The sequence below is a fragment of the Psychromonas sp. genome, from assembly GCF_047632995.1.
In the GTDB taxonomy this organism is placed as follows: Bacteria; Pseudomonadota; Gammaproteobacteria; order Enterobacterales; family Psychromonadaceae; genus Psychromonas.
Genome location: NZ_JBLIEK010000011.1, coordinates 1 through 56,779, shown reverse-complemented (window position 1 = coordinate 56,779; position 56,779 = coordinate 1). Strand labels below are relative to the sequence as shown.

Genomic DNA, 56,779 nt, shown 5'->3' with positions numbered 1-56,779 from the left:
ACCGATATAAAGCTCACCACGCAGCTCATTAAAACGTATATCGTCTAGCTCGGAAAAAATTTCTGCAAAAGAGTGATTTAATGTCACTAGTAAACGCTCCCCTTCCGGTGTCAATTCCAAACGACGGGTAAGGCGCACAAACAGCGAAAATCCAAGTTGTTTCTCGAGGTTTTTAATACGATGGCTCACCGCCCCCTGAGTTAGACACAGCTCCTCTCCCGCTTTGGTAAAGCTCAGATGCCGCGCAGCAACACTAAATGTATGCATATTGGTAAGCAGTGCCTGTTTATTATCCATAACTATCCTGTGCCTGTTGATTGAAAAACAGAGATTAACAGTTCCACTGTTATACATTAAAAATTTTAATAGATAGTAATTTTTATTTCGGTTGTCTGTCAACTTTATTGGGCGTCAAATAAGATCAGATACATTAATATTAAGATACAGGAGAGGATCATGAAAAACGGCTTAAAAATTACGGTTATCGGCGCGGGTTCAAGTTATACGCCAGAACTGATTGAGGGACTGATAAAAAGAGCAGAAGAGCTGCCCATTGCGCAGTTATGGTTAGTTGATATTGAAGAGGGCAAAGAAAAAGTTAATATTATTGCCGGATTAGCCCGGCGCATGATTGAAAAAGCAGGCCTTGCTATTCAGGTAGAGGTCACACTCGATCGTCGCCTTGCATTAAAAGATGCTGATTTTATCTGTTCACAATTCCGTGCTGGCTGCCTGGAAGCACGTATTAGAGATGAGAGGATTTCACTTAAATACGGCATGATTGGGCAGGAAACAAATGGTCTGGGCGGCTTCGCCAATGCCTGTCGTACTATCCCCATCACACTTGAAATTTGTAAAGAGATAGAAGCGTTGTGCCCGGATGCATGGCTGCTTAACTTTACTAACCCGTCGGGCATGGTCACAGAAGCCGTCCTCAAACATACTAAGGTTAAAGCGGTGGGCTTATGTAATGTGCCGGTGATTATGCAAAAAGGGATTGCGGAGCTACTTGCTTGCGACGAGCAGGAGATCATTATGCAGGTCGCGGGGATAAACCATTTTATCTGGGCACGACAAATTCTGCATAACGGAAAAAACAAGCTGGATTATATTGTTGAGCAGATTCTTAGCGGTAATGATCCGCTGGTACCCAGCAATATTCCTGCTTTTGCATGGCCGGCTGAGCTGTTAAAAAACATGGGCATGATCCCCTGTGCCTATTTGCGTTACTACTACATGAGTCAGGATATTCTCGAGCAGGAACTCGGTGAAGCAAATGGTGAAGGCACACGCGGTGAGGTTGTAAAGGCGATGGAAAAACGTCTGTTTGCCATTTACAGCGATCCGACAGTCAATACCAAGCCTAAAGAGTTAGAAAAACGCGGCGGCCAGTATTACTCGGAAGCAGCCTGTGAATTAATGAGTTCTATTTACAATGATAAACGTACCATAATGCATGTTAATACACGCAATAACGGCACTATTGCAGGTTTAGCTGATGACTGCGTGGTTGAGGTGAGCGCAATAATCACTAAAAGCGGCCCGCTACCACTCAATGTAGCCCCTTTCCCGAGCGATACGCTGCGTCTACTGCAGTTGATGAAAGAGTTTGAAACACTCACCGTAGAGGCTGCCATCAGCGGAGATTTGAACAAAGCAAGACGGGCGCTTATTTTAAATCCTCTGGTCAATACCGGCTCAGTACTTGAGGCGGCATTGCTTGAAACGGTGCGCGAGAATATTGATTTTATGCCGCAGTTTGCGCACCTGCTGCATTAGAGTAATAATACCAATTCCACTAAGTAGATGATCTATTTAGGCGCAAGGAAAAATGGATGAAAGCAAGGCGTTTATTGCAGTAACTAGTTATTCTAATTACAAAATAAAGAACGAAGCTAGCATTCATTTTAACCCGCATAAATGAATAGAAAATTAGCGGATTTGGTATAGATACTATCCTCTATAAAAGCCGATAAATATCGGCTTTTTGGTAAGCGTAATAACTATTTTAAAATATACTTCTGCACGGCGCGATTATGCTCAACTAAACTCTTAGAAAAATAAGATTCACCGTCCCCTTTACTGACAAAGTAGAGATAGTTACTTTTAGCCGGATGCAAGGCGGCATATAAAGCGGCTTCGCTGGGCATCGCAATCGGCGTTGGTGGCAAGCCGTTAATCTGGTATGTATTGTAAGCCGTTTTCTCACGCAGATCTTTTTTGCGGATATTACCCTGGTAACTATCTCCCATACCGTAAATAACAGTAGGATCGGTCTGCAGACGTATGCCCCGACGCAAACGGTTGACAAAGACAGACGCTATTTTTTCTCGATCTGCAGAAAAACCGCTCTCTTTCTCAATAATGGAAGCAAGTATTAATGCCTCGTAGGGCGTTTTTAAGGGAAGATTTTTATCCCGCAGCGACCATAATTTATCTAAAATCTGCTGCTGGTGATCATAGGCTTTTTGGATTATTTTCAGCGCGTCCATTTGCGCATGATAATGGTAAGTTTCCGGAAATAACAACCCTTCTAATTTGCTATAGGGACTGCCAAGCTCCTGTAAAACTTCCTGCTCACTTTTATCAAGCGGCTTGAGGAATTGCGCACTGTTTAATATAGCGAGCCATTCCTTAAATGTGGTTCCCTCAACAAAGGTCACTTTAAACTGGTGCTCAGCCCCTGTATTTAGAATCGTTAGAATATCTTCCAGACTAGAGCCTTCTTGTAATTGGTAAGTACCTGATTTTATATTGATCAGTTCGGGCCGTAATTTTCCAACCACTTTCCACCACGTAAGATCATTAACAATTGACTGCTCCGCAAGGCGCGTTCCCAATCGCGAATAATTACTGCCTGCCTTTACCGTAAACAGCATGGTTTTATCAATACGAGGAATAGTTAAATAATTTTCTATTTTTTTCTGTGCGATAAAAGCAGCTGCGCATAGCAAGGTTAGGAAAATTAATATCGTCATTGTGATTTTATTAATCGCCATGTTACAAATCTCCCTCTTGTAATAATGATTGTAATTTTTGCATAAAAGATAAACCGGACAGTGGATAACGATGAGACTGCAATTGCCTTACTGGTACGAGCCCCATCAATGCATTAGTTAAACATAAAGCCTGTGCGTTAAACAGATCCGCCGTTTTAATTTTGCTCTCTAAAATCGCTATTCCGGCTTTTTTTGCTGACTCCATCACTTGCCTGCGTTTAACACCCGCTACACCACAACCATCAAGTTTAGGCGTTAGCCACTGATTATCTAAGTAGATAAAAATATTTGCACTGCATGCTTCAATGACATAACCGTCATTGTCACAAACAATCCCTTCAACAGCCTGCTGACTTTCCAGCTCATGTTTGATTAAGATCTGCTCTAAACGGTTTAATGTTTTTAGTCCCGCTAATTGCGGATTAATTGCCAATCTTTGCTGGCATAAAATAATGTCAATCCCCTTTTGCCACTCTTGATAAAAGTGCGGGAAAGGATGACTCGATAAAATGCGCGACGGTGAATCACACCCGTCTGAGCTGTATCCGCGACCGCCTGTGCCGCGCGTTAAAATAATTTTGATCACAGCTTCTGGCTCTTTTACTAAACTTACTGCTAATGATTCAACTTCATCGGTTAATAATAGCCAATCAATATCGGGGAAAAACAAGCGCTGCGCACCGAGTTGTAGTCGTTGCAGGTGATAGCCCCATAACTGCACCCTGCCATATTCAACTTTTATCGTTGAAAACAGGCCATCTCCATAAGCTAAACCACGGTCGGTCGCTGCAATTGTGGTTGATTTTATTCCATTAATTAGCATATTTTATTTTCTTTAAGCCATAAAAAAACCCGATCTGATAATCGGGTTTTTATTCTAACTTTATTTTAAAAAACTAGATACGTTTAAAGATTAATGTACCGTTTGTACCGCCAAAACCAAATGAGTTAGAGAGTGCGTATTCGATATTTGCAGGGCGCGCTTTGCCATCCGCCACATAATCTAAATCACAGCCTTCACTTGGATTAACTAAGTTAATGGTCGGTGGTGCAACTTGATCGCGCAGTGCCAAGACACTAAAAATGGCTTCAATCGCCCCAGCGGCACCTAACAGGTGGCCGGTCATCGATTTAGTTGAGCTCATCATCACTTCATTTGCTCTCTCGCCCCAAATACCTTTTACAGCTTGAGTTTCTGCAATATCGCCAGTGGGTGTTGAAGTACCATGTGCATTAATATATTGAATATCTGTCGCTGCAATTTTTGCATCTTTAATCGCATTTTTCATTGATAATGCTGCACCTGCACCGCTTTCTGGTGGTGACGTCATATGGTAAGCGTCTCCGCTCATGCCAAAACCGACAAATTCCGCGTAGATTTTTGCGCCACGTGCTTTCGCGTGTTCATACTCTTCAAGCACCACGACACCCGCGCCATCACCTAGTACAAAACCATCACGAGACTCATCCCAAGGACGGCTTGCTGTTTGCGGTGAATCATTGCGTGTAGATAGTGCGCGTGCAGAAGCAAATCCGCCCATACCTAATTGACTCGATGCTTTCTCAGCACCGCCAGCGAGCATTACATCAGCATCACCGTATTGAATCATACGCGCAGCCAGACCTATGCTGTGTGTACCCGTAGTACAAGCCGTAGTGACCGCAATATTAGGACCTTTCAACCCTTTGTTGATTGAGACATGTCCTGAAATCATATTAATAATTGTAGCCGGCACAAAAAATGGGCTAATTTTACGCGGGCCACTTTTTTCAAAGTTATGCGCATTGCTTTCGATTGTGGTAATACCGCCAATACCAGAGCCGATTGCAACACCGATACGCTCTGCATTTTCCTCGGTAACCACAAGCCCCGAATCTTGAAAAGCTTGATCTGCAGCTACAACACCGTATTGAATAAAGGCATCCATTTTACGGGCATCTTTTTTAGGCATGTAATCTTCAACATTAAAATCTTTTACTAAGCCGGCAAATTTACAAGCAAATTTTTCAGTATCAAAATGTTCGATATTGGAGATGCCGCTTTGACCAGCTTGCACTGCCTGCCACGATTGTTCAACTGAATTACCTACCGGAGATAACATACCTAAACCAGTAATTACAACTCTACGTTTTGACACTATAACTTCTCCTGAAGACGAACTAATTAGATTAAATATACCCAAGCTACTTGAATCTGCATCTTTAAGTGGTTTGGGTATTTTTACTCATTTATAAATTTCTAGACCATTTAGTTAATTTAACTTTTCCACTATTTATAAATACAAAAGGCGGTCTGAAGACCGCCTTTTGATATTTCAAACTCATTCTAGCAAGAATGATTAAGCATTTTTTTCAATGTAATCAATCGCTGATTGAACTGTAGTAATTTTTTCAGCTTCGTCATCAGGAATTTCTGTATCGAATTCTTCTTCAAGAGCCATTACAAGTTCAACTGTATCTAAAGAATCAGCACCTAGATCGTCTACGAAAGAAGCATTATTTACTACTTCGTCGAGTTGAACACCAAGTTGCTCAACGATGATGTTTTTTACGCGGTCTTCGATATTGCTCATTTTATTTTCCTTTGTGGATACACGGTTGCGTTAATTAATGGCGCTAGTTTATTCTATCGCATTTAATATTCAAGTATTCTATCACTGGTTAGACCAGTATTTTGAGGATTTTAATCAATAAATGGTTAAATTCCAACTATTTTTTCTACTTTATCAGAATTCAGCTTAAACCATATACATACCGCCATTAACGTGAATAGTTTCACCGTTAATGTAAGCGGCACCTTCAGACGCTAAAAACACGACTGTCGCTGCAATCTCTTTCGTTGAGCCTAAACGGCCCGCTGGTACTGCAGATAAGGTAGCTGCACGCTGCTCATCGGTTAATGCATTGGTCATATCGGTTTCAATAAAGCCCGGTGCCACTGTATTAACAGTGATTCCACGGCTTGCCACTTCACGTGCCAGTGATTTAGTGAGACCAATCACACCCGCTTTAGCAGCTGCATAGTTAGCTTGCCCGGCATTGCCCATAGTACCAACAACAGAGCCAATATTAATAATACGTCCCGCACGTTTTTTCATCATTGGGCGCAGCGCTGCTTTGCTCATTTTAAAAATAGGCGTTAGATTGGTTTCGATAATATCATTCCACTCATCATCTTTCATGCGCATTAATAAGTTATCACGTGTGATACCGGCATTATTGACTAATACATCGACAACACCGTATTGTGCTTTGATATCAGCAAAAAGTGTATTAATTGAATCGTTTTCTGTTACATTTAGCACAAAACCTTTACCTGTATCACCAAGATAGTCACTAATCGCATTAGCACCGTTTTCACTTGTTGCGGTTCCTAAAACCGTCGCCCCTAATGCCGCAAAACTTTCAGCAATTGCGCGGCCAATACCACGGCTGGCACCTGTAATTAATACTACTTTATCTTGCATACTCATAATTATTCTCCTTTAACTGCAGTTAATGCATTTTCTAGGCTCGCGCTATCGTTAATAAATTCAGCAGTAAAGCTTTTATCGATACGGCGAACTAAACCAGTTAACACTTTACCAGGGCCCGCTTCAACTTGTAATGAGATCCCCTGAGCCGCCATTTTTTCAATGATTTCAGTCCAGCGAACCGGGCAGAATAGTTGACGGACAAGCGCATTTTTAATTTTATCGGGATCTGTTTCTGCAATAACATCAACATTATTAATCACGGTAATGACAGGTGTTTTAAATTCAATGTTTTGTAATGCAATCGCTAATTTTTCAGCGGCAGGTTTCATTAAGGCACAATGCGAAGGTACGCTGACAGGTAAAGGTAGTACACGTTTAGCGCCCGCTTCTTTAAGTAAAACACCGGCACGCTCAACTGCCTCTTTATTGCCTGCGATAACAACTTGACCAGGAGAATTAAAGTTAACAGGCGAAACAACCTGCCCCTGCTCCGCTTGTAAACAGCAGTGCGCAATTTTATCGTTATCTAAACCGATAATGGCAGACATGGCGCCGGTTCCCGCAGGAACAGCCTGCTGCATTAGCTGACCACGCAGCTCAACAAGCTTTAGCGCATCTTTAAAGTCAATCACGCCCGCACATACTAATGCTGAGTACTCACCTAAACTGTGGCCCGCGATCACAGCGGGTTTTGCCCCACCCTGTTCGATCCACACGCGCCAAATAGCAACAGATGCGGTTAATAAAGCCGGTTGTGTTTTATCGGTTTGATTTAACGCGTCACTCGGGCCTTGCTGAACAAGTTCCCATAGATCATAACCCAGTGTTTCACTTGCTTCTTTATAAGTGTCTACAACAACGGGAAATACTGCAGCAAGTTCCGCTAACATAGCGACACTTTGCGATCCCTGCCCAGGAAAGGCAAAAGTAAAGTTTGTCATATTTTAAAATTCCTAATATTTATACATCTTTTAATTACTGTAACTCAGGACTCTAATAGTTTTAGCTTTGTTTATAAAACAAGCATTGTAAATGTTTACATACGAATTAGAGCACTGCCCCATGTAAATCCGCCACCAAATGCTTCTAATAAGACCAGTTGTCCCGCTTTAATTTTTCCGCTACGGACGCCTTCATCCAAAGCAAGTGGTACAGACGCGGCTGACGTGTTGCCATGTTTCTCAAGGGTCACAATAACCTGTTCCATTGGCAGTCCAAGTTTTTTGGCGGTCGCGCTAATAATACGCATATTCGCTTGATGAGGAACTAACCAGTCAAGTTGCTCTTTGTCAATATTATTGGCTGCCAGTGTATCAATAACGACTTGGCTTAATTTTTTAACTGCGACTTTAAAAACATCATTACCGGCCATTGTTAAATAGGAGTTATGGATAGCTGATTCACTACCACGCTCAGCGTAAGGCAGTTTAAGTAACTCACCAAATCGGCCATCGGCATTGATATGGGTTGATAAGATCCCTTCATCTTCTGTTGCACTGACAATCGCGGCACCCGCACCATCGCCAAAAATAATAATAGTAGAACGATCCGCTGGATCGCAAGTATTTGCCAGTGCATCGGCACCAATCACCAATATGTTTTTTGCACTGCCGGCCTTGATAAAATTATCGGCAATACTTAATGCATAGGTGAAACCCGCACAAGCTGCCGATACATCAAATGCAGGGATATCATAAATACCCAATAAATGCTGTACTTCACAAGCTGCCGAAGGAAATGCATTGTGGTTACTGGTTGTTCCCACAATAATTAAGTCTAAGTCTTCAGCGGATAAATTAGCTGCTTGTAATGCGTTCAAAGCAGCTTCTTTACCCATAAAGGCAATAGTCTCTTGCTTATTCGCAATGCGGCGCTCTTTAATACCTGTACGTGTCGTGATCCATTGATCGCTGGTATCAACCATTTTCTCTAAATCATCGTTTGTGCGTACTGTCTCTGGTAAATAACTACCCGTACCTGTAATTTTGCTATTCATGTGATAAACAATCTCGCTCTGATAAAACAGCTTCTAACTTTTTTGCTATGCTTGCTGGAATCTGCCACTGAATCTCTTTTATTGCCTGTTCGATGGCATAGGAAAATGCAATTTCATTAGCACTCCCATGACTTTTAACAACAATACCGCGTAACCCAATTAAACTGGCGCCATTATACATATCCGGGTGTAAATGTTTTAGCTGCTTTTTTAAAATAGGCTTTAATAATTTACCAAGCAGTTTGCTATATAGGTTTGTATTAATCGCTTTATCTAATTGTTCTAAGAATACCAGCCCCATACCTTCATAACTTTTGAGCGCGATATTACCACTGAAACCATCAGTCACAATAACATCCGCCTTGCATGAAAAAAGCTCATTCGCTTCTATAAAGCCAATATAGTTGATATGTTTTGTCTGTTTTAACAGATCTGCGCAGCGTTTAATAATATCGCTGCCTTTATTATTTTCTTTACCGACATTAAGTAATGCAACGGTAGGCCATTTTAACTGTTCTACTTTTTCACAAAGTACACTACCCATAATGGCAAAGTTAAACAAAGTATCACTGTCACACTGCAGATTGGCACCTAAATCGAGAAGGTAAGTATGGCCAGCGCAATTATTGGGCAGCCCCGAGACCAGCGCCGGACGGGAAATACCGGGAAGCATTTTAAGCGCCTGTTTTGCCAGCAACATCAAAGCGCCGGTATTACCTGCGCTAACACAAGCATCAGCCTCACCTTGCGCAACGAGATCTAACGCAATATGCATCGATGAACCTGAAACATGACGTAAGGCATGAATGGGATTATCTTCCATAGAGATGAAATTATCAGCATGAATAAAACGCAAACGAGGATGATCAACAAGCTGATGTTTTTTTAATAAAGGGAGCAGTTGAGATTGATTACCGACAATAAGCAGCGATAATTCCGGATATAATTGCAGTGATTTTGCAGCGGCTAAAAGAGAAATATGGGGGCCGAGATCGCCCCCCATGGCATCAAGCGCAATAGTAACGTTACGCAAAGTAATCTTACACTTCGATTACTTTTTTACCTTTGTAGAAACCATCAGCAGTCATGTGATGACGACGGTGAGTTTCACCAGAGGTAGCATCAACTGAAAGTTGTGCTGGAGCACTTAGTGCATCATGTGAACGACGCATGCCACGTTTTGACGGAGTCTTACGACTTTTTTGTACTGCCATTTTAAAATTCCTGCTTGTTATTTGCGCTTTAGCTGAGCTAGAGCATCAAATGGGTTGGGACGCTGTTCTTCTTCATCAATTTCACCAAAGGTAAGTTCAAACTCACTTTGTTGACAATCTGCAATTGCGTGTTTTGCAATTTGCGGAAGTGTCAATATAAGCTCGTCTTCAACAACCTGATGAAGATTCACCTCTCCATTTTCATCGTAATAAATGGATTCATAGGCGCCTGGTAAATTATTTTCCTGTTCCTGGTTATGAACGGGACAATACGTAAATTCAGCTTCACACTGATACAGCATAGGCTCATTGCACCGTTGACAAATTAGCTCTACAACGACACTGGCTTTACCATGAAATATTCTCAGCTTTTGCTTATCAATATCAAATGAGAAAACTGTGTCGATATCAGACTGAACACTGATTGTTGAATCTGCTAATCTGCTCATCAGTTCTTTGGGAATTCGACCTTCGAGTTCCAAACCCTTTTGAGCAGCGCGAACAGGATCAACGCTAACCGGTAGTTTAATCTTTTGCATGGTCGCGAATAATATAGATAGCAGTCAACATAGTCAAAGAAAAAGCGATTTATTTATTAAGTTATCGCTTTATTATTTTTCAGACCCTAAAATAAAGCAATTATTCAATAATCATAGGGCCCATTATGCCACAAAAGCTTGTTTTAGCATCCACTTCCCCGTTTAGAAAAACGCTTCTTGAAAAGATCCATCTACCTTTTTTGACGGCGAAACCAAACGTCGATGAAACACCGCTTAACGGTGAAACGGCAATACAGTTAGTCGAGCGTTTAGCGATAGCAAAAGCACAAGCTATCTGCCCAGCCTACGCAGATGCATTGGTTATTGGCTCCGATCAAGTATGTGTTAATAACGGTGAAATCCTTGGCAAACCGGGGGATTTTGAAAACGGATTTAAACAATTAAAAGCTGCCAGTGGCAAACGCATCACCTTCTATACTGGCCTGGCTTTAATTAACACTAAAACAGGCAATATTCAGTCGCTGGTTGAACCTTATGTGGTGCAGTTTAGAGTGTTGAGCGACACAATGATCAACCATTATCTTGAAAAAGAGCAGCCCTACAATTGTGCAGGCAGCTTTAAAAGTGAAGGTTATGGTATTGCCCTGTTTGAATCTTTTGAAGGCAAAGATCCCAATAGCTTGGTTGGTCTACCATTAATATCTTTGATTACAATGCTAGAGAATGAGGGTGTTGCGGTAATCTAAACACGTTAATAGCACACCATAAAAAGCCTTTTTATCAACTCCAAATTTTAAAAAGGCTTAGCTGACCGAGTTGTTTCCTTTAATCCCCTCAATTATTAGTTTAAAGACAGTTTTTTCTAATAGTCTCGATAAATAGCAGTCGATAACCACTATTAAGTTAAATCTGCCCCACGAATAAATTCGCCTGTTTTTGTTTCATAGTTATTATCTTTCATGCTTATGCACTTAACTCAGGTAAGAATGGGAAAAGATAAAAATACGTCAAAAAATTGCACCACAGAGTAAAATGAGGAAAAACAGAGAAAATAATAATTATCTTATATTTTAGTCTGTTAGTTTTTCCTCTGTGTAGCGTGCAGCGCCTCTGTTAATGAATGCGAACCGAAACGCAGTTTCGCAGTCGCATGAAGTGTGCGTGGTAGTGGTTTTAATCTTTTTAATGGAAAATTGATCTTTTTTAGTTTCCAACACGTAAATATCTGTAGATAACTTTTTGGAGCAACTATGGATACGTTGGCATTAGATTTAGCACGGTTTCAATTTGCATTTACCGTGGCTTTTCATATTATTTTCCCATCCTTTACCATTGGACTGGCATCCTATTTGGCGGTATTAGAAGGCCTCTGGTTGAAAACAAAAAATGAAAAATATATTCAGCTATATAAATATTGGCTGAAAATATTCGCCGTCAGTTTTGGTATGGGGGTTGTCAGTGGGATTGTACTGAGCTATCAATTTGGCACTAACTGGAGTGTATTCTCAGATAAGACGGGTCCTATTCTTGGGCCACTAATGGGATATGAAATTTTAACAGCCTTCTTTTTAGAAGCAGGATTTCTGGGGGTGATGTTATTTGGTATGCAACGAGTGGGTAAAAAACTACACTTTGCATCTACTTGTGTTGTCGCATTTGGTACTTTTCTGTCCGCTTTTTGGATACTTTCAGTCAACAGTTGGATGCAGACCCCAGCCGGCTATGCTATCAATGAAGTCGGGCAATTTATTCCCGATGATTGGTTCGCTATTATTTTTAACCCTTCGTTTCCCTACCGATTAGTACACATGTTATTAGCGTCTTATTTGACCACTGCCTTGGTTGTTTCCGCAGTGGGGGCTTATCATTTAATCAAAGCGCCTCACAATCCTTTAGCAAAAACCATGTTTTCCATGGCGCTGTGGATGATCACCATTGTTACCCCTATTCAAATTATTGCCGGAGACCTGCATGGCTTAAACACCCTACAGCATCAACCCGCAAAAGTTGCAGCAATGGAGGGGCATTACCAATCTCACGATGGTGCCCCACTCATTCTATTTGGTATTCCCGATGACCAAGCAAAGGAAATGAGGTATCAGGTCGCCATCCCGAAGCTTGGCAGCCTTATTTTAACCCATGACCTGAATGGCAGAGTGGAAGGCCTTGATGCATTTCCTGAAAGCGATCATCCACCTGTTTCAATCGTATTTTGGAGCTTTAGGGTGATGGTCGGAATTGGTTTTGCTATGTTAATGATTGGTCTCTTCAGCTTATGGTTGCGTAAAAAAGGCAGGCTTTATGATATGCCACTTTTTCATCGGGTTTGCATTCTATTTGGCCCCGCTGGTTTTGTCGCGGTGCTCTCAGGCTGGATCACCACTGAAGTTGGCAGACAACCGTTCACCGTTTATGGATTATTAAGGACCGTCGATTCTGCATCGCCAATCGATGCGCTAGCGATCAGTTTCTCGCTAGCGGCCTTTGTGGTTGTTTATCTTTGTGTTTTTGGTGCGGGATTCTTTTATCTTATTCGACTAATGCGTAAGTCCCCGACGCGATATGAAAAGTCTTTAGATCCACGACTTGCAGACGGTGCCCAAGTACCACCCGCTTCTCACCCTAATCGATTAACTTAGAGGTAACAACATATGGATTACGCATTAATTTGGTACGGGCTGATTGGTTTAGCGGTGTTAATTTACGTTGTTCTCGATGGATTTGATTTGGGAATAGGCATTCTTTTCCCCAAAGCTACCGAGGAGTCAGAACGTGACTTAATGATGAATAGTATTGCGCCTGTTTGGGATGGTAATGAAACTTGGTTGGTACTCGGTGGAGGGGGATTATTTGCTGTATTTCCACTCGCCTATTCCATTGTTATGCCTGCACTTTATGCGCCATTAATGATTATGTTACTGGGGTTAGTGTTAAGAGGTGTTTCATTTGAATACCGATTCAGAACTAAACGCGGAAAATTTATCTGGGATACTTCTTTTTTTGTTGGTTCTCTTGCTGCCGCTGCAATGCAAGGGATCATGCTCGGGGCTATGTTACAAGGTATCGAAATAGAGGGGCGAAGTTATGCCGGTGGTTGGTTTGATTGGTTAACGCCATTCACCTTGTTCTGTGGATTTGCAACCATTTGTGCATACGCACTACTAGGTGCATGTTGGTTGGTTATCAAGCTACCCAATGAGTTAGCTGAAAGATACTATGGTGTGGCTAAACGTTGGGGCTTGGCATTAGTTTTTTGTATTGTCATTGTCAGTGCTTGGTTGCCACTCAGTCACCAAATAGTTTCTCTGCGATGGTTCAATCTGCCTAATTCAATACTGTATTTTACTGTGCCCGTGATGGCCGTAATTTGTATCTGGCAGTTGTTTAAATCCTTAAATAATCACCGAGCTGTACGAGCTTATTTATTTGCCATTGGGCTGTTCTTAGTATCCGCAATCGGATTTTCTGTGAGTACATTTCCATACATTGTTCCTTTTGCAGTCACTTATTCAGATGCAGCCGCGCCGGACAGTAGTTTGAAATTTTTACTTGCCGGTACCGCCTTTTTATTACCAATGGTGATCGCCTATAGCGCTTATGCCTATTGGGTGTTCAGAGGGAAATTAAAACATGAAGAGGGGTATCACTAATGAAACGATTAATTAAACAGTGGGGTTGGATGATTATACTTTGGGGAGGAAGTGTTCTCGCACTGACTATATTCGCATATTTACTTCGTTTTGTTATTAAATAATGCAGAAGACAGATAATCGCAGATAAATGGAATAATAATCCAGTGAAAGTGTTTACTGGATTACTCTCATTGTTAAATCCCAAGGAAATATTCACCTATTTTTGCAATATGTCTGCTCAATACAATCATAATGTAAATTATCAGCAGATGCTTACCTAAATGAGGTTTCCATTAGCCCGCAAAGAATCTCAGGCTGACATGCATTTTTCGCTAAAAGGTCAGCCCTGCAATATAGAGAGGGCTACCGCAAAATCAATAGTGTCACCCATTAGCTTTGCCCAAAATTATTAATGATACCAAAGGATACCGCCTTAATTGAGTGCCATTCAGACCTGACTTTTGAGAATAAATATCAAACTAGAATGAGAATGGAAACAGATCTCGAAAAACAGGGAAAATTATCTATTAAAATGACTGAAGAGGGTAAAAACTAAGAAACAAACGACTTCGAGTTTCCATCGAGAAAGAACAGTCAAAAATTCTGAATTGAAATTAAGCCTTTTCTTTTTCGAACCGTCAGGGTCCGCATTAATCCGCGCCAGTATGATATCACTGGCGCTTGTCTGAATGTGGTTGCCGATGTACTGTTGAAAAAACTCTATTCAACAGCCCCTCGAAACCGATTAATTATAAAACTTTAACTACTGACAATTTTCAATAAAGTTCCATGATGCATCACTGCCAGGTTTAGATTTGGTATACCAATTAGCACGATACTTCTTACCTGCATCCTGCATCTCATCACCTTTATCTTGATGATTTAGCTCACCAGCGACCCAATCCTTACGCGTCCAATTCGGATATTGACTAACACCCTCACATTTCCCAACTGGCAGCCCATTACCATTATCGCCATTATCGTCAGACCAATTAGCAATAACTTCTTTCACATAACTACCTGATTCGGTATAACTTCCCCAGCTACCACCTGCTGTAAACATTGAGGCACCTTCCGCTTTATTGTTAAGGGCCCAGTTGGCATGGCTAATATTATTGGCTTTCAACAGTGCCATCCATGCGTCAGTTTCAGCTTTATTAACAGCTCCATCACCACTTGCATTCACAGCCCCCCACTCTGTAGCCATTAAGGCAACACCATTATTCAGTGCAATTTGTACTTTATCGCGAAGATACTGCCCATGTGTGCCAGCATAAAAATGGATGGTATAAGCAATATTCGGGCGATTAATCGGATCATAAGAAGCCACATCTACATCCTGTGACCAATTCGGTGTCCCCACCACAATAATTCCCGTCGGATCTATTGCACGGATCTTATCAATAAGATGCTCTGCATAGGGTTTTATCGTATTTGACCAACTGATTTGTAGCGGCTCATTGTATAATTCATAAATGATATTATCGTAATGACCATATTTTGTCGCAACATGAGTGAAGAAGCGTTCAGCCATTTGCATATCTTCATGGGCATGGTGGCTATGAAAGTCAACAATGACATAAAGATCCTCTTCGATAGCAGCTTCGATCACCTTATCAAGACGGGTAATATTACCCTGCCAATCATAATCTAATCCGCCATTGGCACCATGTCCAATCGCGGCACGAATCAACGTTGCACCTAACTCCGTTTTCGCTTTTCGCACATCACTTGCAGTGTAAAAACGCTCTCCACCCCATCCAGTGTTACTCCAAAAAAGACTTGGACCCGCAAAACTTTTCGCTTCTCCTCCAGCGAACACTTGGCCATTAGCCACGGTTAAAGGTTCAACAGCAAGTGCATATTGACATGATGCAGCAACTAAACTTAATGGTAAGAAACAACGTTTGATTAAACTACGATACGACATTTTCATATTCATTATGGATTTCCTTATATGGTATGTAACAAAAATCTGCAACGCCTAGAAGAACCAAAAGGGTCTTTAATCTTGACATCAAAATTAAAGATCTGCCCCTGACAAACTGACAGATCATTAAATTTTTAATTTAACAATTAGTTAAGTTAAAAATGCACAATATCTGGCTTTTGTAACATGTAACAATTAAAAGTCAAATTCCGGCCGTTAAAGATCAACTAAATAAAACAATAAAAACATAAAAATAGAATAAAAAATCAAATTGAGAGGAGTTAATTAGCAATTTATGTAAAATGACAAGTCAAAGAAGAAGAGCAAGGAAGTGATTGATTTAGCAGTTGGAAAACAAGTAAGTGCTCTTCCTATTAGAGAGCTATATGGAGAATTAAAGTCAGTGCTAGGACTGACTTTTCGTGTGCATTTTTACGATAACTTGTTCTTACTTTAAACAAGACGGATCTCGCGCTGCGTTATTCGTCGTTTATATAGAATAACGATGCCTCGCTCCTAACCCCCTGCTTAAAGCATATTTATATCGAACAAAATTCGTATCAGAAAGGTCAGCCCCTAGCCCATGGTCACCAACATTTCATGCAGTTTAGATACTTCATCTCTGAGCTGGGCGGCTTTTTCAAATTCAAGATCTTTAGCAAAGGCAAACATCTCTTTTTCCAGTTTAGCTATCTGTTTAAGGATCTCCTGCTCACTCCTGATTTGGTAATTCGCCTTATACTCGGCGACTTTATCCTGCTTACTATTACCTTTTTTAAGATTGCGCTGTCCAAGCTGCATCACATCACTGACCGGCTTGATTAAACCTTGCGGGATAATGCCATTGGCCTTATTAAATTGATCCTGCAAGAGACGGCGATCTTCGGTCACTTTAATCGCCTTTTGCATTGAACCTGTGATTCGCGCTGCATATAAAATCGCCTTGCCTTTTAAATTACGTGCCGCACGGCCCATGGTTTGAATTAGCGAGCGCTCTGAACGCAAGAACCCCTCTTTATCGGCATCTAATATCGCCACCAGGGAGACCTCTGGAATATCTAACCCTTCGCGCAGTAAGTTGATGCCAACTAGTACATCAAAGATCCCCAAACGCAGATCGCGTATAATCTCAACACGCTCAACCGTATCCACATCGGAATGTAAATAACGCACCTTAACGCCATGTTCACTCAGATAATCAGTGAGATCTTCCGCCATCCTTTTGGTTAACGTGGTCACTAAAACGCGTTCTTTAAGCGGGATGCGCAAATTAATTTCAGAAAGCAGATCATCCACCTGCGTGTTAACGGGCCGAACCTCGATTTCAGGATCAAGTAATCCGGTCGGGCGGATCACTTGACGGATAATATCGCCTTGCGACTTTTCTATTTCATAATCACTTGGCGTGGCAGAAACATAGATAGTTTGCGGCGCAAGTTTCTCAAACTCCGCAAATTTGAGTGGCCGATTATCCAGAGCAGAGGGCAAACGAAAACCATAATTAACCAGATTTTCTTTACGGGAGCGATCCCCTTTATACATAGCGCCAATTTGCGGCACGGTAACGTGGCTCTCATCAATAATCAGCAAGCCGTTTTTGGGCAGATAATCAAACAGAGTAGGCGGTGCTTCCCCCTGCCCGCGCCCCGACAGATAACGCGAGTAATTTTCAATCCCCGAGCAGTAACCCAGCTCAGTCATCATTTCGATATCGTATAAGGTGCGCTGCGAGATACGTTGCTCTTCAATTAATTTATTTTGCTCAAGAAACTCTTTTTTACGCTCATTAAGCTCGACTTTAATAGCATCAACGGCTTTAAAAATTTGCTCCCGCGGCGTGACATAATGGGTCTTAGGGTAGATGGTGACACGGGTAAGGTTATCGAGCTGCTGGCCCGTTAAGGGATCAAAAACAGAGATCTTTTCCACTTCATCATCAAACAGTTCAATACGTAATGCTTCTTTTTCTGAGTCTGCCGGGAAGATATCTATCACTTCGCCACGCACCCGAAAAGTGCCCCGACTCAATTCGGTGTCATTACGACTATATTGCAGAGCCACTAAACGTTGCAGGATTTCTCGACTGGAAATTATCTCTCCGACCGTTAGGTGCAGCATCATCTTTAAATAGGCATCAGGATCACCCAGACCATAAATAGCAGAAACAGAAGCAACCAACACCACATCTTCACGCTCTAATAACGCTTTGGTAGCGGACAAACGCATCTGCTCAATATGTGCATTAACCGCCGCATCTTTTTCTATAAAGGAATCGGAACTTGGCACATAGGCTTCCGGCTGATAATAATCGTAATAGGAGACAAAATATTCAACTGCATTATTAGGAAAAAATTCTTTCATTTCACCATACAGCTGCGCCGCTAATGTTTTATTGGGTGCAAGAATTAATGTCGGACGGTTTAACTGCGCAATAGCATTGGCCAGGGTGAATGTTTTCCCTGAGCCGGTAACCCCCAGTAACGTCTGAAAAGCCAGCCCAGATTCAATACCATCAACTAATTTTTCGATAGCTTGCGGCTGATCTCCCGCGGGCAAAAATGCCGATGATAATTGAAACTTTTTTTTCATAATAACCTCGCTACCTATACTAAAAGCACTTAAAAACAGATCCCTTAACAGATCAAAAAAGTGACTGGCTTCAGACCCTAAATTGGTAATAGCGTCATTAGCTTCCCTAAAATAAATAACAGCGTAACAAGCTAGCCGATATCCACTATCTTATTCTAAATGGCTACAAACTTAAACATTCTCGGCCCCTAAAAAAGTTTGCTTGAACGGCTTCCCGGCGCGCTTTAGCGTCGCTATGATCTAGATGCTAGTTAGTTGCCAATACAGTAAATCCAAGATCCCTATCGCACTATGGATCTCTCCTCTTTTTTTACTGCCTTTTTCTATCACATGAAACATCTCTAAAAATCGAGTTGGAACAGATATCTCCACCAATGGTGAATTTTAATCACTTACTTAAAGCATTACAGCTCTTTTTGCTACTTTTATTCTCTGCTGCAATAAAATTCGCTAAGGTTAAATTATGATCCTAAGGGGGATTTAGTAGAAATAGCACTCCGCTAACGGTTATAAAAAAAACAATAAAAACTCTCTTTAATTTTTAGTTGTCAATCAATTTGTTAAAATTTAAATTTAAATAACCCACAGAAAATTATTGACTTACAAATAAATTAATTTTTAAGAAAAACAATCAAACAAAAACTAAACAAGCTAACTTGACATTAGTAACTACTTGTTTTTTATGGACTTATTGTTTTGTTTGTTTTTGCTGCAATGACCGGCGAGCTAAGTGATAATCAGGCTTTCAGGCTGTTTTAATAAAAGTCCCCACAGAGTTATCCACAGAAAAAGTGGATAACCACGTTGAAGCTAGAAGCCATAGGCTTCACAGTCTGTTGCAAGAATATTTTATAAGATCCTGACAAATAAATATTTTTGTAAATTGATCGTATTTCATACAAAAACAGAAAAAACATGTAAATAAGAGTAACAATGATCAATAAGCTAATAATGGGGTAAATTAAAAGAAAATTAACCTTTTGTTAGCATCTATTTAACTTTTAATCTTTATCCCGTTCAAAAAACAGCCGTTCCTTTGTGTAAATAAAAATATAAAACAAATTTATTTGCTATGATCTTCACCACCATTTATCTACAGGAAATAATCGTGACTTATTTATTATTAAAAAAAGCTTATAGAGCAATATTAATTACTAGCACCGTTTTATTAATGGCTTGCAGTACCTCTCCCACAAGCGTTCAACTGCAGCCTGAGTTATCATTCAAAAAAACGGAGCCGCTTATGGGCAGCTTAATTTGGGGCGTTCATAGCCAGGATCAACGTATTGCACATTACCTTATTGCCATAGAAAATGGAGATAATGAAAATGCAGCCCGTCTGGTCAATGAGTCACGCAATAGCCGCGTCATTATTGAAAAGGTTTTACAGGAACAATGGATAAAACAGGGGTTAGCAATTCAAGCTGACAGCGCCAATATAATTGATATCCAGCTTATTAAACTGCTGGCAGAAGTTGAGCAAAATAGCCTGACTTACAAAATAGATTCAAACATCATCATTAAAGTAAAATTGCACGCTGATAACAAAATATTCAACAAAACATTTAACTCTCGTTTTGGCGAAGAAGGGGTGTTTACTGCTGATGTGGAAAAAGTAACTAAACAATTAAACGATCAGTTATCACAATTATTAACTGAAATCCTTCACGACTCTGAGCTTAACGCTAAACTGCAAAAAATTTAAATAAGGAATTACTTAATGAAAATAAAACAACTGTTAGCTTTTTTTGTACTTTTGACCAGTACCTCTACTTTTGCGGCGACCAATCCAAGTGTTGTTATTGACACCTCAAAAGGGAATATTATTATCGAACTTTTCCCGGATAAAGCCCCAAAATCTGTCACAAACTTTCTCGCTTATATAGAAAAAGATGGCTTTAAACAGACCATTTTCCACCGTGTTATTAATGGTTTTATGATCCAGGGTGGCGGTGAAAATGAATCCGGCAAGAAATTTGATACCTTTGCGGCAATCGAAAATGAATCACGCAATGGCCTGAGTAATGAGCGCGGCACCATTTCTATGGCAAGAACCTCCGCCCCTCATTCAGCAACCAGACAGTTCTTTATCAACCATAAAGATAATGCTTTTTTAGATGCTGGAAGTAGCAACTGGGGATATGCCGTATTTGGTAAAGTAACAGCAGGAATGGATGTTGTTGATACCATTGCCACGGTTCAAACCAGAGGCGCAGATAAACCGGTGCAAACGGTTATTATCAACAGTATTAGCTTAAATCCCGGCGAGCAAAAATAAAAAGGAAATACGCCAATGGTCAAACATTGGCGTTACCCAGATGAACTACAAGCCTCTTCCTTACCCATCACCCATCACTCCTTACCCCCTCACTATTTACTCTTCACCCATCACTCCTTACCCATCACCCATCACTCCTTACTCTTCACCCATCACTCCTTACCCATCACCCATCACTCCTTACTCATCACTCATCACCCATCACCCATCACTCATCACCCATCACCCATCACTCTTCACTGTTTAGTGGGCTCGTGCTTTCTTTAACAAATCTTGAGCTTGCTGGCGCAATATTCCCTCTGCGCCAAGGCTAAGTGTTTTTTGGGCAAGCGATACAGCTTGACGGTAAGCACCTTCACGATAACGCAGTTCCCCTAAACGGTAATAACTACCAGGGTAACGAGGTGCCATTCTAATCGCCCGTTCAAGCGAAGATGCTGCAGATCTATTATCGCCATTTTGCTCCTGCAGCTCAGCGCGCCGCAGTAAAGAAAACACGGCAGGCGGTGCTATTGCTGCGCTATCAACAGAGGGTTCCTGAGGTTTAACAACAGGCGCTTCGGGAACCTCTTCTTTCGGTTGAGTTCCCTGTGTCGGCGGGCTTATAACCTCTTCCACAGGCGATCTTGTGGGCAGTGTGCTACAGGCAACTAAAACCCATGGCATGCAAAGTAGTGAAATTTTTCTAACAATATTCATAATTTTCTCACATTTTATCGACTAAACGTTTAAACCAATCAATGACCTCGGCGGCTCCTCGCCGGCAACGAATCTCTTCCTCGGGCTCTGAGCCGACAATAAAGGGTAATGGAATCGCATTTGTACAAGACTCTTGGCTACCTTGCCCTGTATCTTTGTCAACCCATACTATATTGATCTCCTGCGGTGGTAAATTTTGAATAGGCAGGCGCGAGCGCTGCTTGAAAATATCCGCCCATACGCGCAGGGCACCACTTGAACCAGTTAAACCAGTATTGCCATTATCATCTCTTCCTAACCAAACAACAGCCATCATATCCCCGGAAAAACCTGCGAACCAGCTATCACGAAGATCATTGGTTGTGCCCGTTTTACCGGCAACAGAAAACTCAGGTAGCAGCCATTCCAGAGATTTAGCTGTCCCTTCATGAGTGACAGCCTGCATGGCATGACTCAAGAGATAAATAGATGCTCTATCAAAACGTTGTTCAACTTCCAAAGAGTAGCTGGTTAATACTGCACCTCCTGGTGCCACAACTGCATTGATAGACATTAAAGGGGTGTAAAAACCGTCGGCGGAGATGGTTTGATAGATCTGAGCAACCTCAATGGGCAGCATACCCACAGCGCCTAACGTCAACGAAGGTAAGGCAGGAACGTCCTGTTCCACCCCTAAACGATGTACTGTATCCACCACTTTATCCAGCCCGATGGTGTTACCTAAGCGCGCAGTAGCTTGATTATAAGAGCTGGCCAATGCTTTATATAACAACACCTCACCATGATCCTTGCGATCAAAATTTTGTGGAACCCACGGATCACCATTAGGCATCAATAATGTATATTCGTCATCGTTGATCAAAGTAGCAAGGGTATAAGCTTCAGGCTGCTCAAGCGCGCTCAAATAGACAGCAGGTTTAAGCAATGAACCCACTTGGCGGCGGGCATCTAAGGCACGATTAAACCCGGCATAGCGTCCATCTTTACCACCAAGGATGGCGATCACGGCACCTGTGTTTGGTCTCGTAATAACTACTGCTCCCTGAAGTTCAGCGCTGTCGCCATTGGACTCATGTTTGGCAATAGCGGTGCTCAGACTTGATTCTGCACTGTTTTGTACCAGTGGGTCAAAGTAGGTGAAAATGGCGAGGCCATTAGAGCTTAGATCCTCTTCTTTATAGTCTCGCTGCAACTGCCTGCGCACCAGATCAAGATAAGCTGGATAACGTCGTTTATGTGTAACGCTAGTGGAGCCAACACCCAGTGGACGTTGTTTGGCCTTTTCTGCTACATCGCTATCGATACGCGCTTCGCGAACGGCAATATCTAACACCAGATTTCGACGTTGCAAGGCCCGGGCAGGATTACGCCAAGGGTTGTAAAAACTCGCCCCTCTCACTAAAGCAACCAATAACGCCTGCTGGTCTAAAGACAGATCAGAGAGCGGACGGTTAAAATAATACTGACTTGCAAGGCCAAAGCCATGGATAGCTCTTGGACCATCTTGACCAAGATAAATCTCATTAATATAGCCTTCTAAAATTTCAGACTTACTGAAATGCAGCTCGATAAGTAAAGCCATTAGCGCTTCTTTCGCTTTGCGCGTTAGCGTTTGTTCGGAGCTCAGGTAATAATTCTTAACCAGTTGCTGGGTCAGCGTTGAAGCGCCTTGAGAAATTCCCCCTTCCTTAATATTGGCCATTAATGCACGGGCAATGCCGCGAAAAGAGATGCCAAAGTGACTATAAAAGCGGTCATCCTCCACGGCAACTAACATCTCCTGCAGCGGCAAGGGGACGTCAGATAGCTGCACTAATAATCTGTCTTCATGGTGAGAAGGATAAATACCGCCGATTGCAAGCGGCTCCAGACGCACCAGTTCCGCACCATCATCACTGACAAGTTTGGAGACCCTGTCATCTTGTAGATGCAGCGATATTTTACGGGCAGGTTCAAGCTCATCGCTAAATTGAAAACCTGGGGTATAAATTGTAACTTTATTGCCATTGACTATTGCCTGTCCCGGATTTTCAAGACGAGATACAAAACGGTAGCCCAGCATGCCTAACTCTATTTTGAGATCGCTCACCGTTAACTGTGCACCTTGGTATAATTCTAAGGGGCGCGCATAAACGGTTGATGGTACAGACCACTTCTTACCAGTGAAGGTGGAACGGATAGTGAAATCTAGATAAATGATCGCCACCAGTGCAATCACCGCCGATAGCAGAATAACTTTCCACCATAATGTAAATCTGAATTTTTTATTTTTAATAGCCACTTAGACCTCTGGGTTACGGGTTACGTCGCTGCAGTCTCGTGTATAAGCTGCATCGGACTCTTATTTATAACAGGAAAGGCTCAGGCTTCAAACCGCTCGCCACTCTTGTCACCTGCAAATGATCAACAATGCTAATAAGTAAATAACGGTGTTGTTAAGAAAAGATAGAATTGGCTAAAAATAGCAGTAATAGTATTACCATAAACTGTATTATTTTATTAATAACAGTTCGCTAATCTCAACTGGAGAACTTAATATATGATCTTGATGGGGTAATGCAACTATCTTCAGCGAAAACGTTTTCAATTATTTCGCAAAACAAAAAAGCCGAACAGCGAGTATACAACAAACAAAACGCCTTCGACACCCGAATCAACGCAGTAGAAATTGTCCCCGATCGCATACCACTCACGCATAAAAAATATAACAGCGGGGACGAGTTACAGTGCAACGTGCAGCTGCTAGACTGACTAACAATCATTTTACTTATGAGGTTACTATGGAATTTTCAACATTAGGAAGCAGTGGTGTTTCTGTCTCGCGTATCTGTTTAGGCAGCATGACCTGGGGATTGCAAAATAACCAACAAGATGCCAATCAACAGATTGAACATGCACTGCAGCAAGGCATTAATTTCATTGATACAGCAGAGATGTATGCGGTTCCCCCCTCCCCTGATACCTATGGTAAAACTGAAACTATTATTGGTAACTGGCTAGGTAAAAATCCGAATCGCCGCAAGGAGATTATTTTAGCCAGCAAAATAGCCGGACCGGGACTAGATTGGGTACGTAATGGCGGGCCGATTACCGGCCAAGCGGTCGTACAAGCTGTCGATGCATCATTAAAACGGTTACAAACTGATTATATCGATCTCTTTCAATTACATTGGCCTAACCGTACTTCGCCGCACTTTGGCAAACAGTGGCCTAATCAGTTTAAATTCAGTGATGTAGATGCGACCGATCAGAGTGCGCAAATGTTAGATATTTTACGCGGATTGCAGCACTGTATAGATGCGGGAAAAATCCGTTTCTGTGGTTTATCAGATGATACGACGTGGGGCATCAATACTTACCTGAAATTAAGCAAGCAGTATGATTTGCCGCGTATGGTCTCCATTCAAAATGAATTTAATTTATTACATACTAAAGACTGGCCCTATTTAATTGAGAACTGCGTTCATGAAGAGATTGCTTATTTACCTTGGTCACCGCTCGCAGGCGGTATGTTAAGCGGAAAATATCTTAATGGCGCCCGCCCACAAGGGAGTCGCTGGACCTTAACGCAACGTAATGGTTTATTGAGAGATACGAAAACGGCGGAGCAAGCAATTGCAGCCTGCGCAGAGCTTGCTAAGCAATATAGCTTAACTCCGGCACAATTGGCGCTGGCCTGGTGCAATCAAGTTGACGGGGTAACTTCGACTATTATTGGCGCGACCAATATGGAACAATTAAAAGAAAATATCCAGGCGTTTTCCAACCCGCTCAGCGTACAAGCATTAAGTGATATAGACTCTCTACTTAAACGTTATCCGGCCCCGTTTTAAAATTTAACTAAGTTTATAATATTGAACTAGGCTTAACTGAGCACAAAAAAAGGCGGAGTATTAAATACACCGCCTTTTTTATATTAGCTATTTATGTTTTGGTAAAGCAACATTCACTTCTAACACAGACATATCATCATCCGCTTTATCGCTAAATTCACATTTAACGTCATCGCTTGAAATATCCATATATTTGCGAATAACAGCAACAATCTCCTGCTGCATTTCAATTAAGTAGGAAGGTCTTGCTGCACATGAATGTTCATGTGCGACAATAATTTGCAACCGATCTTTGGCTAGCCTTGCGCTACCTTTTTTGGGTTTTTCCTGTCTAAAATATTGTAATAATCCCATCTTAACCTCTAAATATCCGGCTTAAAAAACCTTTCTTTTGATAGGTAACAAAACGAAACTCTCGATTAATACCCAACAAACGATCCACTGCATCCTGATATGCTTTTCCCGCATCACAATCTTGATTCAAAATCACGGGTTCACCTAAGTTAGATGCATTCAATACATCCTGTGACTCAGGGATCACGCCTAACAATTCAATACCTAACAGATCATTGATATCGTCAATACTTAACATCTCCTCTTTTTCAACACGCTCAGGACTATAACGGGTGATCAAAAGATGTACTCGAATAGGGCTTAGCTGCAACTCAGCGCGGTGAGATTTACTGGATAACATACCCGTAATTCTATCTGAATCACGTACCGAAGATACTTCAGGATTGGTTGTTACAATCGCCTCATCTGCAAAATACAACGCCATCATAGCACCTTGTTCGATACCTGCGGGTGAATCACAAATAATGTATTCAAAACCGTCCGCTTTTAAATCAGCAATGACTTTCTCAACACCCGCTTTAGATAATGCATCTTTATCTCGTGTCTGCGACGCGGGTAAAATAAACAGATCATTAACCCGTTTATCTTTCACTAAGGCTTGCTGTAAATTTGCTTCTCCGTTAATCACATTAATAAGATCATAAACAACACGCCGTTCACAACCCATAATCAGATCTAGATTACGTAAACCGATATCAAAATCGATAATCACAGTTTTTGCGCCACTCATTGCAAGACCACAACCAATTGCAGCACTGCTAGTTGTTTTACCAACACCACCTTTACCTGATGTTACGACAATTACTTTTGCCATCATTATTCCTTAGCTAAATTAAATCCGACTTAAATTGGATAATACAATCTGTTCGTCTTGTAGTGAAACAATGCACGATTTACCCACAAAATCAGCGGCTAAATCATCACTTAGTTGATAAACACCTGCGATCGACACAAGTTCAGAACTAAGCGATTGGCAGAAGATACAGGCACTTTTCTCTCCCATCGCTCCTGCTAATGCTTTACCACGTAACGCCCCATAAATATGGATATTGCCGTCAGCAATCACTTCGGCCCCCGCACCCACATCACCATTTATAACAAGATCACACTCTTTGGCATAAATTTGTTGCCCGGAACGAACCCGACCAGTATGAATTTTAGTTTTCACCTCAGCAGGAACAAACTCGCGCCGTTCTACTTGAACTGCCGTTTTATTTACTGGATCTATTTCAACTTTTTCACGATGTTGTGAATGTTTTGAGCTACTTAATATAGCGATTTTTTGAGCTTTAATTTGCCCTTTCTGCGATTCAGATAAATCTCCCGTGATCCCGGCTAAGATAAATCCTTGTTCACTCACTATATTCTTTAATTGAGAAAAATCTAAATTCAGAGTATCGTTTTCTACCTTAACAACAATCGGCGCATCACAGAAAAAGTCGGGGGCCATCAACCGTTTTTTATTGAGCTCATCAGAAAGTTCTGTAAGCTCCTCACTATCAATATTCACCACCAGCAAGGTGAAATTCAACGATTTCAATGTCATAATCATCCTATCTTTTTAAATTTTAATTAATTGATTTAAAAATCAGTGATTTTCTATCAAAATTAAACCTATATGCATGTTATAGTTTGCTACCGAAATAGGCAAGCAAAGGGCTACATTAGTATTATGTTATGTGCTGTATATAAAAGTATTCGCAAATCACAGACCTATCTTTTTATCGCAAAAAGAGATGATTTTTCACCCGTACCGGATGCGCTTTTAACCCAATTTGGTCCGCCACAGTTGGTCTCTTTATTAAATATTAAAGAGGAGACAAAGCTTGCCCTTGCTGATCCTAAAAAAGTTCTCTCATCAATAACAGATGAGGGCTATTATTTACAACTCCCCCCCCCTCCTGTTGACTACTTAAAAGAACATAAAAAATGGCAACAAAGGCAAAAAGGAAACAGTTATGAAATTGATTAAATCAGTGATTCTCCCTTGTGTATTTAAAAAACAGTGTGTGGCGCTTCTGGCAGGCTTGATATTAACGCAAACAGCAGTGGCTGATGAGGCTCAAAAAATACCTTTTAACGATTATGTTGAGCAGATGAAAACTGAAGCAAAAGCGAACGGTATTGATACAACTATTGTTGATAATGCGTTTGCTAACGTTGAATTTTTACAGCGCAGTGTCAAATCAGATAAGGCGCAACCTGAGTTTAAATTAACCTTGGATACCTATCTTCCACGCGCAGTACCTGACTGGAAAATTGAGCAAGCGCGCGCTGCATATAAAAAACATTACCCTCTATTACAGAAAATTGGCAAAGAATATGGCGTACAACCCCGCTTTATTGTGGCGCTTTGGGGAATTGAAACTAATTTCGGTAATTTAACAGGCCGTCATTATGTTATCTCTTCTTTAACAACGATGGCTTATGAAGGTCGTCGCGAAGCGTTATTTAAGAAACAGTTATTTGCGGCACTCACCATTTTAGAAGAGGGACATATTAAACAAGAAGAGTTTATCGGCTCTTGGGCCGGTGCAATGGGGCAAGTGCAATTTATGCCCACCTCTTATTTGAACTATGCGGTCGATTATGATGGTGATGGCAAAAAAGATATATGGAATAGCTACGCGGATGTGTTTGCTTCTGCCGCTAACTATTTAAAAACCGAAGGTTGGAACTATGATGAGACATGGGGCCGACAAGTTTTATTGCCTGATAATTTTGATAATCAGCTAGCCGGTATTCAACAACAAAAAACACTGCAGCAGTGGCAAGAACTAGGCGTTCGCCGCTTTGATGGCAGCGCCCTACCCAAGGTTGAGATCAAGGCTTCAATTGTTATTCCTGATGATGCCAGTGGACGAGTTTACCTTGCTTATAACAACTACAAGGTGTTAATGCACTGGAACCGCTCATACTATTTTGCAACGGCAGTAAGCTACCTGTCCGAGCGCATTAATCACCCGCGCATCAACGCAGCAACTAAATAGGGTCGATATGACTAATTTTTGGGAAAAGAAAACACTGTCGCAAATGGATCAAAAAGAGTGGGAATCACTCTGTGATGGCTGCGGTAAATGCTGTTTAAACAAAATAATTGATGATGATACAGAAGAGCTGCATTTCACCAATGTTGCCTGTCATCTGCTGCATACGAAATCATGCCAGTGCAAAAAATATGAACAGCGTTTTGAATTGGTCAGCGATTGTGTCAAAGTCTCTTTAGACGATATTGACCAGTTCCATTGGTTGCCGGCAAGTTGCGCATACCGTTTATTAGTTGAAGAAAAACCGTTGCCCGAATGGCACCCCTTAATTACAGGTAGCCAATCAGCGATGCATAAAGCCGGTTGCTCAATTCGCGGCAAAACAGTTTCAGAAACGGCGATTAATATTGTTAATTTAGAAGATTACATTGTCACTTGGCCTGCTGAATAAAAAAAACAACCTAACGACTCGGCTTGCGTTGTTTTATTCGAAAATAAGATCGGATCAAATAGCAGCAAGCGGCCTAGTTAGCAAAAAAGGAATAAAAATGACTGCTATTACTATCTATCATAACCCGCGCTGTTCAAAAAGCCGTGAGACCTTGGCGCTGCTTGAAAATAAAAGCGCGAATGTCGTCGTCATTAACTACTTAGAAACCCCACCCACTATCGAAAAATTACAGCAGATTATTGCCTTATTAGGTTTCACCTCTGCACGTCAATTGATGCGCACCAAAGAAGAGTGCTATAAAACATTGGCGTTAACCGATGAAAACAATGAATTAGTACTGCTACAAAATATGGTTGACCATCCCAAACTGATTGAACGGCCAATTGTTATGGCAAACGGCAAAGCAGCGATTGGGCGACCACCTGAATCTGTCCTTGATATCATCTAATACAGAGGAGTCCTAATTGGGCTCTTTTTCTAAGTTGAGTTATATGAAAACCGAACATTATCAGTTACTGGCCAAAATAGGCTATTTTGGCTTGTTAGTTTTAATACCCGTCTGGCATCTCTGGTTATCCCCCTCCCCATTAGGTCTAAACCCATGGTTGGTAACGGGCATCTGGTTTATCCCTTTACTCTTTCCTTTAAAAGGTATTTTGCGCAGCGATCCCTACACCTATGCATGGAGTGGTTTTTTAGCCCTGTTTTATTTGATGCACAGCATTGTGACGTTATTCAGTTCTGAAACTGAAACTATTCTGGCCGTTATTGAATTAACATTAACGCTTTTATTTTTGACCGGGAATATCTACTTTGCCAAGTATCGAGGACGAGAATTAGGCTTGAGTATTCGTAAAAAAAAGTAAAGAAATAAAACCTGTTTAAAGATCTAACACCTCTTTAACAAACGGGATAGTTAGTTTTCGTTTGGCGACCAGAGAGGCATTATCTAACCTGTCCAGTGTTTTTAATAAGGTATTCATCTCCCGTGACAAGCGGTTTAATAAAAAACGCCCAACATCCACAGGCAACCTCATACCTTTAAGTTGCGCCCGTAATTGCAGCGCGCCGAGTTTTTCTTCATCATTAAGTGGGGATAAGTGATAACATGCCCCCCACTCAAATCGGGACACAAGATCGTCAAGTTTGATGCCTAACTGCTTGGGAAGCTCACTGGCACAAAGCACCAAACTAGCACCTGGAGGACGATTACTTTTGTTATCCAACCAGCTATTATAAAAGTCAAAAAGCGCCTTTTCCCACTTTTTATCCCCGGCAATGGCGTCTACATTATCGATACAAACGAGCGTTACCTCTTCCATGTTTTCAAAAATATCCAAGCTCATACCCTGGTAATGATCAAGCGGAATATAAGCGACGCTTTCCCCCCGTTCATCGACTTCCGAACACAATGCATGCAATAGATGTGAACGGCCGCTACCCGACTCTCCCCACATATATAAAACAGGCTCTCCCAGTCCCACCACGCTATTTTTTAGTTGTGTTAATAAGCTTGCATTTTTACCCGGATAAAAACTGGCAAAGGTCTCATCATCTGGGAATTTAAGTGCTAATAATGGATATTGAAAGCGTAATTCATCCTGTGGCATAGGGCTCCTTACTTAACGCCAGTTAAAGTGAAATTGATCATTTTGAGAGGGATCCGGTTGTAAATTTTGTTGTGCAAAAATTCCATTTTTAAAACTAGTCATACCGCCGTTTATTTTAATATTAAGCGTTACTTGTGACCCCTCTACCGACGTCACTGCAAATGAGTTGATCGCTAAAAGGTTTGACAGTGTCTTATTTAATTGGGTGAGTTGTGCCAATGAGTTAATGCCATTCACATAGATAGTTTGCGAAAATTTTTCACCCTGATTATCGATAACGGCATACTGGCTTGCATAATAATCAGCAACATTACTGACCATCGCTGACACAATTGACGTTTTTTTACCGTAACCTTTCTCTGAAAGCAACACTTCATTCTGCTTGGTAATCGGATTAAACCTTGCTAATTCCCATACTAAAGACCAGTTTTCCCCGCTGCTATGTTTCAAGTTGGCAACAATAAAATGATTAGCACTGTAACGCTGGGAAGCTGTTGATATTGGATCATAAAAACGCCCTGACACATCTGAGATAGATAAAGCTAAACTATCTTCAAGATCCATGAGTGGAAACTGTAGCGCGACACCACGGTTACGTTGTTCGTTTTGCAGTGCCCATGAGAATGCTGAATCCGCACTCAGGTTGACCATATTATCGGAAACAAGTTGGCGTTCGCTCCCGCTATCTTTAACCAACCAAACCAGAGTAGTGGGTCTCGTGTCTCCCCAAATCGGTTGCTGCATCGCTTGTAATGCTTGATTAATTTTATGTTTATCAAATACCGCCATAAAGTAGCGCGTATTTTGGTAACTCTTATAACCATACTGGGACAATAAACTCTGCGTGTTTTCCAGCAACAGCTTACTTTCAGCAATCTCTGCAATTTGCACATTGCCTGATACCTTTACCAAAACCTGTTTTAATGCCAGCTCTTTTAATTCATCTTCACTTTGCTGTACTACGACAACAGAACCTTGATAGGGGTTATCAAACGGACTGGCAAAAAGCAGCGAACTGAATGAAAGAAGTAATATAAATAAACTACGCACAGAGAAAATGAAAGTCATTATTTAGCTACCCATTACAATAATAAAAGTTAGATCATAAGCAGATCTAATCCTATTGCAAGATGATAATCATAATTAAGTTGTAAAACTCATCACTTTAAACAATCAACGCTGCATTTAATTTCCATATAAAGTCGCTAATGGCGATTAATTTATAAAAGATTCACCATAAAGTTTCAATTCAACAGATAAATAATTAGATCCTACTCGTATAGATGCTAAAATGCGCGCAGTTATAAATTTAATAAAAGCGACAACCGCTTTTACATTTTGCGAGGAATGCAAGTGAGCAACGAAAAAACCTCTTTAAGCTATAAAGACGCTGGCGTTGATATTGACGCGGGTACAGCATTAGTTGAACGTATAAAAAGTGTAGCAAAACGTACTAAACGTCCAGAAGTAATGGGTGGTTTAGGTGGTTTTGGCGCATTGTGTCAACTACCAACAGGATATAAAGAGCCTTTATTAGTTGCAGGTACGGACGGTGTCGGTACAAAACTGCGTTTGGCGATAGACCTTAAAAAACACGATACCGTTGGTATCGATTTAGTGGCAATGTGCGTAAACGATCTTATCGTTCAAGGTGCAGAGCCACTGTTTTTCCTAGACTATTACGCCACAGGCAAACTAGATGTGGACGTAGCAGTTGATGTCGTAACAGGTATCGGTGCAGGCTGTGAGCTTGCTAACTGTTCATTGATTGGTGGTGAGACAGCTGAAATGCCAGGCATGTATGAAGGTGACGATTACGATATCGCTGGTTTCTGTGTCGGTGTTGTTGAAAAAGCGGATGTTATTGATGGCACTAAAGTCGCTGCTGGAGATGCACTAATCGCAGTGGGCTCAAGTGGTCCCCACTCAAATGGTTACTCCTTAGTACGTAAAATTTTAGAAGTATCAAAAGCGGATACAAGCGCACCATTTGGTGATTCAACACTAGGCGATACGCTATTAACCCCCACTAAAATTTACGTTAAATCTGCATTAGCATTAATTAAAAACTGCCCTGTCCATGCTATTTCACATATTACCGGTGGTGGTTTCTGGGAGAATATCCCACGCGTACTGCCAAAAGGTAGTAAAGCGGTTGTTGATGGTAAAAGCTGGGAATGGCCTGCTATTTTCAACTGGCTACAAGAAAATGGTAATGTAAAAACCGAAGAAATGTACCGCACCTTTAACTGTGGTGTAGGTCTGGCAATTGTTGTACCTGATTCTGAAAAAGAAAAAGCAGTTGAAATTTTAACTGCGCAGGGTGAAAACGCTTGGGTACTAGGCCACATCGAAAATGCAGCAGATGGTGAATCTCAAGTAGAGATTAACTAAAAAAATGGTTACTAAAAAAATTGTTGTACTTATCTCTGGTGGCGGTACTAACCTGCAAGCGATCATTGATAAGTTGCATAATAGCCAACTGGCAGGTAAAAAGATTGAAATTGCAGCGGTGATTAGTAATAAAGCGGATGTTTATGGGTTAGAACGAGCTAACAATACGGGGATTAAATCGGTTGTAGTTGCCAGCAAAGGTATCAGCGAACGTGAAACATACGATGCCTTATTAGCCGCGGAAATTGATCAATACCAGCCTGATTTAATTGTTCTAGCTGGTTTTATGCGCATTTTAACGGCAGACTTTGTTAATCGTTATTTGGGTAAGATGATCAATATTCATCCCTCATTATTGCCCAAATATCAGGGTCTTAATACCCACCAAAGTGCGATTGATGCCGGTGATCATGATCATGGTGCGAGTGTTCATTTTGTAACAGAAAAACTCGACAGCGGCGCTACAGTCTTGCAGGCTAGAGTGCCTGTTTTTGCTGAAGATACGGCTGAAGAGTTAGCTGAGCGAGTACTCACACAAGAGCATTTGATCTACCCGTTAGTGGCGCAATGGTTCTTATCCGGACGTCTATTGATGAACGATAATGGCCAAGCGGTACTCGATGGTGAAATACTGCCTGAAAATGGTTATGCCGCTGATTAGTTATCAATGCCATAAACATAAAAAAGCCGAAGTTCTACTTCGGCTTTTTTATGTCCATTACATTCATTAAAAAAGCAAAGCATATAGCAGCGGCATTAATAGTGCGGATAAAATAGCACAGATTATTAATGCCACAGAAGAAAATGCGCCAGCCACCTTATCGGTCTCTAATACTTTAGCGGTACCCAGAGCATGAGAAGCACACCCCATTGCGACACCTTGAGCTTGACTATTTTTCACCCCCACCAGCGTTAAAAATCCCAAACCAACACTTGAGCCAATAATACCTGCAAAAATAACCATAGCAGCAGTTAATGAAACAATCCCGTGCAAACTTTTGCTTATCTCCATGGCAATCGGCGTGGTCACTGACTGCGGAGCAAACGATGCGGATGTGATTAAATCGGCACCCAGCAAAGGCATCAGATAAAAAGCGCAGCCAAATGCGACAAATACTGACAACAAACAGGCGAATAAAATACTGTTTAATTTTTCTTTGAGAAGGTGAAGCTGCAGATACAGAGGCAGTGCCAATGCAACAACCGCTGGCTCTAATAAGGCAGTTAATGGATAAGCGCCACTTTTATACTCGCTATAATCCAGGTTCAATAAACAGATAATCAAAATCAAAAGTAAAATGGATAATAATACGGGATTTAAAATTGCCCATGGTTTTACTGAATAAAGGTATTTACAACCGAAAAAAACTACAAGGGTTAATGGTAAAGCAAAATAGAGAAACAAATCAGAGCTCCTTATTTTTATTAATATATTGATAGAAGTGTCCCACTACCAACATAATAAATAATGTCGTAAATAATAGAGAGCATACAATAACGAGCCAATGGCTGATAATCAGATCAAAATAATTGAGCAATCCCACCCCGATTGGAATAAATAGCAGTGCCATATATTTTAAAATAAAATGTCCTGACATCATTATCCACTCCACCTTTACTAGCGAAGTTGATAAAGCAATAAACAGTAAAACCAAACCGATAATGCTGGCAGGAAAGGGAATGGGTAAATAAGCGCTGATAAACCTACCAAAACTTAAAAAAAGCAGGATAAGTAAAAAACCACGTAAAAAATCAAACGCTTGTCTCAATGCATTAAGCGTCAGCAGTTGTTGAAAAATATTTTTTAAATTTATCATTATAATTTGAAGTGGTTGAATATATGAGGTGGTAATAATAGCAATACTTTCTCGTGATCACATTAACTAATCGAAAATTGCTTATTGATTGATATATACAGAAGCGACTTAACGCTACAGCAATAGACAGTTTTAACCGCCTATTTAAAATCAAAAAAAAACCCCAGGTTGATTCAACCTGGGGTTTTTAATATGGCTCCTCTTGTTGGATTTGAACCAACGACACACGGATTAACAGTCCGTTGCTCTACCAACTGAGCTAAAGAGGAATTGCTCTTTTAACCATTAACTCTTACATAAGGTTAACAGTGTTTCTACTGCTCTACTAACTAAGCTAAGTAAAATTGTTTTTTAACCATTAACCCTTACATAAGGTTAACAGTGTTTCTACTGATCTACTAACTAAGCTAAGTAAAATTGTTTTTTAACCATTAACCCTTACATAAGGTTAACAGTGCTTCTACTGCTCTACTAACTGAGCTAAGTAAAATTTTTTTTTAACCATTAACCCTTACATAAGGTTAACAGTGCTTCTACTGCTCTACTAACTAAGCTAAGTAAAATTGTTTTTTAACCATTAACCCTTACATAAGGTTAACAGTGCTTCTACTGCTCTACTAACTGAGCTAAGTAAAAGTGTTCTTTTCACCACCAACCTAAACATCAGATTAACAGTCTTAAACTTTATAGTGTTTTCACACTTTTTCAGTTTCGAAAATCCAATGCGAAATATCAAAACTGAAATAATATGGCTCCTCTTGTTGGATTTGAACCAACGACACACGGATTAACAGTCCGTTGCTCTACCAACTGAGCTAAAGAGGAATTGTTCGGTTTCCCACTAATCCGTATGTCGGATTAACAGAGCTTCTACTGCTCGACTATCTGAGCTAAGAAGAAGTTTTCTTTTCACCACCAACCTAAACATCAGATTAACAGTCTTAAAATTTATAGTGTTTTAACACTTTTTCAGTTTCGAAAATTCAATGCGAAATATCAAAACTGAAACAAAATGGCTCCTCTTGTTGGATTTGAACCAACGACACACGGATTAACAGTCCGTTGCTCTACCAACTGAGCTAAAGAGGAATTGTTTTTTGCTTCTACTGCTCTACTATCTGAGCTAAGAAGAAGTTTTGCTTTACTGCTAATCCATCTAATAGATTAACAGAGCCTCAACTGCTCTACCAACTGAGCTAAAGAGGAATTGTTCTTTTAGTAAAAACTTTTATAGTGTTTTCACACTTTCAGTGTCGATAATTTAATGCGGATAATATCAACACCGAAATAATATGGCTCCTCTTGTTGGATTTGAACCAACGACACACGGATTAACAGTCCGTTGCTCTACCAACTGAGCTAAAGAGGAATTGTTTTTTGCTTCTACTGCTCTACTATCTGAGCTAAGAAGAAGTTTTGTTTTACTGTCAATCTATCTAAACGATTAACAGAGCCTCAACTGCTCTACCAACTGAGCTAAAGAGGAATTGTTCTTTTCACCACCGACCTGAATATCAGATTAACAGTGTTTCTACTGCTCGACTAACTGAGCTAAGTAAAATCATTCTTTTACTACTCTATTACATGTAGTGTAATGAAGAAGTATTGAAGACGGGCGCAGTATATTTTTTGCGTATCTTTCTGTCAACCAAAATGGCGCATAAAAAAACTGGTTGACGATAATTCAAGCAACCAATCACAAAAGAGGGCCTTTTATTTGTTTAATAAGTAAATTAGAGGTTTTCTAAATATTCCACTGAATATTTTTTTGTAGTTTCAAATTCATTTTTTCAAGTGGCTCATCTCGTTCTCCAACAATAACTACATTGGTTTTACCCATTTTTTCTGTTATTCCTTTTAAATGTTGGTTATTAAAAGCAGCCGTTTCAATAAATTCCGCATCATCAGGCACAACAAATACCGTCACTCTTCCCTTTTCACCCTGTATTATCATATGCAAAGCAGAGGTACCGGCAAAACTGCAGTAATTTGCAAAAAACACATCACCCAACTCCCCTTTCACGCTCCCGCCGTAATTGGCAAGTTTAGCGTTCACTGAAGCGAGGCTAGCCTGTTCGTTTATTTTGGCCGTAAAATAATATTCTTGTTGCACGTGCTGCATGGCAACCGTACCTATATCTAATGGTGAAGAATTAAGGCTAGTTAACAGAGGTAAGCTAATGCCGATAATAAATGCAATTGAAGCCGCAACCGCAATATGCCAACGATTGTTCACTCTGCTTTTATTTTCTGCTGAAAATCGTTGCTCAAACAGTATTTTCTCTGCTAAGTTTTCAGGTACGTCTACTTTTAATAACGACTGAAGATCTAAATCAAACTGCTTAGCCTCATTTACCAGTGCTTTATCTTTTTCAGATTCAACCTGCCTTTGCAAAAAGGCTGCTTCTTTGTCATTAGGTGTCGCAATCGCAGTATGACGAAATAAGATATCATCCATGTGCTTCCCCATTTTTGTCTGTAACGCTTGTCAGTGATGATTTCAATAAGTTTTTTGCTCTAAATAGACGTGTTAATACCGTGTTTTTATTTAAATCTAACTGTATTGCTATCTCCTCTGCAGTAAAACCTGCAATAAGTTGTAGCAATAAAGGCTCTTTATACTCGTTCGCTAGAAGCGCTATTTTTCGCCCTAACAACTCATTTTCCATCTCTTTACTGCAATCATATTGATCAGCAATTTCAAAATCATCGAGATCAACCAGCGGTAATCGTTTGCGTTCAAAGCGGCGTGCATTTTCGCGCCTCAATATGGTAAAGAGCCATCCCTTTACTGAATTGTCATCTAATAAACTGTCCAAGTTTTTCCATGCGCGCAGACACGTTTCTTGTACTAAATCCTTAGCAATATCGGGGTCACGACAAATCCAATACGCATAACGGTAGAGATCGGGGCTATATATATGGACAAGCGCTTCATAACGTTTCTGTTTTCTCTTCATGCTACAAAAGACCTTAGTTTCGTCATTTTTATTTCGTTTACGGGTAAATAAATTCATTTATCTTCTTTCCCTCGAAAATCTCACCTTTAATGATTAAATTATAATAAAGCAATTTAATCAGTAACCAATAAAAAAATGTTTGAATTCATCCCAGGGTCTGTTTATCTTTGCTATTTGTTCCTGCTGGAGGATTTATTTTGATCTAATACTTTGATTGTGGACAGAACCCTTTCGAGGAGAACAGGCAGAATTACCCCTCTCCCTGTTCATCGGTAGTTCTGCTTGAAAGTGTGTTGCGTAGAATAAAAATTAAAAACGCCCTCTTTGCTTACTGAAGCAAAAAACAGCAACAACCTGTCTCTCGATTGCTTGTAACCTAACCGCACAAATTAAAGACACGATTTACACTGGTTAATGATATATCAAGTGATATTCATGATGCCGATCATCAATATAAATATCCACTTTGACTACTTGTTCTTCTTTTTCCCTCTTTCCTGCTATATCTCGCTTTAATCTGTCATATATCGCTTCAAAAAAAAGCTCTTCTGTCGCGAAATCCCTTAACGTTAAGGTTTCAATATAGTCACGCATAATAATCACCTTTTATAGCTTCACACCCTTAACTTTAGCTTATAAAGGCAGATCCAGTCCTATTTTTAATGATCAAAAGCGCTTGCTAAGGCCTTATTCTAAGAATATCTCTACACCTTGCGCACGTAAAAAATCCATATCTTGCTGCGGCGCCTCTTTGTTCGTAATAAGCACTGAAATTTGTTTGCCATCTCCTATGCTAGTTGGGAATATTTGACCGAATTTACTCGCATCAGTCATCACAATATTCTGTTTGTTTTTAGCGAGAATAGCCTTGGCGACATCAGCGCGCATCATGTCTCTACTGGTAAATCCCGTATCTTGATGGTAACCATCGATACCTAAAAACGCACTACTGAAATGCGTATGCTCAATACACAAGGTCGTCAGAGAACCAACCAGACTTTCTCCTTGATGCTGATAAACACCACCCAGTAAAATAACATTAGCTTGAGTGTGACGAATAAGATGCGCAATATAAGCACTTGGTGTGATAATAGTGACATCTCCACGCTCCGCTAATAGCAGTGCTAATAAAGCATTCGCACTACCACCTTCAATCATTACAGTTTCACCCAACTTAACCAGCTTCGCCGCACGCTCAACCAATTTCTGCTTAGCATCAAAACGTATTTCCATCCGTTCACTTAGATCATCACTTTGTAATGAGATAGCCGCACCGTGCACACGCTTTATGTACCCCTCGATTTCAAGTTGATTCAAATCTTGGCGTATCGTCACCTCAGAAACGCCCGCATGCAAAGAAAGATCCGATACCGTAACGCGCTTTTTCTGATTAACTAAATGTATTATTTCACTCTGTCTTGGGTTCATAAACCATCCTGCTTGATAAACATAGGCTTTCAACTTGGTTTCAGATGAAACACCAGTGAAAGCCTAGTATCTTACAATTTATGTTCGGTACGGGCAATAATATCGTCCTGTGCATCTGCCGATAAAGCGGTAAAAAAAGCAGAATACCCGGCCACACGTACCACTAGATCCCGGAATAACTCTGGATTCTCTTGCGCCGCCAACAGCGTCTCACGAGATACAATATTGTATTGCACATGCCAGCCTTTATGGTGATTAAAGAAAGTCCGAATCAACATAGATAGCTTGATCCTGTCCCCTTCACTTGCAACGGTGGCGGGTGTCAACTTTTGATTAAGCAATACCCCCCCTAATATTTTATTCACCGGCATTTTTGCGACAGAATTATAAACTGCCGTTGGGCCCAATCTATCTGAACCAGATGCCGGACTTGCCCCTTCTGCTAACGGCGTCCGCGCTTTACGCCCATCTGGCGTGGCCATAGTGGCAGCGCCAAAGGGAACATTGGCCGATATACTTGAGGTACCCGCGTAGTAATCACCACCAATAGGGCCACGACCACTGCGCGTATTATGAAAGTTAGCCAGTTCATCGATATAGGCGTTATAAGCCAAGCAGATAAGATCATCAACCGAGTCATCATCATTACCGTATTTAGGCGCAAAATTTAATAATCGTTGGCGCAGCAGCTCACCTTCCGATGAGGCGTAATTGTTCGCTAATGCGTGAGCCAATTCGGGTTGAGTAATTTGCGGCTGATCAAAAACAAACTGTTTAACAGCGGCAAGGCTGTTACCTAAATTCGCAATACCCACTTGCAAACCCGAGACCCAATCGTATTTTGCGCCGCCCTCTTTGACTGTTTTGCCACGACTCAAACAGTCATCAACTAATGACGAACAAAATAGATCCTGTGCCTGTTGTTCCAGCACCGAATCAACGACACAATCGATTTCAATCGACTTACGGGTGAAATAACGGATCTGATCGCCCCATGCATCCATGATTTCAGCAAAGTTATTAAAATTACCTTTAGTTAATGATTTTCCACTCGCCAAAAAAATCTTATCCGATGTTGCATCACGCCCGCCATCAAGCGACGCTAATAAAATTCGCGCAAAATTAATAAAGCTCATACCAGTACAACGATATCCCCATTTGCCCGGCACCGCAGTTTCAATGCAACCAATTGCGGAATAGTTATAAGCATCTTGTTTTTCAACGCCGAGCTTAATAAACTCGGGAATCACTATCTGATCGTTATTAAATGCCGGCATGCCGAAGCCACATTTAATCACATCAATGCACGCCATCAGAAATTCCTGATTTAAACCTTCATGGTAACGCACACTCAAGTTGGGTTGGGTTGAACGCAGCTGTCCACAAGACTCAAGAATTGCCCAAGAAAGAGTGTTTACCGCATCGCTACTGCTGCCATCTGCAGCCAAGTTTTGACCGCCAATGGTGACGTTTTGATAAAGCGGACTACCTGCTGATGCTTTTGAGTGGGCGCCAGAGCGGATCTTGTTCACTTCTAATAATTTCAACCAGCAGCTCTGTAATAACTCCAGAGCAAATTCACGGCTTACCGTTTTATCCTTGTTAACGTCCTGCTCAAAGAAACTGTGCAGGTATTGATCCATTCGTCCAAATGAAACCGAATGACCATTGGATTCAATTTGCAGCACCAGCTGCACAAAAGAACATAACTGTAACGCCTGCCAAAATGAGGTCGGCGGCAAAAACGCAATATGGCGGCAGTTGCGCGCTATCGTCTGTAACTCTTCGCGGCGGTCATTGCGCGTCTCTTCAAGCGCCATCTTATCGGCAAGCTCTGCGTAACGAACAATATGCTGCTGAACTGCCAGCAAAACAATCTCCACTGATTTTAAAAACTGTTCCCGTTTTAAATCCTCAAAATCCGCAAGGTCGATCTTGGCACGATGACCGCGTACTTCATCAATTAAGCCATTCAAGCCAATCCGCAATATTTTTTCATTATCAACCGCTAAATGTGCATCACCGGAGGTCATATTGCCTTCCGCTTTAATAATACTCGATGCCAGCAGATCTTGTTGCTCATCTGTAAATAATCCATAACAACGATCCTGCACTGTTTTACCGCGCCAGTAAGGCGTCAGTTTATGGATATTATCTTTATCTTCTTGGGTAACCCCGAAACCGGCACCCGGTCGATCCGCCAAATCATCAATTTCAGCTTCAAGCCAGCGCACCGTATATTCAGGAAAGATAGGTGCAGCGCGTACTTTACTCGCTTGATTACCAATAATTAACTCATCATGTTTTATCCAGATTGTACGCGTACGCAGATGTTCCTGTAATGCCAGCGCGCGCTGCATAACCACAGGTTTATCTTCATTTTCTTGATATACCTTGGTATAAGCTTGCGCTCTCTCAGTACACACAGGAGGCGTAAGGATATTAATCAGTTGATGTTTATGATCGTGTATACGTGTTGCTAAGTAATTAAGATTCATTTCGCTTAACCTCTAATAAGAACGGTGAGTTTTTGTTTACTCGGATGGTTTTCTGCGTATTGCTGTGTTTTAACAAGCAGGTCAGGATTATTTAATGGTTTCTCTGAACAGTGATATGGCATATCCAGTAACTTATATTTGTTAATACCAAATGTGTGGTACGGCAGCAGATGAATTTCCGAGCAGGTTTCAAGTGAAACCACAAAATCAATAATATTATTTAGCTCTTCTTCTGTATCATTAAACCCCGGCACAATAGGCACGCGGATCACCAACCGTTTCCCTTTTTTGGCTAATTGTTGAAAATTATTTTTAATACGGGGTAATGAGCCTTTTGCCCACGCTTTAAATTTTTTGGGCTCCGTATGTTTCAAATCCGTTAACCAGCAATCAATAAAAGGCAAAACCTGTTCAATGTTTTTCCATGGTGCGTGCATACAGGTTTCAATTGCGGTGTTAATGCCTTCGTCATGCATTCTTTTGCCAATATTTGCAACTAACAGAGGCTGCATCAAAGGTTCGCCACCGGAAAAAGTAACCCCGCCATCGCTTTGGATATAAAAAGGTTTGTCTTTCAATAATGCACTGCAAAGTGCATCTTCTTGCGCTTGTTCACCACAGACAGTTAACGCTTTTGTAGGACAAACGGTCGCTAATTTATCTAAAACAGTTTCACTAATCTGTTTACGATTAATGATAATTTGATCATCGCTATTACGCGTTATCGCGGGCGTTTCTTTTAAACAAGCAGCGCAATCTTTTACACAAAGTCGACTATCAAAAAGTAGCGATCGTTTTTCACTGCGGCTTTCTGGATTTTGACACCAAGGACAAGCAAGACTACACCCCTTCAAAAACAAAATAGAACGGATACCATCGCCATCATGGGTAGAAAACCGTTGAATATTAAAAAACATAATCACCTCGTATAAAATCTTAACCCTTCGATAAGTGAAACGATACAACTTTCAAGTGAAGCCGCTATGATCTAGATCATTGTTCGCACGGTTTTTAACCGTTATAGTTTTACTATTAAATAAACAGCACGGAGTAATAACTATGATTGAACTATATCTTGATACTGCAGACATTGAACAAGTAGCTCGTTTCAACCAATGCCTGCCATTAAGAGGTGTGACGACTAACCCTTCTATTCTTGCCCGCAGCGCAACGGGTTTAAGCAGATTACTGCCAGCTTTAGCCAGCGAGCTTGGCCCCGCAGCACGTTTTTATGCGCAGGTGGTCAGTACAACAGCGCAAGGTATGGTTGAAGAAGCGAAACAAATTAACCAGTTACCTTATGATATGGTGGTTAAAGTACCTGCAACCGAAACCGGTTTAGCGGCTATTAAACAGATCAAAAAAGAGGGGATTTTAGTACTTGCAACAGCGATTTATTCCGCTCAACAGGGATTTCTGGCTGCATTATGCGGGGCAGATTATCTTGCACCTTATGTTAATCGCATTGATGCAATGGGAGCTGATGGTGTTGGCGTTGTTGCCGATCTGCAGCATTTGATAAATCAACATGGATTAGCAAGTAAAATATTAGCAGCAAGCTTTAAAAACACCCAGCAGGCAATGGATGTTATGAAGCTGGGTATTGCTGCGATCACACTGCCTGTTGATGTTGCGCAGCAGATGTTTGCTCACCCGGCGGTGCAACCGGCAGTTGATCAGTTTAGCAAAGATTGGCATGAGGCATTTGCGGATAAACTTTCATTTGAAAGTTAACTTTCCCCGGAGACAAGCCAGTGCCTATCTCGCGATTATCGCTTCATTAACTAAAGTACAAGCGGCTAGCGCTTGTGCTTTAGTTAAATTGAGAAGTTAAATTGATCTTAACGCCTCTGCTTATTTAATTTTTTAGTAAAAAAGAAACAACAAAACCTCGCCATAAAAATCAGTTTATTAACATCTTCACATTACAGCCCCATACTCGCTTAATAACTCACATTTACTGGCTAAACACAGCGGTTAAATAACGATTATTCAACCCTTTAGTCACAATAGAATAAACTCTAAAAAACAGCGCGCTGGGTTTCTTAAGATAATGGTTAATAATGTTACGCCCTACGCCTTGTGAGCGGTTTTCTTTTGACTCTTTTTTAGAAAATAGCCCTGTAAATTCCCAGTATTGGATCTGCTCAAAGGTTTCTGCCGGCCGGTAATTTGCAGCTGAAAACAAACGATAAAAAGAGGACACTGTAAAATCATGCAGATGATGAGGGTTACCATCCACTGTGGGTGTCGTAGGTACAGAGGCAATCATCACACCTTTCTCGCGAAGCTGAGTTAATAGATGCGTCACCATTTTTTTCGGCTCAGCCACATGTTCAATAGTTTCCAGACTAATAATGGTATCGAACGAGTGCGCCTCTCCTTTCAGTTCACAGGTAAAATCCATGCCATTACCGCATTCATAGCGTAAGTTATTGCCTTGGTAATGGTCTCTTGCGTATTTGACCGCGCAGGGATCTAGATCCACGCCAATAAATTGCTTGTCAGGATGCGCTTCTGCCATCAATGCGGTGCCGTAACCGCAACCACACGCAATATCAAGAATCTGAGTTCCCATTAATTGCTGCGAGGCAAACTGGTAACGCGCTAAATGAATCGTTAATACTTCGTTATCGCTTTTTTCATCTTGATTAAGTTGCTTTGGATAAATACGCTCCAAAGAGTGTTTTGCGATGATTTTATCTTGTTGTAAATCCATTTAAAAACCTTGTAATTACCCATACTATAAAAAAATCAATAAGATGGCCATCTTATACCAATTGCATTAGGTAAGTGAGCAAATTTAAGTGATGATTCTTTTCAAGAACAGAGCCTAAATAGATTCAAGTGGCTTTGATTATTTTTCTGATTTTTAAAGGGGAAAGATGCGTATTTCCCAGTTTTGGGTTTGTCAAAAGAGCCGATATACAGCTTGTTTTAGCTAAAAAGTGACGCGCTTCAATCCTATGGTGAAAGAGATCATTAAAATGGATTATTTATGGCGCGATAATGTATTACTCAACGGCGATGCAATGCAAAAAAAACTCGGCGAAAAAATGGTTATGACCCCTTTCGCAACGGTTATAAAAAACATTCTTAGCAAGAGAACTTGAGCCAAAAAATTGGGCTGTTTGTCATAATCTAATAATCTGTGTAATACTTATTTGCTAGGGGGTGCCCCTCAATTTTTGTCTATTATCCACGCGCTGACTGGCGCGTTAATTTTGGAGCTCCTCTAAAAAGATGAATGAAAATTACGCCATACTGACGTCCACATTGCCTTGCTATTCAGCTGTTCAAGAGAGTGCTGCAAAGTTGGACGGTGAAACGATTATCAGTTTATTAGAGCTTGCTATTGAAAATTCTGATCCAGAAGCGCTGAAAATGGCTTTTTGGCTAGCAGCATTTAATAAATTAGCAATCCCTCCCGCGCTATTTTGCCAAGGGTTAACATTGCTTGAAGATTTGACTCACATTGCCCCATTAGTTGAGTATCAGCCCATTAACTTAGTACCTCACCTTCTGCAAACTGCAAATGACGGTAAATGTTCGCTTTCAGCAAGAGTGTGGGCCAGCTGCATAGCGGCAACATTTATTATTGATCAGCAGCAGGAAACAGCCGTACTGAGTAAAATCCTGCAAAAACTCAAATTAATCTGCCACCATTCTTTATGGCAGTATCATTTAGATAGCGCGCTGTGCGCGATTGAACACCCTGAAGATAATGAAGTGCTCAAATTCATATTTCGAATGCCTTTATCTGAACTCCTGCCTGCATCACCACCACACAAAATCATTGGCGGTAGCTACACTATGCGCCGCGCCGTTGAAAAGCAGGGGAGAAATGAACCATGTCACTGTGGCAGTGGAAAAAAATATAAAAAATGTTGCAGGGAAAAAGATCAAGCGTTACAAAGTGACGCCTCAGCTTATCAAGGAATTACCCAGACTGAACTAAAAAAGAGCCCAGGTTTAGTTAATAAAGCGGAAGTAATATACGACTTAAAGCTAAATGAAATTAAGGTACTTAAGGCTGACAAATTAGGTGATAAACAGCTATTCCCCGCATTCAGGCAAGCCTGTGAGTTCAATTTATGGTTACTTGCCTATGAGATGTTGCTTGCTTGTGAGCAGCAGATCCCAGACTTTGATACTGGCCATTTTGATGACCTATTAAGGTTTCTCTTAAATGCGGAGGAAACCCAGTTAGCACATAAACTGCAAACCTATTGTTTGAGTAATAATATTGAGATTGATGATCAGCAGACGCTTCTTTTCGATATATTGGAAAATCCGCAACATTATCAAAAATTAGAGCACCTCTGTTTAGAGGCCGTTACTGGCCAGACCGATTGTATCTTAACGCACGAGTTAACTGATTTAGCTTATGATTTTGCAGACCACTTTCCTAGCTTAGCCTTGGTATTTGCTCGGGCTGCAATTGTCAGCCAACCGGAAAATCATTTTGATAACGAAGCGCTGCTTGAAATAATCCAGGGCATTCGCATTGATTTAGATATAGATCCTTGGCTCGATCCCGTTGAACCACTATTACAATGGCAACAAGATAACCAAAGAGAGCATCATCTTGCCAGCGTCAATAACGCAGCAATGGACAAGTTAAGTGAGCAACTAAAATCAACTCGCCTATTACTCAAAGACAAACAATATTCATTACAAGCGCTGGAAAAGGAACTACAGCATAAAGATCACCAACTATTAATCCAAACACCGCAAGTTCAGCCAGTTATCCGTAATGAAGCAACAGACAATAAAGCTGATAGCACTATTTCACGTTTAAGAGATAAAGTAGCAATACTTAAAGGTGAAATAGGCGTCCAACAGGATCAGCGTAAGCAATTAAAAAATGAGTTAAAACAAGAGCGAGAAAACAATCAGGCAACATTAAAACAGGAAAAAACGCCCTTGCAAGCCGAGCCCAACGGCACTGAGAGTGAACTTGAGTTAGCCCCCAGCGGCAAGCTAGTAGTTCCTATTTATAGCGACAACTTTAGCAAATCCTGTTTGCATCTGCCCGAAAATATTGCCAGAAAAGCCTTAATTGCCGCAGGTCGCTTTGCTGGCCACGATCATGAAATATGGCGACAAACTAAAAGAATAAAAAGACTCAGCGATTATTACCGCATTCGTATTAATCGTGATTATCGCTTACTACTTCACTGGCAAGCGGGAAAGGTGCTAACCATGCTTGATATCATCCCTCGTCAAGAACTGGAGAACTGGATCAAGCGACACTAAGTGAATCAAAAAATAAAATTAATAATAATGCCCTAATAACTGTTCAACGCTAAAAGCGCGTTGGGGTTTATTTTACTTCTGCGCACTAAAGTCCCCTTGATTCGATATTTGATCACACCAATATCCAAGATACGCGTAACATATAAATGCTGATACTTAATAAAAGCGAGAAAAAATCGGCTGAATTATAATGCAAAAAAGCGGTTGAAACGTCCAAAAAAAATCACCATAACAGCAACTAAAATCCATATTTATCAACTAAATACCGAGGCTCCCAAGTTTAAATCCAGGAGAGTGTTTTTTTTTAAAACTCCTATACTATCAATTGAAAGGCCTTGCTCTTCTTATAATATCTACAGGGACGGTTCTATGTTTAAACACCTTTGGTCAAGAATATTGTTCGTTGTTGCTGGCGTTGTGCTGCTTACCGTACTGATCATTACATTTCTTGCCCAGAGAAGCTTGGAAAATGCCCTCTTCATAGCGGAAGATCAGCATGCCATTGATGCGATCAGCTTATCCCTTCTAAATCTAGATAATGAAAACCAGAGTCTGATATTTTATAGGGAAGCGACCCTTGCAATGCGAAAATCTGAGTTGAAGAACATTGTCACCCTTGCAATATCCCAGATCAGCAGTAGCTATTTAAAATATCAGCAGGGCGTTATTACCGAAGAGCAGGCGAAACAGCAGGCCAAAGACGCTATCCGGCGGATGAGATATGATGAGGGGGACGGATATGTCTGGATAAATAATCTCGAAACACCTATCCCGCGGCTTATCATGCACCCCATCTTGCCGGATCTTGAAGGGGTAATCCTTGACGATCCTAAATATTTCACCGCATTAGGCATACAGAAAAATCTCTTTGTCGCCATGGCCGATATATGTCAGAAGGAGGGAGAGGGTTATGTAGATTATCTCTGGCCAAAGCCGACACAAATCGGGATATCCATCGACCAGCCGAAAATTTCCTATGTGCAGCTTTTTAAGGAGTGGGGCTGGGTTGTCGGTAGCGGGGTCTATGTTGATGATATTGAAACGGAGGTAGATCGCAGACTTACTGCCATCATGCAGGAGCTGGAAAAGAGTTTCTCGCAGATAAGAATCGCCAAAACAGGTTATCTTTTCCTTTTCAACGGCAAAAAAGAGATACTTATCCATCCCAACCTTTCCGGTAAACAGTTTTCCTCCTTGATAAACCCCGACTCAGGTAAACTTATTATTGATGAACTGATCGAAGCGTCAACTCATCCCATGAAACCCTTTGACTATACCTGGGACAAGCCGGAATACGAGAAAGATTACAGGTTTAAAAAAAGAGCTTACATGAACTACTACAAACCCCTTGACTGGTATATAGGATCGTCGGTCTATCTCGAAGAGATCGCCTCTCCCGGGAAAGTGCTGCGGCAAAAAATAATTATCATCTCAATCACAGTGTTGGCGCTTGCCTTTATTCTCTCCATTGCGCTTGCCAGAAATCTGGTGGGCCCACTAAAAAAACTGATCATTGCCGGGGAGAATATCGAAAAAAGAGGACTGAGGGAGCTGAATGATGCGTCTATTCCTGTATGCGGTACAGTGGAAACACAGCAGTTAGGGGTAGTTCTTAACAGGATGATAGGATCGATTAAAAGGGCGAACTGCTATACGGAACAGGCTATGGAAGCACTGCTTGCAGGCAATAAGGAACTCGCCAATAAGAATATTCAACTCGCTGAAGAAGTCGGTGAGCGAATGATCGCCGAGGAAGCACTCAAGAAGGATCGCGACCTTCTGGAAACCAGGGTTGAAGAGCGTACAGCCGAACTTGCAGCCACCAACCTGAAGTGGGAAAGGCTTGCAAGCATTGACCCCTTGACCAGTATCAGCAACCGACGCGACGGCCTCTTACGAGCCAATGCCGAAATATCGAGAGCAACACGAACCGACGCTCCGCTCTCTCTCCTGATGCTCGATATTGACCATTTCAAGAAAGTCAACGATTGCTATGGACATCAGATAGGGGATGAGGTGCTCAAAGCCCTTGCCAAAAAAGTCGTTGGGCTGTTACGCCCTATGGATGTCATGGCACGAATAGGGGGAGAGGAGTTCACAGTGCTCTTGCCCGGCACGGATATTAAGAGTGCCGAGGCGATAGCAGAGCGGATACGCGGCGTTGTTCAGAATATGGTTGTGGATGGGGGACCGAAGGTTGAAGTCAAGATCACTATCAGTATCGGTGTTGTTCAATTCGGAATGGAATGCAATACCATAGATTGCCTGTTTGCAAAGGCTGATAAACATCTCTATATTGCCAAAACCCGTGGCCGAAATCGGGTTTCCATCGGGGAAGACTAGACAGCAAAGACTTTTTGCGTCGGCCGGAAAAGCCTTAATTGCCGCAGGTCGCTTTGCCGGGCACGATCCTGAAATATGGCGACAAACCAAAAGAATAAAAAAACGATCCACTTAAGGAGATCACGGCGGCAGGACAAAACCTTCAGTATAAGCGGACCACTTTTTTAATATCCTAACTGCTCTATACCCAAGCTACCTCAAGATACAGATTCAGAGCTTCGCCCGGATGCTAGAGTAAGCCGCAACATGATGAGAATGGTTATTCCCTTTTCAAGTGTTGCAACGCAGCACTAGCTTTCGGGCGAAACTCCCGAAGGGCAAGACGATAAACGATGATCTTCGTTGTTAGAAGGCTTTGATTTAGAATAACTAGATCATCAGCCTTCTGCCTAGAATTCCATCATTTATCGTCTTGCTGATTCCTGCATCTTGAAGTGGTTTGGGTATATATGCCAGTGGTTAAAGCGTGGCATAACCATTATCAGCAATAAACTTACCGATAAACCGCCCATTAATAAGGCGACCGCATCGGGCGCTGCTAAGCTGGTTTGTTGGATCAAACCGGAAAGAAGCGCTGCGCCGCTCATTTGAATACACCCTAACATGGCACTCGCAGTGCCTGCGCGTTCGCCAAAGGCACTCAGTGCCATGCTGGTTGCGGGTCCGAGTAATAATGCAAAACCAATACATAACAGCATCATAGGTAACATAAAGCTAAATGCGCCAGACAAACCAGCGTTCGGTCCCCATTGCTGAGCCGCGAGCTCCAGTAAAGCAGAAGCTAACAGCGTGGTTAAAGCAATCATGACCGTTGCACGGTTGCCAAATTTTTTGATAACCTTGGGCGCGGCAAAACAGGCAGAAATATTAACCGCCGCATTCAAACCAAACAGGGCACTAAAGCTTAATTCGGAGATCCCTAACTCTCTTATCAACCAAACAGGCGCATAAGAGACGTAAGTTAAAATGGATGCCATGCCGACCATGCAGACAAAAGCATAGAAGATAAAATGGGGCTCCCGAAGAACGGGTTTAAAGCGTTGCCAATGATACAAACGCCCGCTGGTATCGGTATTTTCCGGCCGTGTTTCAGGCAGCCTATATAATACGAACAACAATACAAATATCGCAAACAGGGCCATAAATACAAAAGTTGCACGCCAGCCGAACTGCAGCGCAAGTAATCCGCCTAAGGTTGGTGCCAATGCAGGAACCACACAGATAACCCCATTCAGATAACTGTAATAATGCGCGCTTTGCTGGCTATTGAAACTGTCACGCACCGCACTGAAAACCACAATCGAGGTCGCACAGGCGGCAATTCCCTGCAGTACTCGCGCTATTTGTAACCATTCAAACTCCCCTGCCATTGCGGCCAGTAAGCTACCAAAGCAATAAAGTACGATACCGGCAATGGCGATCGGCCGGCGACCAAAACGATCTGCAAGCGGACCAATCAATATTTGCCCGATTCCCATAGCAAATAAAAACAGTATTAAAGTAGACTGCACTTCACTGGATGTAATATTGAATTCAGTAGCCATAACAGGCATGGAAGGTAGATAGATATCAATAGCAAGGGGACTTAAAACCACCATAGCCATCAAGACAGGTAATATACTTTTGCGCATTTTTTCCTCAGTGATTTTCTTTAAATAATACAGCGATAACCAAATTTACTACTCTTTGAATATGCGCTGCAGTTTACGCACCGTAAGATATGAATCATAATGATATAAATTCCAAACCTAATTTCCTTTAAGGAATATCTATGAACATTGATAATCTTACGCGGATTGATCTTAATCTATTAGTCATCTTACAAATATTACTCGAAGAAGAGAGCGTTACCAGAGCCGCCAGTCGTTTGCACCTCAGTCAATCAGCCTTAAGTAAAAGCCTTAACCGACTCCGTGATGCTCTTGGCGATCCGCTTTTTTTACGCAGTGCACATGGTCTAAAGCCCACCTCTCATGCCTTGCAGTTAAAATTGCAGCTGCCCGCTCTGTTGCAGGGATTATATCAAGTGACCCTGCCACCGGGTTTTATCCCCGCAACCAGCCAACGGCAATTCTCTTTTGCTATGGTCGAAAGCGCCTATGATGCATTGTTACCCGCTTATATTGGCCCGCTTCTGAGCCAGGCGCCTAATATATCTTTGGATACTTATGGCTGGACAGAAAAATCGATGCAGGGTTTACTGCAAGGGCAAATTGATTTTGGTCTTACCGCTCGGGATCTTCACCCCACATCTGATTACAGGCTTAATAATCTTCCTGACGGGATCACCCAGACCACCCTATTTACCGATCAGCAGGTCTGTTTAGTACGTAAAAATCATCCCATACTTGCAACACTCCAAAATGCCCCCTGGAATCTAGACACTTATCTGCAGATGTCGCATCTGCAAGTACGCTGCGAAGGTAATGATTGGTGGGCGTTAGATTACCTTTTAGCAGAATCAGGTAAAAATCGCCGCATCATCAGTACCCTGCCCGATTTTTACGGTGCAGCCAGCGTCTGCGCGCACAGCGACCTTGTTTTTACTCTGCCTTCGAGTTTTGTAGCACATGCACAGAAACTCTATCCATTGGTACAGTTGCCTCTACCGATCGAGTTTTCACAGCTCGCTTATGTGCTGTTATGGCACAAACGCAATAACGATGAACCGGGACATAAATGGGTCCGGGAGACCATCAATGCAAGCGTAGCAAAAGCGATGCTGACGCCAGACGGGAAATTGAAGTGAGTAGCGAGCTATATGAACAAAGAAAAGGGGCTGGGCAATTTTTTGCATGCATTTATTAAACAATATTTTCTTTTTCCAAGTAATTGCCTACCCTTGTGCTTAAATCGGTAAAAAATTAGTGGTGAAGAAGTCGACACTATATTTTGGGATTACTGGAAAAAGGCTTAGTCACCCAAAAATCAAACCGCCATTTTAGTTGGCAAGGTCAACCCGCCTAATAAAAAAGACTGCACTATGGGCTGAAAATTTTCAGCTTATGATTAATCCAGTGCCCGCTTCAAGCCTGCAATGTATTCAGGATACTGCGAAATATCGTTATGACTGGCTCCGCGGACTAGGGTTGAATCGATTAGTTGATCGGTAAACTGAGCGATTAACTGTTCGCTTCTGGCGCGGGGAATCACGCCATCGTTTTCCGCAATAAAGATATAGGTTTTCGCGCTGATATTTTTCACCCGCTTTATTGACTGAAACTTATCTTTAATAAGCAGAGAAACCGGAAACATCCAATAGACACTTTTAGCAACATTGACGATGCTGTCATAGGGAGTCACCAGTATCAGTTTTTCCACCTGTCGATTAGCCGCAACATAGGTGGCAACGCCGGAGCCAAGACTCCAGCCCATTAAAGAGATCTGCTGATGGTTAACTTTTACCCGATCAAAAATATGCAGCGCATCCTGATAGAGATGCGCTTCACTGGGATCGCCCGTACTGTTACCATAACCCCGATAGGGAATTAAATACACGCTATAATCCGGCAATACCGCCTCAAAAAAAGCAATATTGTTTTCGATACTTTCGGCATTACCACCATAATAGATTAACGCCTTAGCACGCCCCTCATTAACCACCCAACCGTTCAACTGCTCGCCGTCAGTATTAAACTGAATTTCAGTCACACCGCTCACTGCAGTAGCCGGTTGCGGAAAATATAAAAACTTACGCTGCGTAATAAACAGAATGAGGCACAAGCCGATATAGAACAACACTATTTTAACCATGGTATTTTTCATCCGTTTCCTACTCTCCTAAGTCATACGCTTATAATAGACAAAACAATAGATGCCGATGTTAATTACCACGACAAAAATGCCAAGTATAATCTGCATATTAAGGGTTAAACCGACCGGATAAATAACCGGAATTAAATAGTGACTGACAAATCCCTCCGTATAGCCCTGCGTCCCGGCAATACTCCTCAACTGATTTTCCAGCGGGGTTAATGGACAGATCCAGCCCTTAAAACTGATTAACGCTGCCCAGACTACGGCGGGGAGATGGACACAAAAAAGAGAGGCGCGCCATATCAGCAACAGCCCGCCCAAGAGCGCAAAAATAATAAACAATAAATGCACTATCACCAGTAAATCTGCCAGTATTAGGTAAATCATTCTCTTATCCGTTCCATAGCTGACACTAAGATTGGGAGCAAACGCCAGCTTTATACAACTATGGTTGAGGGATGCAAGCCATGCCAATTAATACACCTTATCAGGGCACTTAACATTAACGCTTTTTCTCGTCTATCAAGCTAACCGTTAGTTGTTGCCTTTTTAATAAAGGCCGCCAGTGTATCCATTGCCCGCTGTAAATGAGCTTGCTGGGTAAAACCACTTTTTACTCTCGGTTTAAGTGAGTGGTCACCATCTTCAAGCCATAACCATTGAATATCATCCGGCAGGTCATAACTCTCAGTTTCCTCTTTAGTCCCCATGGCATCTCGCTCTCCTTGAATAATTAAGAGGCTCTGCTCAATCAATGGAAAATGTTCCGTACGCAACTTTTCAGGCTTACCGGTGGGATGAAACGGGAAGCCTAAGCAGGCAACGCCTTTAATAAGACTATTATCTGCAAGCGCTTTTTCACTGGATAACTGCGCAGCCACTAAACTTGCGATACGTCCTCCCATTGATTTACCGCCAATCACCATAGGTTGCTCTATGCCGGCAATCAGCGCCGCATATTGCCCGATTAACTTAGGCGCCCGCTCTGGTGGACGGCGTGTGCCGTTATCAATTCGTTGCTGCATATAGGGGAAATTAAAACGCGCCACGCAAACCCCGCGTAAAGCCAGCCCTTGGGCAATATTTTCCATAAAATCGGAATCAGCGCCCGCGCCGGCGCCATGTGCAAAAACAAATAAAGGGCCGTCAACGGGACCGTTGTAGGTAAGTTTCATTATTGCTCCTGGTTAAGTCGGGTTCGGTTTTTATATAATAGAAAAGGTAATACTGATAATGCGTTAGCCGCGCGTCCCTCGTCAAGCGTGGATCCTTTGCCGTTAACACTTTGAGCTTGTGATTTAGCTAAAGTCATCGAGCAGGCAGGAAAATCGCTCACCCATTGGATCTCCCGCTTTAGGGCTATAATAGGCGCCTCAGACCGAAGAAGATGCTATGGTTATAATGATTATTTTGCTAGCGGTCTACGCTAGGTTTTTTGATAGCTGTCTCTTCCCTTAATAACGAACTTTAGCATTGGGATATTTATTTTGCCGAAAAACATCTTAACTTCCTGCTTAATAGTACTGATGATTTTTCTCTTTTCTGCACAACTGCGCGCAGAGCAAATATCTGTCGCCATTAGTTTTTCAATCCCGCCATGGGTAATCAAAGAAACTGAGACGGGATTAGAGCTGGATATACTCAGAGAAGCATTTGCAGTTAAAGGTCATACCATAAAAGCATACTATTTGCCCTTGGCTAGATCTTTTGAGTCATTTGACTCAGGCTTGGTTGATGCTGTAATTAATGTAAAAAAAGGGATGGTCAAAGGTTTCTATTCAGATCGGGTGGTAAGATTTCAAAATTGTGCCATAAGCTTAGCCGACAACAAATTTGTCATTAATGAGATTAATGACTTACAAGACAAACGTATCGTTGCTTTTCAACGAGCATCAACAATATTGGGGCTGGAATTCAACGCAATGACCCTTAAAAATGCACAATATAAAGAACTATCCAATCAGTCGCAGCAGATAAAACAGCTATTCAAAAAACGGGTTGATGTGGTTATTTCAGAAAGAAATATATTCAAGTATTTTCATAAGCAGTTACTGCAGCCCTGGAATAGCGAAACAGTCTTCGTTATTAACAAAACGGAGCTGGAACAGAAGGTTAAGTATCACTGTATATTCCCCCCCACCGCTTACCATTATGCATTTACTTCAGAAAAAATTCGTGATGATTTTAATTATGGCTTAAAAACCATACAGGAAAACGGCCTGTACAATAAAATATTCAATGACTATGAGGAGACAATAGAGATGGTTCCAAACAGCATCCTTTCCCCGCAAAATACCAAGCAAGCCCTCGACTGACTTCTACTCTATTATCTATAAATAGCTCAATATTCATTAATGGCGGCTTCCATATCAACCGCGGATGCTAAGCACTTAATGTTGGATCTAATACAACTCACTCGCAAATTCTTTTTCAACAATTGAAGCGGGGATGGCATAACCAAAGACTTCAGAACCAATCGTTTCGCCAGCGCGATACACGGCCGTATTAATACCAACCACTTCGCCATCAGGCGTAATTAATGGGCCGCCACTATTACCGGGAAGTATCTGAGTATCAGTCACAATATTCCCTCTTTCCTGGCCCATTATAACGCCCTTGGATACATAATCTTTAAAACCCAGAGGACTACCAATGGCATAAACATCCATCCCTTGAGTGGAATGGTTGCTGTTTTTAAGAAATGGGGTTTTATAGTTACCGGTCAATTGTAGTAACGCCAAATCAAACTTCGGGCTTAGCTTAACCAGGCTGGCCTGCAATTCTGTATTATCTTTGAGAATAATTTTAAATGTATTGGTTGTTCTAGACTGCCTAATTTTCCTTTTTTGTTTTGAAAATGTGTCTTTGGCTTTTCTATAGTCAGCAGTGATTTTATTCTGCTTTTTTTTCTGATTATTGTGGCGTTTTAAATAATAATTATAGGTTTCCTGCATATCCGCTTTATCATTCTCAGCCGCGAGAACAATACGTTTTTTATAATCAGCCAGCTCATTTTCATACTTTTGCATCTCTAATTCTTTTTGCTGTAAATATTCTTTCGCTTCTTTTATTTTCTGCTCTCCCACCTTGATTTTTTGTTGTTCTGACTTCCAGTACTTGGTTGCAGTTATACGCACAACATGTTTGTTAGTAATAATATGTCCCTGCTCACTAACAAAAAATCCAGAGCCAGATCCTGTGGGGGTTTTAATTTTTACCACGGCAAGGGTCGCTTTTTCGATATCATTATTCGGCTGAATTAAATCGGTCAAATAGGTCTGCAGATCGTTACCTGTTTTCTTATTGATTGGTTCAGAAGTTGTTTGGGTATTATCAACGTCCAGCAGCACTGCATTTCTATCTTCGCTGGGGATCTTGTCTGTAAAATGCCATTTCCCTTCCTCATCTTGGTAGCTATATACCTCAGCATGACTGCTTGCAATAGATAAAGAAATAACCATTATTAAGATTGATACAATATGTTGGGACATTTAAATTATTCTCAAATTCATTAACAATTAAAAAGTATATTAATTTTTATAAGATTCTAACCAATATGAAATGATATTACCCGTTCTAAGCCCAAAATAATAAAAAAATAATAAACAAATAATAATGACTATTTCAATGAAAAATTAGGGTACAACCAAACCTTTCTTATTGTGGACTAAAGCCTGAGAGATCCCCACAGCATTATTCATAAAAACTTTCCTCAATAAGCGCTGAAAATGCGCTTATTAATAATTCCTCAGAAACATCATATTCTTTATGATGTA

At 41.3% G+C, this 56,779-nt stretch carries 56 protein-coding genes and 4 tRNA genes; 21 read left to right on the top strand and 39 right to left on the bottom strand.

Going from position 1 to position 56,779, the window contains the following annotated elements; genetic code table 11:
• Positions 1-297, bottom strand: a 297-nt coding sequence (locus ACJAT7_RS03865; protein ID WP_415225478.1) for a LysR family transcriptional regulator, incomplete at its 3' end; no start/stop codon positions are given.
• Positions 298-456: 159 nt separating this feature from the next.
• On the opposite strand from ACJAT7_RS03865, the gene ACJAT7_RS03860 reads away from it, so the two are divergent.
• Complete coding sequence (locus ACJAT7_RS03860; RefSeq protein WP_415225477.1) at positions 457-1,779, top strand: 6-phospho-beta-glucosidase; 1,323 nt, start codon at positions 457-459, stop codon at positions 1,777-1,779.
• Between the two features lie 224 nt (positions 1,780-2,003).
• Here ACJAT7_RS03860 and mltG read toward each other — a convergent pair whose 3' ends face one another.
• The 10 genes from mltG to yceD form a co-directional block, all read right to left on the bottom strand.
• Positions 2,004-2,999 carry an endolytic transglycosylase MltG gene (mltG, locus tag ACJAT7_RS03855; RefSeq protein WP_415225476.1) on the bottom strand — a complete coding sequence of 332 codons (996 nt, stop codon included), beginning with the start codon at positions 2,997-2,999 and terminating at the stop codon, positions 2,004-2,006.
• Between the two features lies 1 nt (position 3,000).
• The gene (gene pabC / locus ACJAT7_RS03850) at positions 3,001-3,822 is read right to left on the bottom strand and encodes an aminodeoxychorismate lyase (protein WP_415225475.1); all 822 of its coding nucleotides are present in this window, start codon (positions 3,820-3,822) and stop codon (positions 3,001-3,003) included.
• Between the two features lie 73 nt (positions 3,823-3,895).
• Positions 3,896-5,137, bottom strand: a complete 1,242-nt coding sequence (fabF, locus tag ACJAT7_RS03845) for a beta-ketoacyl-ACP synthase II (protein WP_415225474.1) — start codon at positions 5,135-5,137, stop codon at positions 3,896-3,898.
• 201 nt (positions 5,138-5,338) lie between these two features.
• Entirely contained in the window at positions 5,339-5,572 is a 234-nt protein-coding gene (gene acpP / locus ACJAT7_RS03840) for an acyl carrier protein (protein WP_415225473.1), read from the bottom strand.
• Positions 5,573-5,737: 165 nt separating this feature from the next.
• Positions 5,738-6,472, bottom strand: a complete 735-nt coding sequence (gene fabG / locus ACJAT7_RS03835; protein WP_415225472.1) for a 3-oxoacyl-ACP reductase FabG — start codon at positions 6,470-6,472, stop codon at positions 5,738-5,740.
• 2 nt (positions 6,473-6,474) lie between these two features.
• Positions 6,475-7,416 (bottom strand): ACP S-malonyltransferase, encoded by a 942-nt coding sequence (fabD, locus tag ACJAT7_RS03830; RefSeq protein WP_415225471.1) that lies wholly within the window; start codon positions 7,414-7,416, stop codon positions 6,475-6,477.
• 95 nt (positions 7,417-7,511) lie between these two features.
• Positions 7,512-8,471: a beta-ketoacyl-ACP synthase III gene (locus ACJAT7_RS03825; RefSeq protein WP_415225470.1), complete on the bottom strand. Its 960-nt coding sequence runs from the start codon at positions 8,469-8,471 to the stop codon at positions 7,512-7,514.
• On the bottom strand, positions 8,464-9,504 hold the full coding sequence (gene plsX / locus ACJAT7_RS03820; protein WP_415225469.1) for a phosphate acyltransferase PlsX: 1,041 nt from the start codon (positions 9,502-9,504) through the stop codon (positions 8,464-8,466). The genes ACJAT7_RS03825 and plsX overlap by 8 nt, the downstream gene beginning before the upstream one ends.
• Before the next feature lie 7 nt (positions 9,505-9,511).
• A complete protein-coding gene (rpmF, locus tag ACJAT7_RS03815) occupies positions 9,512-9,685 on the bottom strand; it encodes a 50S ribosomal protein L32 (RefSeq protein WP_415225468.1) in 174 nt (57 codons plus the stop codon).
• A gap of 17 nt (positions 9,686-9,702) precedes the next feature.
• The gene (gene yceD / locus ACJAT7_RS03810; protein WP_415225467.1) at positions 9,703-10,224 is read right to left on the bottom strand and encodes a 23S rRNA accumulation protein YceD; all 522 of its coding nucleotides are present in this window, start codon (positions 10,222-10,224) and stop codon (positions 9,703-9,705) included.
• A gap of 125 nt (positions 10,225-10,349) precedes the next feature.
• Between yceD and ACJAT7_RS03805 the strand changes: the two genes are divergently transcribed.
• The 4 genes from ACJAT7_RS03805 (at position 10,350) to ACJAT7_RS03790 (ending at position 13,939) form a co-directional block, all read left to right on the top strand.
• Positions 10,350-10,931 (top strand): Maf family protein, encoded by a 582-nt coding sequence (locus tag ACJAT7_RS03805; RefSeq protein WP_415225466.1) that lies wholly within the window; start codon positions 10,350-10,352, stop codon positions 10,929-10,931.
• Between the two features lie 504 nt (positions 10,932-11,435).
• Positions 11,436-12,824, top strand: coding sequence for a cytochrome ubiquinol oxidase subunit I (locus ACJAT7_RS03800; protein ID WP_415225465.1), 1,389 nt, complete (start codon positions 11,436-11,438; stop codon positions 12,822-12,824).
• Positions 12,825-12,836: 12 nt separating this feature from the next.
• Positions 12,837-13,835 carry a cytochrome d ubiquinol oxidase subunit II gene (cydB, locus tag ACJAT7_RS03795; RefSeq protein WP_415225464.1) on the top strand — a complete coding sequence of 333 codons (999 nt, stop codon included), beginning with the start codon at positions 12,837-12,839 and terminating at the stop codon, positions 13,833-13,835.
• Positions 13,835-13,939 carry a DUF2474 family protein gene (locus ACJAT7_RS03790; protein WP_415225463.1) on the top strand — a complete coding sequence of 35 codons (105 nt, stop codon included), beginning with the start codon at positions 13,835-13,837 and terminating at the stop codon, positions 13,937-13,939. Before cydB ends, ACJAT7_RS03790 begins: the two co-directional genes overlap by 1 nt.
• 641 nt (positions 13,940-14,580) lie before the next feature.
• Here ACJAT7_RS03790 and ACJAT7_RS03785 read toward each other — a convergent pair.
• The gene (locus tag ACJAT7_RS03785; protein ID WP_415225462.1) at positions 14,581-15,759 is read right to left on the bottom strand and encodes a cellulase family glycosylhydrolase; all 1,179 of its coding nucleotides are present in this window, start codon (positions 15,757-15,759) and stop codon (positions 14,581-14,583) included.
• Between the two features lie 564 nt (positions 15,760-16,323).
• A complete protein-coding gene (gene uvrB / locus ACJAT7_RS03780) occupies positions 16,324-18,336 on the bottom strand; it encodes an excinuclease ABC subunit UvrB (protein WP_415225461.1) in 2,013 nt (670 codons plus the stop codon).
• A gap of 1,108 nt (positions 18,337-19,444) precedes the next feature.
• Here uvrB and ACJAT7_RS03775 point away from each other — a divergent pair.
• The 3 genes from ACJAT7_RS03775 to ACJAT7_RS03765 are packed head-to-tail and all read left to right on the top strand — an operon-like array spanning position 19,445 to position 20,881.
• Positions 19,445-20,041, top strand: coding sequence for a YajG family lipoprotein (locus tag ACJAT7_RS03775; protein WP_415225460.1), 597 nt, complete (start codon positions 19,445-19,447; stop codon positions 20,039-20,041).
• A 15-nt stretch (positions 20,042-20,056) separates the two neighbouring features.
• Positions 20,057-20,614 carry a peptidylprolyl isomerase gene (locus ACJAT7_RS03770; RefSeq protein ID WP_415225459.1) on the top strand — a complete coding sequence of 186 codons (558 nt, stop codon included), beginning with the start codon at positions 20,057-20,059 and terminating at the stop codon, positions 20,612-20,614.
• Between the two features lie 15 nt (positions 20,615-20,629).
• A complete protein-coding gene (locus tag ACJAT7_RS03765) occupies positions 20,630-20,881 on the top strand; it encodes a hypothetical protein (RefSeq protein ID WP_415225458.1) in 252 nt (83 codons plus the stop codon).
• Here ACJAT7_RS03765 and ACJAT7_RS03760 read toward each other — a convergent pair.
• Together ACJAT7_RS03760 and mrcB are read right to left on the bottom strand one after the other, a co-directional pair.
• Positions 20,858-21,313, bottom strand: a complete 456-nt coding sequence (locus ACJAT7_RS03760; RefSeq protein ID WP_415225457.1) for a tetratricopeptide repeat protein — start codon at positions 21,311-21,313, stop codon at positions 20,858-20,860. The genes ACJAT7_RS03765 and ACJAT7_RS03760 overlap by 24 nt on opposite strands.
• 7 nt (positions 21,314-21,320) lie before the next feature.
• On the bottom strand, positions 21,321-23,594 hold the full coding sequence (gene mrcB / locus ACJAT7_RS03755; protein ID WP_415225456.1) for a penicillin-binding protein 1B: 2,274 nt from the start codon (positions 23,592-23,594) through the stop codon (positions 21,321-21,323).
• Between the two features lie 499 nt (positions 23,595-24,093).
• On the opposite strand from mrcB, the gene ACJAT7_RS03750 reads away from it, so the two are divergent.
• Positions 24,094-25,146, top strand: coding sequence for an aldo/keto reductase (locus tag ACJAT7_RS03750; RefSeq protein ID WP_415225455.1), 1,053 nt, complete (start codon positions 24,094-24,096; stop codon positions 25,144-25,146).
• Positions 25,147-25,233: 87 nt separating this feature from the next.
• Here ACJAT7_RS03750 and minE read toward each other — a convergent pair whose 3' ends face one another.
• From minE to minC, 3 genes are read right to left on the bottom strand one after another with little or no spacing between them, the layout of a single operon-like run.
• The gene (gene minE, locus ACJAT7_RS03745; protein WP_415225454.1) at positions 25,234-25,500 is read right to left on the bottom strand and encodes a cell division topological specificity factor MinE; all 267 of its coding nucleotides are present in this window, start codon (positions 25,498-25,500) and stop codon (positions 25,234-25,236) included.
• A 1-nt stretch (position 25,501) separates the two neighbouring features.
• Entirely contained in the window at positions 25,502-26,314 is an 813-nt protein-coding gene (gene minD / locus ACJAT7_RS03740; protein WP_415225453.1) for a septum site-determining protein MinD, read from the bottom strand.
• Between the two features lie 18 nt (positions 26,315-26,332).
• Positions 26,333-27,046 carry a septum site-determining protein MinC gene (minC, locus tag ACJAT7_RS03735; RefSeq protein WP_415225452.1) on the bottom strand — a complete coding sequence of 238 codons (714 nt, stop codon included), beginning with the start codon at positions 27,044-27,046 and terminating at the stop codon, positions 26,333-26,335.
• A gap of 126 nt (positions 27,047-27,172) precedes the next feature.
• Between minC and ACJAT7_RS03730 the strand changes: the two genes are divergently transcribed.
• From ACJAT7_RS03730 to ACJAT7_RS03710, 5 genes are all read left to right on the top strand, one after another.
• A complete protein-coding gene (locus ACJAT7_RS03730; protein WP_415225451.1) occupies positions 27,173-27,472 on the top strand; it encodes a YcgL domain-containing protein in 300 nt (99 codons plus the stop codon).
• Positions 27,459-28,490 carry a lytic murein transglycosylase gene (locus tag ACJAT7_RS03725; RefSeq protein WP_415225450.1) on the top strand — a complete coding sequence of 344 codons (1,032 nt, stop codon included), beginning with the start codon at positions 27,459-27,461 and terminating at the stop codon, positions 28,488-28,490. The genes ACJAT7_RS03730 and ACJAT7_RS03725 overlap by 14 nt, the downstream gene beginning before the upstream one ends.
• A 7-nt stretch (positions 28,491-28,497) precedes the next feature.
• Positions 28,498-28,938, top strand: a complete 441-nt coding sequence (locus ACJAT7_RS03720) for a YcgN family cysteine cluster protein (protein WP_415225449.1) — start codon at positions 28,498-28,500, stop codon at positions 28,936-28,938.
• Between the two features lie 97 nt (positions 28,939-29,035).
• Complete coding sequence (gene arsC, locus ACJAT7_RS03715) at positions 29,036-29,386, top strand: arsenate reductase (glutaredoxin) (protein ID WP_415225448.1); 351 nt, start codon at positions 29,036-29,038, stop codon at positions 29,384-29,386.
• 43 nt (positions 29,387-29,429) lie between these two features.
• Positions 29,430-29,804 (top strand): DUF2069 domain-containing protein, encoded by a 375-nt coding sequence (locus tag ACJAT7_RS03710; RefSeq protein ID WP_415225447.1) that lies wholly within the window; start codon positions 29,430-29,432, stop codon positions 29,802-29,804.
• Between the two features lie 15 nt (positions 29,805-29,819).
• Here ACJAT7_RS03710 and hda read toward each other — a convergent pair whose 3' ends face one another.
• Together hda and ACJAT7_RS03700 are read right to left on the bottom strand one after the other, a co-directional pair.
• Positions 29,820-30,548: a DnaA inactivator Hda gene (gene hda / locus ACJAT7_RS03705; protein ID WP_415225446.1), complete on the bottom strand. Its 729-nt coding sequence runs from the start codon at positions 30,546-30,548 to the stop codon at positions 29,820-29,822.
• Between the two features lie 12 nt (positions 30,549-30,560).
• Complete coding sequence (locus ACJAT7_RS03700; protein WP_415225445.1) at positions 30,561-31,616, bottom strand: DUF2066 domain-containing protein; 1,056 nt, start codon at positions 31,614-31,616, stop codon at positions 30,561-30,563.
• 285 nt (positions 31,617-31,901) lie between these two features.
• On the opposite strand from ACJAT7_RS03700, the gene purM reads away from it, so the two are divergent.
• Positions 31,902-32,942, top strand: coding sequence for a phosphoribosylformylglycinamidine cyclo-ligase (purM, locus tag ACJAT7_RS03695; RefSeq protein WP_415225444.1), 1,041 nt, complete (start codon positions 31,902-31,904; stop codon positions 32,940-32,942).
• A 4-nt stretch (positions 32,943-32,946) separates the two neighbouring features.
• Positions 32,947-33,603: a phosphoribosylglycinamide formyltransferase gene (purN, locus tag ACJAT7_RS03690; RefSeq protein ID WP_415225443.1), complete on the top strand. Its 657-nt coding sequence runs from the start codon at positions 32,947-32,949 to the stop codon at positions 33,601-33,603.
• 66 nt (positions 33,604-33,669) lie between these two features.
• On the opposite strand, the gene ACJAT7_RS03685 is transcribed toward purN, so the two are convergent.
• From ACJAT7_RS03685 to ACJAT7_RS03630, 12 genes are all read right to left on the bottom strand, one after another.
• Positions 33,670-34,347: an LrgB family protein gene (locus ACJAT7_RS03685; RefSeq protein ID WP_415225442.1), complete on the bottom strand. Its 678-nt coding sequence runs from the start codon at positions 34,345-34,347 to the stop codon at positions 33,670-33,672.
• A gap of 1 nt (position 34,348) precedes the next feature.
• Positions 34,349-34,759: a CidA/LrgA family protein gene (locus ACJAT7_RS03680; protein ID WP_415225441.1), complete on the bottom strand. Its 411-nt coding sequence runs from the start codon at positions 34,757-34,759 to the stop codon at positions 34,349-34,351.
• A gap of 193 nt (positions 34,760-34,952) precedes the next feature.
• Positions 34,953-35,028, bottom strand: a tRNA-Asn gene (locus ACJAT7_RS03675).
• A 480-nt stretch (positions 35,029-35,508) separates the two neighbouring features.
• Positions 35,509-35,584 (bottom strand) — tRNA-Asn (locus ACJAT7_RS03670).
• A 188-nt stretch (positions 35,585-35,772) separates the two neighbouring features.
• Positions 35,773-35,848: transfer RNA gene (locus tag ACJAT7_RS03665), tRNA-Asn, on the bottom strand.
• Between the two features lie 204 nt (positions 35,849-36,052).
• Positions 36,053-36,128, bottom strand: a tRNA-Asn gene (locus ACJAT7_RS03660).
• A 375-nt stretch (positions 36,129-36,503) separates the two neighbouring features.
• Positions 36,504-37,217: a DUF3379 family protein gene (locus ACJAT7_RS03655; RefSeq protein ID WP_415225440.1), complete on the bottom strand. Its 714-nt coding sequence runs from the start codon at positions 37,215-37,217 to the stop codon at positions 36,504-36,506.
• A complete protein-coding gene (locus ACJAT7_RS03650; RefSeq protein ID WP_415225479.1) occupies positions 37,210-37,719 on the bottom strand; it encodes a sigma-70 family RNA polymerase sigma factor in 510 nt (169 codons plus the stop codon). Before ACJAT7_RS03650 ends, ACJAT7_RS03655 begins: the two co-directional genes overlap by 8 nt.
• Positions 37,720-38,130: 411 nt before the next feature.
• Complete coding sequence (locus tag ACJAT7_RS03645; protein ID WP_415225439.1) at positions 38,131-38,313, bottom strand: hypothetical protein; 183 nt, start codon at positions 38,311-38,313, stop codon at positions 38,131-38,133.
• 93 nt (positions 38,314-38,406) lie between these two features.
• A complete protein-coding gene (locus tag ACJAT7_RS03640; RefSeq protein ID WP_415225438.1) occupies positions 38,407-39,147 on the bottom strand; it encodes a DNA-binding transcriptional regulator YciT in 741 nt (246 codons plus the stop codon).
• Positions 39,148-39,218: 71 nt separating this feature from the next.
• Entirely contained in the window at positions 39,219-41,645 is a 2,427-nt protein-coding gene (locus ACJAT7_RS03635; protein WP_415225437.1) for a formate C-acetyltransferase/glycerol dehydratase family glycyl radical enzyme, read from the bottom strand.
• Positions 41,646-41,650: 5 nt separating this feature from the next.
• Entirely contained in the window at positions 41,651-42,562 is a 912-nt protein-coding gene (locus ACJAT7_RS03630) for a glycyl-radical enzyme activating protein (protein ID WP_415225436.1), read from the bottom strand.
• 142 nt (positions 42,563-42,704) lie between these two features.
• On the opposite strand from ACJAT7_RS03630, the gene ACJAT7_RS03625 reads away from it, so the two are divergent.
• Positions 42,705-43,379 (top strand): fructose-6-phosphate aldolase, encoded by a 675-nt coding sequence (locus ACJAT7_RS03625; RefSeq protein ID WP_415225435.1) that lies wholly within the window; start codon positions 42,705-42,707, stop codon positions 43,377-43,379.
• A gap of 223 nt (positions 43,380-43,602) precedes the next feature.
• Here the strand turns inward: ACJAT7_RS03625 and ACJAT7_RS03620 are convergent, their stop codons facing one another.
• A complete protein-coding gene (locus tag ACJAT7_RS03620) occupies positions 43,603-44,364 on the bottom strand; it encodes a class I SAM-dependent methyltransferase (protein WP_415225434.1) in 762 nt (253 codons plus the stop codon).
• Positions 44,365-44,888: 524 nt separating this feature from the next.
• On the opposite strand from ACJAT7_RS03620, the gene ACJAT7_RS03615 reads away from it, so the two are divergent.
• On the top strand, positions 44,889-46,904 hold the full coding sequence (locus ACJAT7_RS03615) for an SEC-C metal-binding domain-containing protein (protein ID WP_415225433.1): 2,016 nt from the start codon (positions 44,889-44,891) through the stop codon (positions 46,902-46,904).
• Between the two features lie 369 nt (positions 46,905-47,273).
• On the top strand, positions 47,274-49,247 hold the full coding sequence (locus ACJAT7_RS03610) for a cache domain-containing protein (RefSeq protein WP_415225432.1): 1,974 nt from the start codon (positions 47,274-47,276) through the stop codon (positions 49,245-49,247).
• A gap of 404 nt (positions 49,248-49,651) precedes the next feature.
• Here ACJAT7_RS03610 and ACJAT7_RS03605 read toward each other — a convergent pair whose 3' ends face one another.
• Entirely contained in the window at positions 49,652-50,878 is a 1,227-nt protein-coding gene (locus tag ACJAT7_RS03605) for a multidrug effflux MFS transporter (RefSeq protein ID WP_415225431.1), read from the bottom strand.
• 140 nt (positions 50,879-51,018) lie between these two features.
• Here ACJAT7_RS03605 and ACJAT7_RS03600 point away from each other — a divergent pair, with 140 nt between their 5' ends.
• Positions 51,019-51,996, top strand: a complete 978-nt coding sequence (locus ACJAT7_RS03600) for a LysR substrate-binding domain-containing protein (RefSeq protein WP_415225430.1) — start codon at positions 51,019-51,021, stop codon at positions 51,994-51,996.
• A gap of 260 nt (positions 51,997-52,256) precedes the next feature.
• On the opposite strand, the gene ACJAT7_RS03595 is transcribed toward ACJAT7_RS03600, so the two are convergent.
• The 4 genes from ACJAT7_RS03595 to ACJAT7_RS03580 all read right to left on the bottom strand — a co-directional run bounded on the left by ACJAT7_RS03595 (position 52,257) and on the right by ACJAT7_RS03580 (position 54,339).
• Positions 52,257-53,012, bottom strand: a complete 756-nt coding sequence (locus ACJAT7_RS03595) for an alpha/beta hydrolase (protein WP_415225429.1) — start codon at positions 53,010-53,012, stop codon at positions 52,257-52,259.
• 15 nt (positions 53,013-53,027) lie between these two features.
• Positions 53,028-53,390, bottom strand: coding sequence for a DUF2784 domain-containing protein (locus ACJAT7_RS03590; RefSeq protein ID WP_415225428.1), 363 nt, complete (start codon positions 53,388-53,390; stop codon positions 53,028-53,030).
• A 140-nt stretch (positions 53,391-53,530) separates the two neighbouring features.
• Positions 53,531-54,178, bottom strand: a complete 648-nt coding sequence (locus ACJAT7_RS03585) for an alpha/beta family hydrolase (RefSeq protein WP_415225427.1) — start codon at positions 54,176-54,178, stop codon at positions 53,531-53,533.
• Positions 54,178-54,339, bottom strand: a complete 162-nt coding sequence (locus ACJAT7_RS03580) for a hypothetical protein (protein WP_415225426.1) — start codon at positions 54,337-54,339, stop codon at positions 54,178-54,180. Before ACJAT7_RS03580 ends, ACJAT7_RS03585 begins: the two co-directional genes overlap by 1 nt.
• A gap of 151 nt (positions 54,340-54,490) precedes the next feature.
• Between ACJAT7_RS03580 and ACJAT7_RS03575 the strand changes: the two genes are divergently transcribed.
• Positions 54,491-55,318: a substrate-binding periplasmic protein gene (locus ACJAT7_RS03575; protein ID WP_415225425.1), complete on the top strand. Its 828-nt coding sequence runs from the start codon at positions 54,491-54,493 to the stop codon at positions 55,316-55,318.
• 87 nt (positions 55,319-55,405) lie between these two features.
• Here ACJAT7_RS03575 and ACJAT7_RS03570 read toward each other — a convergent pair whose 3' ends face one another.
• Entirely contained in the window at positions 55,406-56,494 is a 1,089-nt protein-coding gene (locus ACJAT7_RS03570; protein ID WP_415225424.1) for a trypsin-like peptidase domain-containing protein, read from the bottom strand.
• Between the last annotated feature and the right edge of the window lie 285 nt (positions 56,495-56,779).

Coding starts and splice junctions, on each gene's coding strand:
- ACJAT7_RS03860 (WP_415225477.1), top strand. CDS start 457: ATGAAAAACGGCTTAAAAATTACGGTTATCGGCGCGGGTTCAAGTTAT.
- mltG (WP_415225476.1), bottom strand. CDS start 2,999: ATGGCGATTAATAAAATCACAATGACGATATTAATTTTCCTAACCTTG.
- pabC (WP_415225475.1), bottom strand. CDS start 3,822: ATGCTAATTAATGGAATAAAATCAACCACAATTGCAGCGACCGACCGT.
- acpP (WP_415225473.1), bottom strand. CDS start 5,572: ATGAGCAATATCGAAGACCGCGTAAAAAACATCATCGTTGAGCAACTT.
- fabG (WP_415225472.1), bottom strand. CDS start 6,472: ATGAGTATGCAAGATAAAGTAGTATTAATTACAGGTGCCAGCCGTGGT.
- fabD (WP_415225471.1), bottom strand. CDS start 7,416: ATGACAAACTTTACTTTTGCCTTTCCTGGGCAGGGATCGCAAAGTGTC.
- ACJAT7_RS03825 (WP_415225470.1), bottom strand. CDS start 8,471: ATGAATAGCAAAATTACAGGTACGGGTAGTTATTTACCAGAGACAGTA.
- rpmF (WP_415225468.1), bottom strand. CDS start 9,685: ATGGCAGTACAAAAAAGTCGTAAGACTCCGTCAAAACGTGGCATGCGT.
- yceD (WP_415225467.1), bottom strand. CDS start 10,224: ATGCAAAAGATTAAACTACCGGTTAGCGTTGATCCTGTTCGCGCTGCT.
- ACJAT7_RS03805 (WP_415225466.1), top strand. CDS start 10,350: ATGCCACAAAAGCTTGTTTTAGCATCCACTTCCCCGTTTAGAAAAACG.
- ACJAT7_RS03800 (WP_415225465.1), top strand. CDS start 11,436: ATGGATACGTTGGCATTAGATTTAGCACGGTTTCAATTTGCATTTACC.
- cydB (WP_415225464.1), top strand. CDS start 12,837: ATGGATTACGCATTAATTTGGTACGGGCTGATTGGTTTAGCGGTGTTA.
- ACJAT7_RS03790 (WP_415225463.1), top strand. CDS start 13,835: ATGAAACGATTAATTAAACAGTGGGGTTGGATGATTATACTTTGGGGA.
- ACJAT7_RS03785 (WP_415225462.1), bottom strand. CDS start 15,759: ATGAATATGAAAATGTCGTATCGTAGTTTAATCAAACGTTGTTTCTTA.
- uvrB (WP_415225461.1), bottom strand. CDS start 18,336: ATGAAAAAAAAGTTTCAATTATCATCGGCATTTTTGCCCGCGGGAGAT.
- ACJAT7_RS03770 (WP_415225459.1), top strand. CDS start 20,057: ATGAAAATAAAACAACTGTTAGCTTTTTTTGTACTTTTGACCAGTACC.
- ACJAT7_RS03765 (WP_415225458.1), top strand. CDS start 20,630: ATGGTCAAACATTGGCGTTACCCAGATGAACTACAAGCCTCTTCCTTA.
- ACJAT7_RS03760 (WP_415225457.1), bottom strand. CDS start 21,313: ATGAATATTGTTAGAAAAATTTCACTACTTTGCATGCCATGGGTTTTA.
- ACJAT7_RS03750 (WP_415225455.1), top strand. CDS start 24,094: ATGGAATTTTCAACATTAGGAAGCAGTGGTGTTTCTGTCTCGCGTATC.
- minE (WP_415225454.1), bottom strand. CDS start 25,500: ATGGGATTATTACAATATTTTAGACAGGAAAAACCCAAAAAAGGTAGC.
- minD (WP_415225453.1), bottom strand. CDS start 26,314: ATGGCAAAAGTAATTGTCGTAACATCAGGTAAAGGTGGTGTTGGTAAA.
- minC (WP_415225452.1), bottom strand. CDS start 27,046: ATGACATTGAAATCGTTGAATTTCACCTTGCTGGTGGTGAATATTGAT.
- ACJAT7_RS03730 (WP_415225451.1), top strand. CDS start 27,173: ATGTTATGTGCTGTATATAAAAGTATTCGCAAATCACAGACCTATCTT.
- ACJAT7_RS03725 (WP_415225450.1), top strand. CDS start 27,459: ATGAAATTGATTAAATCAGTGATTCTCCCTTGTGTATTTAAAAAACAG.
- ACJAT7_RS03720 (WP_415225449.1), top strand. CDS start 28,498: ATGACTAATTTTTGGGAAAAGAAAACACTGTCGCAAATGGATCAAAAA.
- arsC (WP_415225448.1), top strand. CDS start 29,036: ATGACTGCTATTACTATCTATCATAACCCGCGCTGTTCAAAAAGCCGT.
- ACJAT7_RS03710 (WP_415225447.1), top strand. CDS start 29,430: ATGAAAACCGAACATTATCAGTTACTGGCCAAAATAGGCTATTTTGGC.
- hda (WP_415225446.1), bottom strand. CDS start 30,548: ATGCCACAGGATGAATTACGCTTTCAATATCCATTATTAGCACTTAAA.
- ACJAT7_RS03700 (WP_415225445.1), bottom strand. CDS start 31,616: ATGACTTTCATTTTCTCTGTGCGTAGTTTATTTATATTACTTCTTTCA.
- purN (WP_415225443.1), top strand. CDS start 32,947: ATGGTTACTAAAAAAATTGTTGTACTTATCTCTGGTGGCGGTACTAAC.
- ACJAT7_RS03680 (WP_415225441.1), bottom strand. CDS start 34,759: ATGATAAATTTAAAAAATATTTTTCAACAACTGCTGACGCTTAATGCA.
- ACJAT7_RS03655 (WP_415225440.1), bottom strand. CDS start 37,217: ATGGATGATATCTTATTTCGTCATACTGCGATTGCGACACCTAATGAC.
- ACJAT7_RS03650 (WP_415225479.1), bottom strand. CDS start 37,719: ATGAAGAGAAAACAGAAACGTTATGAAGCGCTTGTCCATATATATAGC.
- ACJAT7_RS03645 (WP_415225439.1), bottom strand. CDS start 38,313: ATGCGTGACTATATTGAAACCTTAACGTTAAGGGATTTCGCGACAGAA.
- ACJAT7_RS03640 (WP_415225438.1), bottom strand. CDS start 39,147: ATGAACCCAAGACAGAGTGAAATAATACATTTAGTTAATCAGAAAAAG.
- ACJAT7_RS03635 (WP_415225437.1), bottom strand. CDS start 41,645: ATGAATCTTAATTACTTAGCAACACGTATACACGATCATAAACATCAA.
- ACJAT7_RS03630 (WP_415225436.1), bottom strand. CDS start 42,562: ATGTTTTTTAATATTCAACGGTTTTCTACCCATGATGGCGATGGTATC.
- ACJAT7_RS03625 (WP_415225435.1), top strand. CDS start 42,705: ATGATTGAACTATATCTTGATACTGCAGACATTGAACAAGTAGCTCGT.
- ACJAT7_RS03620 (WP_415225434.1), bottom strand. CDS start 44,364: ATGGATTTACAACAAGATAAAATCATCGCAAAACACTCTTTGGAGCGT.
- ACJAT7_RS03615 (WP_415225433.1), top strand. CDS start 44,889: ATGAATGAAAATTACGCCATACTGACGTCCACATTGCCTTGCTATTCA.
- ACJAT7_RS03610 (WP_415225432.1), top strand. CDS start 47,274: ATGTTTAAACACCTTTGGTCAAGAATATTGTTCGTTGTTGCTGGCGTT.
- ACJAT7_RS03605 (WP_415225431.1), bottom strand. CDS start 50,878: ATGCGCAAAAGTATATTACCTGTCTTGATGGCTATGGTGGTTTTAAGT.
- ACJAT7_RS03600 (WP_415225430.1), top strand. CDS start 51,019: ATGAACATTGATAATCTTACGCGGATTGATCTTAATCTATTAGTCATC.
- ACJAT7_RS03595 (WP_415225429.1), bottom strand. CDS start 53,012: ATGAAAAATACCATGGTTAAAATAGTGTTGTTCTATATCGGCTTGTGC.
- ACJAT7_RS03590 (WP_415225428.1), bottom strand. CDS start 53,390: ATGATTTACCTAATACTGGCAGATTTACTGGTGATAGTGCATTTATTG.
- ACJAT7_RS03585 (WP_415225427.1), bottom strand. CDS start 54,178: ATGAAACTTACCTACAACGGTCCCGTTGACGGCCCTTTATTTGTTTTT.
- ACJAT7_RS03570 (WP_415225424.1), bottom strand. CDS start 56,494: ATGTCCCAACATATTGTATCAATCTTAATAATGGTTATTTCTTTATCT.